Annotated in this window: 52 protein-coding genes (1 of these 52 running past the window's edge); 39 read left to right on the plus strand and 13 right to left on the minus strand. The window is 66.7% G+C overall.

All coding sequences use genetic code 11. From position 1 onward, the window contains the following. Positions 1-392: 392 nt before the first annotated feature. Complete coding sequence (locus EF834_RS16750) at positions 393-2,207, minus strand: AMP-dependent synthetase/ligase (RefSeq protein ID WP_127948374.1); 1,815 nt, start codon at positions 2,205-2,207, stop codon at positions 393-395. A 170-nt stretch (positions 2,208-2,377) separates the two neighbouring features. On the opposite strand from EF834_RS16750, the gene EF834_RS16755 reads away from it, so the two are divergent. The 6 genes from EF834_RS16755 (at position 2,378) to EF834_RS16780 (ending at position 6,905) form a co-directional block, all read left to right on the plus strand. Next, positions 2,378-2,764 (plus strand): polyketide cyclase / dehydrase and lipid transport, encoded by a 387-nt coding sequence (locus tag EF834_RS16755; RefSeq protein ID WP_127948554.1) that lies wholly within the window; start codon positions 2,378-2,380, stop codon positions 2,762-2,764. A gap of 131 nt (positions 2,765-2,895) precedes the next feature. Next, positions 2,896-3,333, plus strand: a complete 438-nt coding sequence (locus tag EF834_RS16760) for an SRPBCC family protein (RefSeq protein ID WP_127948375.1) — start codon at positions 2,896-2,898, stop codon at positions 3,331-3,333. 35 nt (positions 3,334-3,368) lie between these two features. After that, positions 3,369-4,574 (plus strand): ArsA family ATPase, encoded by a 1,206-nt coding sequence (locus tag EF834_RS16765; protein WP_328590569.1) that lies wholly within the window; start codon positions 3,369-3,371, stop codon positions 4,572-4,574. Next, complete coding sequence (locus EF834_RS16770; protein WP_127948377.1) at positions 4,571-4,963, plus strand: hypothetical protein; 393 nt, start codon at positions 4,571-4,573, stop codon at positions 4,961-4,963. Before EF834_RS16765 ends, EF834_RS16770 begins: the two co-directional genes overlap by 4 nt. Before the next feature lie 63 nt (positions 4,964-5,026). Then, complete coding sequence (locus EF834_RS16775; protein WP_127948378.1) at positions 5,027-6,028, plus strand: ROK family protein; 1,002 nt, start codon at positions 5,027-5,029, stop codon at positions 6,026-6,028. Positions 6,029-6,173: 145 nt separating this feature from the next. Continuing rightward, on the plus strand, positions 6,174-6,905 hold the full coding sequence (locus EF834_RS16780) for a lysophospholipid acyltransferase family protein (RefSeq protein ID WP_127948379.1): 732 nt from the start codon (positions 6,174-6,176) through the stop codon (positions 6,903-6,905). Between the two features lie 195 nt (positions 6,906-7,100). Here the strand turns inward: EF834_RS16780 and EF834_RS16785 are convergent, their stop codons facing one another. Beyond that, positions 7,101-8,450: a glycosyltransferase 87 family protein gene (locus tag EF834_RS16785; RefSeq protein ID WP_408014532.1), complete on the minus strand. Its 1,350-nt coding sequence runs from the start codon at positions 8,448-8,450 to the stop codon at positions 7,101-7,103. A 117-nt stretch (positions 8,451-8,567) separates the two neighbouring features. Between EF834_RS16785 and EF834_RS16790 the strand changes: the two genes are divergently transcribed. Next, positions 8,568-9,059 (plus strand): polyadenylate-specific 3'-exoribonuclease AS, encoded by a 492-nt coding sequence (locus EF834_RS16790; protein ID WP_127948380.1) that lies wholly within the window; start codon positions 8,568-8,570, stop codon positions 9,057-9,059. 89 nt (positions 9,060-9,148) lie between these two features. Next, the gene (locus EF834_RS16795) at positions 9,149-10,534 is read left to right on the plus strand and encodes a class II 3-deoxy-7-phosphoheptulonate synthase (RefSeq protein ID WP_127948381.1); all 1,386 of its coding nucleotides are present in this window, start codon (positions 9,149-9,151) and stop codon (positions 10,532-10,534) included. A 1-nt stretch (position 10,535) separates the two neighbouring features. Here the strand turns inward: EF834_RS16795 and pknB are convergent, their stop codons facing one another. Continuing rightward, the gene (pknB, locus tag EF834_RS16800; RefSeq protein WP_127948556.1) at positions 10,536-12,599 is read right to left on the minus strand and encodes a Stk1 family PASTA domain-containing Ser/Thr kinase; all 2,064 of its coding nucleotides are present in this window, start codon (positions 12,597-12,599) and stop codon (positions 10,536-10,538) included. Between the two features lie 121 nt (positions 12,600-12,720). On the opposite strand from pknB, the gene EF834_RS16805 reads away from it, so the two are divergent. After that, entirely contained in the window at positions 12,721-13,089 is a 369-nt protein-coding gene (locus tag EF834_RS16805; RefSeq protein ID WP_127948382.1) for an Rv2175c family DNA-binding protein, read from the plus strand. A gap of 17 nt (positions 13,090-13,106) precedes the next feature. On the opposite strand, the gene EF834_RS16810 is transcribed toward EF834_RS16805, so the two are convergent. The 4 genes from EF834_RS16810 to EF834_RS16825 all read right to left on the minus strand — a co-directional run bounded on the left by EF834_RS16810 (position 13,107) and on the right by EF834_RS16825 (position 18,471). Beyond that, entirely contained in the window at positions 13,107-14,060 is a 954-nt protein-coding gene (locus EF834_RS16810) for a phytoene/squalene synthase family protein (RefSeq protein WP_127948383.1), read from the minus strand. A 13-nt stretch (positions 14,061-14,073) separates the two neighbouring features. Beyond that, positions 14,074-15,723, minus strand: a complete 1,650-nt coding sequence (locus tag EF834_RS16815) for an alpha-(1->6)-mannopyranosyltransferase A (RefSeq protein WP_408014529.1) — start codon at positions 15,721-15,723, stop codon at positions 14,074-14,076. Between the two features lie 91 nt (positions 15,724-15,814). Then, entirely contained in the window at positions 15,815-17,353 is a 1,539-nt protein-coding gene (crtI, locus tag EF834_RS16820; RefSeq protein WP_127948385.1) for a phytoene desaturase family protein, read from the minus strand. Beyond that, entirely contained in the window at positions 17,350-18,471 is a 1,122-nt protein-coding gene (locus EF834_RS16825; RefSeq protein ID WP_127948386.1) for a polyprenyl synthetase family protein, read from the minus strand. Before EF834_RS16825 ends, crtI begins: the two co-directional genes overlap by 4 nt. Positions 18,472-18,668: 197 nt before the next feature. Between EF834_RS16825 and metF the strand changes: the two genes are divergently transcribed. Next, the gene (gene metF, locus EF834_RS16830) at positions 18,669-19,640 is read left to right on the plus strand and encodes a methylenetetrahydrofolate reductase [NAD(P)H] (RefSeq protein ID WP_206615315.1); all 972 of its coding nucleotides are present in this window, start codon (positions 18,669-18,671) and stop codon (positions 19,638-19,640) included. A 5-nt stretch (positions 19,641-19,645) separates the two neighbouring features. Here the strand turns inward: metF and EF834_RS16835 are convergent, their stop codons facing one another. Genes EF834_RS16835 through EF834_RS16855 form a run of 5 tightly spaced genes read right to left on the minus strand, consistent with a single transcriptional unit; the run spans position 19,646 to position 24,623 of the window. Next, entirely contained in the window at positions 19,646-20,866 is a 1,221-nt protein-coding gene (locus tag EF834_RS16835) for a glycosyltransferase (protein ID WP_235871272.1), read from the minus strand. Positions 20,867-20,876: 10 nt separating this feature from the next. After that, positions 20,877-21,611, minus strand: a complete 735-nt coding sequence (locus EF834_RS16840; RefSeq protein ID WP_164874165.1) for an LppM family (lipo)protein — start codon at positions 21,609-21,611, stop codon at positions 20,877-20,879. 23 nt (positions 21,612-21,634) lie between these two features. Then, a complete protein-coding gene (locus tag EF834_RS16845) occupies positions 21,635-22,462 on the minus strand; it encodes a carotenoid biosynthesis protein (RefSeq protein ID WP_127948388.1) in 828 nt (275 codons plus the stop codon). Beyond that, positions 22,459-24,063 (minus strand): phytoene desaturase family protein, encoded by a 1,605-nt coding sequence (locus EF834_RS16850; RefSeq protein ID WP_127948389.1) that lies wholly within the window; start codon positions 24,061-24,063, stop codon positions 22,459-22,461. The genes EF834_RS16845 and EF834_RS16850 overlap by 4 nt, the downstream gene beginning before the upstream one ends. Then, positions 24,060-24,623 carry a GNAT family N-acetyltransferase gene (locus tag EF834_RS16855; RefSeq protein WP_235871290.1) on the minus strand — a complete coding sequence of 188 codons (564 nt, stop codon included), beginning with the start codon at positions 24,621-24,623 and terminating at the stop codon, positions 24,060-24,062. The genes EF834_RS16850 and EF834_RS16855 overlap by 4 nt, the downstream gene beginning before the upstream one ends. Positions 24,624-25,014: 391 nt before the next feature. On the opposite strand from EF834_RS16855, the gene EF834_RS16860 reads away from it, so the two are divergent. The 24 genes from EF834_RS16860 to EF834_RS16975 all read left to right on the plus strand — a co-directional run bounded on the left by EF834_RS16860 (position 25,015) and on the right by EF834_RS16975 (position 52,874). Next, positions 25,015-25,494, plus strand: coding sequence for an SAV_6107 family HEPN domain-containing protein (locus EF834_RS16860; RefSeq protein WP_235871273.1), 480 nt, complete (start codon positions 25,015-25,017; stop codon positions 25,492-25,494). Between the two features lie 140 nt (positions 25,495-25,634). Beyond that, entirely contained in the window at positions 25,635-26,063 is a 429-nt protein-coding gene (locus EF834_RS16865) for a DUF3040 domain-containing protein (RefSeq protein WP_127948391.1), read from the plus strand. Positions 26,064-26,639: 576 nt separating this feature from the next. Further along, positions 26,640-27,071, plus strand: coding sequence for a division/cell wall cluster transcriptional repressor MraZ (gene mraZ / locus EF834_RS16870; protein WP_127948392.1), 432 nt, complete (start codon positions 26,640-26,642; stop codon positions 27,069-27,071). 200 nt (positions 27,072-27,271) lie between these two features. Then, on the plus strand, positions 27,272-28,288 hold the full coding sequence (gene rsmH, locus EF834_RS16875) for a 16S rRNA (cytosine(1402)-N(4))-methyltransferase RsmH (RefSeq protein WP_127948393.1): 1,017 nt from the start codon (positions 27,272-27,274) through the stop codon (positions 28,286-28,288). Then, positions 28,285-28,959 carry a hypothetical protein gene (locus EF834_RS16880; protein WP_127948394.1) on the plus strand — a complete coding sequence of 225 codons (675 nt, stop codon included), beginning with the start codon at positions 28,285-28,287 and terminating at the stop codon, positions 28,957-28,959. The genes rsmH and EF834_RS16880 overlap by 4 nt, the downstream gene beginning before the upstream one ends. Beyond that, complete coding sequence (locus EF834_RS16885) at positions 28,956-30,857, plus strand: peptidoglycan D,D-transpeptidase FtsI family protein (RefSeq protein ID WP_235871274.1); 1,902 nt, start codon at positions 28,956-28,958, stop codon at positions 30,855-30,857. The genes EF834_RS16880 and EF834_RS16885 overlap by 4 nt, the downstream gene beginning before the upstream one ends. A 214-nt stretch (positions 30,858-31,071) precedes the next feature. Then, the gene (locus tag EF834_RS16890) at positions 31,072-32,763 is read left to right on the plus strand and encodes a UDP-N-acetylmuramoyl-L-alanyl-D-glutamate--2,6-diaminopimelate ligase (protein WP_408014533.1); all 1,692 of its coding nucleotides are present in this window, start codon (positions 31,072-31,074) and stop codon (positions 32,761-32,763) included. Continuing rightward, entirely contained in the window at positions 32,760-34,328 is a 1,569-nt protein-coding gene (locus EF834_RS16895) for a UDP-N-acetylmuramoyl-tripeptide--D-alanyl-D-alanine ligase (protein ID WP_127948396.1), read from the plus strand. The genes EF834_RS16890 and EF834_RS16895 overlap by 4 nt, the downstream gene beginning before the upstream one ends. Continuing rightward, positions 34,325-35,419 (plus strand): phospho-N-acetylmuramoyl-pentapeptide-transferase, encoded by a 1,095-nt coding sequence (gene mraY, locus EF834_RS16900; RefSeq protein ID WP_127948397.1) that lies wholly within the window; start codon positions 34,325-34,327, stop codon positions 35,417-35,419. Before EF834_RS16895 ends, mraY begins: the two co-directional genes overlap by 4 nt. A 4-nt stretch (positions 35,420-35,423) precedes the next feature. Then, positions 35,424-37,016, plus strand: coding sequence for a UDP-N-acetylmuramoyl-L-alanine--D-glutamate ligase (gene murD / locus EF834_RS16905; RefSeq protein WP_127948398.1), 1,593 nt, complete (start codon positions 35,424-35,426; stop codon positions 37,014-37,016). Then, the gene (gene ftsW / locus EF834_RS16910) at positions 37,016-38,515 is read left to right on the plus strand and encodes a putative lipid II flippase FtsW (protein ID WP_127948399.1); all 1,500 of its coding nucleotides are present in this window, start codon (positions 37,016-37,018) and stop codon (positions 38,513-38,515) included. Before murD ends, ftsW begins: the two co-directional genes overlap by 1 nt. Next, entirely contained in the window at positions 38,512-39,657 is a 1,146-nt protein-coding gene (gene murG, locus EF834_RS16915) for an undecaprenyldiphospho-muramoylpentapeptide beta-N-acetylglucosaminyltransferase (RefSeq protein ID WP_127948400.1), read from the plus strand. Before ftsW ends, murG begins: the two co-directional genes overlap by 4 nt. Next, a complete protein-coding gene (gene murC / locus EF834_RS16920; protein WP_127948401.1) occupies positions 39,654-41,150 on the plus strand; it encodes a UDP-N-acetylmuramate--L-alanine ligase in 1,497 nt (498 codons plus the stop codon). The genes murG and murC overlap by 4 nt, the downstream gene beginning before the upstream one ends. Positions 41,151-41,314: 164 nt before the next feature. Continuing rightward, positions 41,315-41,974 (plus strand): cell division protein FtsQ/DivIB, encoded by a 660-nt coding sequence (locus EF834_RS16925; protein ID WP_328590565.1) that lies wholly within the window; start codon positions 41,315-41,317, stop codon positions 41,972-41,974. Between the two features lie 214 nt (positions 41,975-42,188). Next, the gene (gene ftsZ, locus EF834_RS16930; protein ID WP_127948403.1) at positions 42,189-43,409 is read left to right on the plus strand and encodes a cell division protein FtsZ; all 1,221 of its coding nucleotides are present in this window, start codon (positions 42,189-42,191) and stop codon (positions 43,407-43,409) included. Further along, complete coding sequence (gene pgeF / locus EF834_RS16935) at positions 43,406-44,155, plus strand: peptidoglycan editing factor PgeF (protein ID WP_206615316.1); 750 nt, start codon at positions 43,406-43,408, stop codon at positions 44,153-44,155. Before ftsZ ends, pgeF begins: the two co-directional genes overlap by 4 nt. Before the next feature lie 22 nt (positions 44,156-44,177). Next, the gene (locus tag EF834_RS16940) at positions 44,178-44,924 is read left to right on the plus strand and encodes a YggS family pyridoxal phosphate-dependent enzyme (protein ID WP_127948560.1); all 747 of its coding nucleotides are present in this window, start codon (positions 44,178-44,180) and stop codon (positions 44,922-44,924) included. Between the two features lie 160 nt (positions 44,925-45,084). Continuing rightward, on the plus strand, positions 45,085-45,687 hold the full coding sequence (locus EF834_RS16945) for a cell division protein SepF (RefSeq protein WP_127948405.1): 603 nt from the start codon (positions 45,085-45,087) through the stop codon (positions 45,685-45,687). Positions 45,688-45,791: 104 nt separating this feature from the next. Next, entirely contained in the window at positions 45,792-46,094 is a 303-nt protein-coding gene (locus EF834_RS16950) for a YggT family protein (RefSeq protein ID WP_127948406.1), read from the plus strand. A gap of 116 nt (positions 46,095-46,210) precedes the next feature. Next, positions 46,211-47,029 (plus strand): DivIVA-like cell division protein Wag31, encoded by an 819-nt coding sequence (gene wag31, locus EF834_RS16955; protein WP_127948407.1) that lies wholly within the window; start codon positions 46,211-46,213, stop codon positions 47,027-47,029. Between the two features lie 39 nt (positions 47,030-47,068). Further along, positions 47,069-47,287, plus strand: coding sequence for a hypothetical protein (locus EF834_RS16960; RefSeq protein ID WP_127948408.1), 219 nt, complete (start codon positions 47,069-47,071; stop codon positions 47,285-47,287). 278 nt (positions 47,288-47,565) lie between these two features. After that, a complete protein-coding gene (gene ileS, locus EF834_RS16965; protein ID WP_206615317.1) occupies positions 47,566-50,841 on the plus strand; it encodes an isoleucine--tRNA ligase in 3,276 nt (1,091 codons plus the stop codon). 66 nt (positions 50,842-50,907) lie between these two features. Next, the gene (locus tag EF834_RS16970; protein WP_268961050.1) at positions 50,908-52,260 is read left to right on the plus strand and encodes a DNA polymerase IV; all 1,353 of its coding nucleotides are present in this window, start codon (positions 50,908-50,910) and stop codon (positions 52,258-52,260) included. A gap of 140 nt (positions 52,261-52,400) precedes the next feature. Continuing rightward, entirely contained in the window at positions 52,401-52,874 is a 474-nt protein-coding gene (locus EF834_RS16975; protein WP_235871292.1) for a hypothetical protein, read from the plus strand. Positions 52,875-52,978: 104 nt separating this feature from the next. On the opposite strand, the gene EF834_RS16980 is transcribed toward EF834_RS16975, so the two are convergent. After that, positions 52,979-53,923: a hypothetical protein gene (locus EF834_RS16980; protein WP_127948411.1), complete on the minus strand. Its 945-nt coding sequence runs from the start codon at positions 53,921-53,923 to the stop codon at positions 52,979-52,981. A gap of 201 nt (positions 53,924-54,124) precedes the next feature. Here EF834_RS16980 and lspA point away from each other — a divergent pair, with 201 nt between their 5' ends. The 5 genes from lspA to dnaE form a co-directional block, all read left to right on the plus strand. Beyond that, complete coding sequence (gene lspA, locus EF834_RS16985) at positions 54,125-54,676, plus strand: signal peptidase II (protein ID WP_328590570.1); 552 nt, start codon at positions 54,125-54,127, stop codon at positions 54,674-54,676. Further along, complete coding sequence (locus EF834_RS16990) at positions 54,673-55,599, plus strand: RluA family pseudouridine synthase (protein ID WP_127948413.1); 927 nt, start codon at positions 54,673-54,675, stop codon at positions 55,597-55,599. The genes lspA and EF834_RS16990 overlap by 4 nt, the downstream gene beginning before the upstream one ends. 18 nt (positions 55,600-55,617) lie before the next feature. Next, entirely contained in the window at positions 55,618-56,286 is a 669-nt protein-coding gene (locus EF834_RS16995; protein WP_127948562.1) for a hypothetical protein, read from the plus strand. Between the two features lie 107 nt (positions 56,287-56,393). Continuing rightward, the gene (rarD, locus tag EF834_RS17000) at positions 56,394-57,290 is read left to right on the plus strand and encodes an EamA family transporter RarD (protein WP_127948414.1); all 897 of its coding nucleotides are present in this window, start codon (positions 56,394-56,396) and stop codon (positions 57,288-57,290) included. A gap of 74 nt (positions 57,291-57,364) precedes the next feature. Next, positions 57,365-57,671, plus strand: partial view of a DNA polymerase III subunit alpha gene (dnaE, locus tag EF834_RS17005; RefSeq protein ID WP_127948415.1) — the start only. The gene runs 3,227 nt beyond the window's last position; the window shows 307 of its 3,534 coding nt (coding positions 1-307); the start codon lies at positions 57,365-57,367; its stop codon lies off the right edge, out of view.

Genomic DNA, 57,671 nt, shown 5'->3' on the forward strand with positions numbered 1-57,671 from the left:
GTGCGGCGCGGGATCGGGGGCGTTCGAAGGATCAACCGGAGGTTCCGGAGGATCAGCCGGAGGTCGGGGCCGGCACTTGAGCACCAACCGGATCCGAACACGCGGTTCGGATCCGGTTGGTGGTCAAAAGATCACGTCAATCGATCACGTCAATCGATCACGTCAATCGATCACACGGAAACGCTCGGCCGGGAGATTCCGGACGAGCGTTCCTGCGTGCACGGCTACCGGCACCGATCCCACATCACCGGCCCCCTGACGGGCGACCCCCGACTCGAGGCTGTGTGCCCCCATCCGGGACGACACCGGCAGGGACCACAAGCTCACCCGGAAACACATCGGTCGCCGCAACTCCCACCAACCAGGAGCCGCGACGACCGCTGCAGGGTGTCCTACTTCGCGTACAACGCGGTTATGTCGTCGGCGAAGCTGTCGTGCACCACGTTGCGCTTGAGCTTCATCGTCGGTGTGAGTTCACCAGTCTCCTCGGAGAAGTCCACCGGCAGGATGCGGTACTTCTTGATCGCTTCGGCCTGCGAGACGAGCTTGTTGGCCTCTGTGACAGCCTCGTCGATCTCCGCGTTGAGATCGGCATCGGTCAGCAACTCCGCGACGGTGGTTGCAGCGGGCTTGCCGTGGCGCTCGTTCCAGCCCGGCAGGGCCTCGGCATCGATGGTGATGAGGGCGCCGATGAACGGCTTTTGGTCGCCAACCACGATGGCCTGGCTGATGAGCGGGTGCGCCCGCAGATGGTCCTCCAGTTGCGCCGGCGCTACGTTCTTTCCGCCCGCGGTGACGATGATCTCCTTCTTACGGCCGGTGATGCTGACGTAGCCGTCGGGGTCGACTGTGCCGAGGTCGCCGGTGTGGAACCAGCCGTCGTCCTCGATTGCCTCCTTGGTCGCGGCCTCGTTGTGCCAGTACCCGGAGAACACGACCGGACCGCGGAGCATGATCTCGCCGTCCTCGGCGATGCGGACAGCGTTGCCTTCCAGCGGCCTTCCGACCGTGCCGACCTTCTGCTTGCCGATCGTGTTGACGGTGACGGCGGCCGTGGTCTCGGTCAGGCCGTAGCCCTCGTAGATCGTGATACCGATCCCGCGGAAGAAGTGGCCCAGCCGGGCGCCGAGCGGCGCACCGCCGGAGATCGCGAGCTGGCACTTGCCGCCCAGCGCGGCCCGCAGCTTCGAGTAGACGAGCCTGTCGAACACCGCGTGCTTGAGGTTCAGTAGGAGGCCCGGCCCGCCCTTGTCCTGCGCCTCGCTCCACGCGACAGCCGTGGCTGCGGCCGCGTCGAAGATCTTGCCCCTTCCCTCGCTGGTCGCCTTCTCCCGGGCACTGTTGTAGACCTTCTCGAAGACACGCGGGACCGACAGGATGAAATCGGGCTTGAACTCGGCGAAGGTGGGGACCAGGTTCGGGATGTCACTGGTGTGGCCGACGACCGCACCAGCATCGAACGCGGCGATGCTGACGGCCCGGGCAAGCACGTGTGCGAGGGGCAGGAACATCAGCGTGCCCGCACCCGGCGTGGTGAGCAGATCACCGAGTGACGACGCGATGATGCTCTTGGACTGGGCGACGAGGTTCGCGTGGGTGAGCTGGCAGCCCTTCGGTCGGCCGGTCGTGCCGGAGGTGTAGATCAGCGTCGCGGGATCGGCGGCCTTCAAACCCTGCACGCGGGCCCGGACCTCGTCGTCGGAGACGTCGGTGCCTCGCGCGGTCAGGATCGCGACGGCGCCGTCGCTCGGCGCCAAGGTCTCGATCTGGAGAGTGGTACGCAGATCCGGTGCAGCCTCGGCGACTTCGGCCACCGTCTTGGAGTGCTTGTCGGTCTCGACAATCAGGACGACCGCTCCGGAGTCCTCGAGGATCCAGCGCACCTGGTCGGCCGAAGACGTTTCGTAGATGGGCACCGTGACCGCGCCGGCCGCCCAGATGGCGTAGTCGATCAGCTGCCATTCGTAGCGCGTCGCGGACATGAGCGCGACCCGGTCGCCGGGCTGGACGCCGTCGGCAATCAAGCCCTTCGCGACGGCGGTGACCTGATCGGCGAACTCGCGAGCGCTGACGTTGGTCCAGGAACCGTTGACCAATCGCCGGTAGACGATGTGCCCGGGCTTCGTCTTCGCGTGCTCGAAGACGGAGTCGACCGCAGAAGCGTCCTCCGGAATGGTGAATGTAGCGGGAACGCTGAACTCGGACACGACGACCTCCGGTACTGCAGATACTGACGAGTAGGGTTTTGCTGGTCCTCACGATAGACCGCCGCGTCGTGGTGTGCCTCACCGCCACCTACCTGCAGGTTGTCGAAATCGGCGCTCACCGAGGTGTAGTCCAGATCACCGCCGCCGGTCCGGTGTGTGAAGCTATGGGAGTGAGCAGCATTCAGGTCTCCGACCAGACTTTCGTAGCCGCAGCCCCGGAGAAGGTGGCTGCCCGCGTGTCCGTGCCCGCTCGTTGGCGTGCCTGGTGGCCGGACCTCGCTCTCGACGTGCGCGAGGATCGCGCGGAGAAGGGGATCCGATGGACCGTCGCTGGGCCGCTGACCGGAACGATGGAGGTGTGGCTCGAGCCCGTCATGGACGGCACGATCGTTCACTACTTCCTGCACGCCGAACCGACCGGAGTGAGCCCTCACGCGCTGGCGTCCCTCGACCTCGCTGCCATGAACCACGCTCGGCGCGTCGCAGGCAAGGTGATGACCTTCGAACTCAAGAAGCAGCTCGAGGCCGGTCGTGCCGCGGGCGAGCCGCCCCAGTAGTGGAGAGACGACCCGCCCGAGTAGAGAATTGTGCGTTCCGCCCCGGAATCGTGTGAGATGAAGGTGCGGTGAGACGCCCGCTGCGTCGCTCCCGCTCGCTGCGAGCTGTTCTGAAAGGAAGCGTTCGAAGTATGGCCGAGAAGACCAAGCGGTCGATCACCATCGACGCACCCGCCGAGCGGGTGATGGGTGTGATCGCCGACTTCGACTCCTACCCGCTGTGGGTGGAGGCGGCGAAGTCCGTCGAGGTTCTCGTGTCCGGTCCCGGTGGGCGGGCCGAAGAGGTCAGGTTCGTGCTCGACGCCGGCATGGTCAAGGACACCTACGTTCTGAAGTACCGATGGGCACCGGACGGGATGTCCGTCCGCTGGGAGCTTGTCTCCGGTGAGATCCAGAAGGCGCAGTCGGGTTCGTACACGCTCGAGCGCGAGGGTGACGGTGGAACGAGGGTGACGTACGAATTGACGGTCGACCTCACGATCCCGATGATCGGGTTGTTCAAGCGCAAGGCGGAGAGGGTCATCACCGACACGGCGCTCAAGGAGTTGAAGAAGCGGGTGGAGGGCTGAACGCCACAGGTCCCGCCCACGACGCGCAGGTTCGGCTGTTCGTCGGTAAGGGCGGCGCGGGCAGGACGACAATGGCAGCGGCGACGGCTGTCGCGCTCGCCGAGCGGGGTCGAAGGGTCCTGTTGGCATCGGTCGATCAGGCGCACTCCCTGTCGGAAGTCCTCGACTGTTCTGTTGCACGCGGCACCGTGACCCGGGTGGGGGCGGGACTCGACGCAGTCGAGATCGACACGCTCGCGTTGCTCGAGGAGCGCTACCGCGGGCTCGTGATGCTGCTCGCGCTCGGCGGGGCCCACGCTCACGGTGTCCAGTTCACGGACCTTGCCCCCGAGGAACTGACGGGGCTGCCCGGTGTCGAGGAGTTGTTGGGCCTGGGGGAGATCGTGCGGCTCGCAGGGGAGGGACGTTGGGACGTCGTCGTCGTGGACTGCCCGCCGACCGCGGACGCGTTGCGCGCGTTGACGGTTCCCGAATCGGTGTGCGGCTATGTCGAGCGGGTCTGGCCGCAGCACCGCCGGGTCACCGCCGCGACGGGCTCCGATGCCCGATTGGCGTTCGTCGTTGCCATGCTCGACCGATTCCTCGACGCGACCGCGGCGGTGACGACACTGTTGACCGACCGGTCCCGGACCGCTGTGAGAGTAGTGACCTCCGCCGACCGCATCGGATTTGCCGAGACACGGCGCGTCCTGTCCGCGGCAGCGCTCGCGGGCCTGCGGGTCGACGCGGTTGTCGTGAACAAGCTACTGCCGCAGCTGGATTCAGATGGCATCACGACGGGTGTCGCAGACTGGTATCGCACTCGCCGATCGGCCCAGGAGGCCGCTCTCGCCGAATTTCGATCCGTGTCGGCTGGGGTTACGGTGCTCTCGGCCGACGATCTGCCGGCAGAGCCGATAGGGTGGGATGCTCTCGGCACTGTCGCGCGGACGGTCTACCCGGCCGCGGTCGATGTGTCGGAGGTCTGCCGGAGCGACCGCGCGCCGGTGCTGGTCGCGCTCGAATCGGGTTCGGGTGACCGGGAATCGGTGTACACGATGCGGATGCACCTTCCGCTCGTCGACTCCGGAACATTGACGTTGGGACGAGTGGAGGACGACTTGTTGGTGGGGGCCGACGGCAGACGCCGTCGCGTGCGCCTGGCATCGGTGCTGCGCCGGTGCGTCGTGCGGGACGCGGTTTTGGACGGGACCGAACTGGTCGTGCGCTTCGTCCCCGATCCGGCGGTGTGGCCTCAGTGACCGAAGAACACACCGAACTGGTCGCCGAGTTGCGCGCTCTCGCGGAAACTGTGCTCGACCGGCTCGACCCGATTCTGGAGAAGGCAGCAGCCGGAGCGGTCAAGGACAACGCAGACCCCACCGGCTCCGACGCCGAGTCCAACAGCAGCGTCTGCTCGTGGTGTCCGTTGTGCGCGCTTGCTGCGCTGATCCGCGGTGAACAGCACGATCTCGTCACGCACGTTGCGGCCCAGGCGTCGATCTTTCTCGCGGAGCTGCGCGACGCGCTCGAGGCCCACGCCGCCCAGGCCGCCCAGGCCGCCGACGATGGGCCCACGTCCACCCCGGGCGAGGCGGCGGCACCCGCGTCGCCCTTCGTGCCGATCGACGTGACGATCAAGGGTTCGTGACGATCAGAGGCTCGCGACGATCAAGAATGCCGGACACGCGGTACCCGGCGTAGCCGCGTCTCGATGCGGCTGGGCACAATCTACAGCGTGGACAGCGCCGGATTTCTCACCGTGGGTGTCGACATCGGGGGCACCAGCATTTGGGCATCCGTCGTCGATGATGACGGGCAGGTGCTCGACTCGGCTCATGCGCCGACTCCACACTCTGCCGATGCCCTCGAGCGGGGTGTCGAGCGTGCGGTCCGTGAACTCGCCCAGCGCCATGAGGTCGCGGCAGTTGGTCTGGCGGTGGCCGGATTCATCGACTCCGATCGCACTACGGTCCGCTTCGCCCCGCACCTGCCGTGGGTGGACGCGTCCGTCGCGCGCTCGTTAGAGGCACGGCTCGGCCTGCCCGTCGTCCTCGAACACGACGCGAACGCAGCCGCGTGGGCGGAATGTCACTTCGGCGCGGCCGCTGGTGGTCACAACGTCGTGATTGTCGCGATCGGCACCGGTATCGGTGCGGCGCTCCTGATAGACGGACACCTCTATCGTGGAAGCTTCGGCGTGGCACCGGAACTGGGGCACTTGCAGGTCGTCCCCGACGGTCGCGCCTGTCCGTGTGGCAAGCGGGGGTGCTGGGAGCGCTACTGCAGTGGGACCGCACTGGTCGAAACAGCGCTCGAACTGTTGGCCGCGGACCCGTCTGCGTCGACGGTCCTCGCTCGTGACGTCGCGGTCGATCCGGGGGCGCTGACGGGACGCCGGATCGCGGCCGCGGCGGAAGACGGAGACCCGCTGGCCTTGGCAACGTTCGCGGACTTCGCGAAGTGGCTCGGGGTTGGACTCGCCACGGTTTCCGACGTGTTCGATCCGGATCTGATCGTGATCTGCGGCGGCGTGGGCAGCTCCGCTCCGCTATTCCTCGACGCCGCCCGTGAGCACTATGCCCGGCTCGTCACCGGGTCGGGTCACCGCCCGCTTGCCCGGGTCCGGCACACCCTCCTCGGAGAGGCCGCCGGCATGATCGGGGCAGCGGATCTCGCCCGTGCGTCGCAGTTGGATCTTCCCGGTGGTCGCTGAGCACCCGGCAGCTTCGGCTGCGCGACGGCAGGGTGGGGCGCCGTGTGGCAGCGCCAGAGACTGCTGAGTACAGTCTTGAACAAAGGAGAGCCTGGGACGAACCCTGGGTAGACCCGGGGGAACAGAGCTCGGACGGAAGGGCACCATGTGGTACTGGCTGTTTAAGTACGTGTTGTTGGGTCCGGTGCTGTGGCTGCTCGGTCGTCCGAAAATTGAAGGCGTCGAGCATATTCCGGCAGACGGTCCGGCAATTCTGGCCAGCAACCATCAGGCTGTGCTCGACTCATTCTTCTTTCCGCTGCGAGTCAAGCGCCGCATCACCTTCCTGGCGAAGAGCGAGTACTTCACCGGCAGAGGCCTCAAGGGCGCCTTCCAGAGGTGGTTCTTCTCCGTGGTCGGCCAGGTGCCGATCGACCGGACCGGAGCCGACGCCGCAAAGGACGCGCTCGACGCCGGCCTGCGCGTGCTGTCCCAGGGCAAGCTCCTAGGTATCTACCCCGAGGGCACCCGTTCGCCCGATGGCCGCCTGTACAAGGGCAAGACGGGTATGGCGCGGCTGGCACTGGAGTCGGGCGTAAAGGTCATTCCCGTCGCGATGATCGGGACCGCGAAGGTCAACCCGATCGGTTCCAAGATGTGGAGGCCGGCGAAGGTGACCATCCGTGTCGGCGAGCCGATCGATTTCTCGCGGTTCGAGGGCATGGGTGGCAACCGGTTCGTCGAACGTGCGGTGACGGACGAAGTCATGTACAAGCTGATGCGCCTTTCGGGTCAGGAATACGTCGACATCTATGCAGCGACGCTCAAGAACCCGGCACCGGAGAGGGAGCAGGCAGCCACCGATGTGACCCGCCTGCCGGACACCCGAGCCGGCTGATGTACCGGGCCCTGCGGGGGCGCCTTGACGAGGCTGTCCGTCGCGGCCGATAGGATCCCGGTCCGCAGCGCGGGTTCAACTACGGTGTCCGCGCCGGCCAGTCCGGGTGGGCGACGGTCGACGTCGGTGAATACCCCTGCGTTCGAGTAGCCGGTCTACCCCAAGACGGTGGCGGACGTCAGACGGTGTCGGAAGTCAGACGGTGTCGGACGTCTTGCGTCGACGGAATCCGAAAGGTGCATCACCATAGGCGGATTCAGTGTCCGCTGTGCTCGCTCGAGCGCGCGTCCGTCGGCCGAGGCTCACGGCGACAATTGCCATCAGGACGACAGCCCACCACACGTACGCCGATGCGAGGAACTGGTCCCACAGGGGCCAGTCGGTGCCGTCCCAGCGACCTTCCCCCAGGCGCCAGTGGGGTGCGATCACGAACATTGCCCAGCTTGCCAGTCCTCCTGCCGCGAGGAGTGCGCTGCGGCGCCGATACGCCTCGACCCCGACCAGTAGCAGCAGCGGAGCCACCCAGACCCAGTGGTGGGACCACGAGACGGGCGAGACGAGCAGTGCGGCGAGGGCATTGACACACAGGGCCAGCGCGGTCGCCCCCGCGGCGAGCGCGCGGTGCATCGCTACTGCCGCGAGCACGAGGACCGCGGCGCTGAGCCCCAGCCACAGCAGGCTGCGCAGCGACGGGTCCACGCCCAGGCGGGCAAGGACGCCGGTGATGCTTTGATTCGGCGGGTACGCGGCGCGGCCGATTCGCCCGGAGTCGAACAGGGTGTGGGTCCAGTACTGCCAGGAATCTGCGCGGGTGATGGCGAATCCGACCGCGCCTGCCGCGACGAAGCTCAGTCCTGCCGTCACCGCAGCGCGGAAGTCCTTGCGCACCAGAAAGAACAGAACGAACGCAGCGGGCGTCAACTTGACTGCGGCTACGAAGCCGATCAATACGCCGCGTGGCCACGGGGTCTTCTTCAACAAACAGTCGGCCGCCACGAACGCCATCAGCAGAATGTTCACCTGGCCGTAGTCGAGCGTCGAGTACACGGGCTCGAGAGTCAGAGCGGCCGCGGCAGCGGCGAGTGCGGTCCAGGTCAGCATCGCGCGAGGTGCAACGCCGACCGACGCGAGTGTGAGGGCGAGGGTCGCCAGCAGCGCCAGCAGCGAGAGCGTGGTCAGCACGATCCCGGCCGCCTCGAGCGAGATCACGGACATCGGGCTGAATACCACGGCCGCGAGCGGGGGATAGGTGAACGGTAGGCCGATGCCCGCAAGAGTTGGCGGCATCGCCCCGTACAACGCACCTCCATCGACGAACACCGATCCGCCCAGCCGGTAAACGTCCAGGTCGATGCGGTAGTAGAAGCCGATGTCACGCAGACCCGGAACCCCGATCAGGTGGTATGCCGCACCGAACGCGGCGGACATCACGATCACGACACGGGCGAGGATGCCCAGCGACGACCGGTCGGACACCTCCGGTGTGGGGCCTAGGCCGTCGGTGGGTATCCGGTCGGCAGACTCTGGGGAGCGGGTGCGCACCAGACCATCTTTCTACGAACAGGGGGCGCAGTGTCCAGTGACCCGCCGCCCGGGGCGGTTTCGAGAGCCCCGACCCGGGGTCGTGTCGAGAACCCCGGCACCTGGGCATAGGCTCCCACCGTGCGTTACTTCTACGACTGCGAGTTCATCGAGGATGGTCTCACAATCGACCTGGTCTCGATCGGTGTGGTTTGCGAGGACGGACGAGAGTTCTACGCCGTGTCCACCGAGTTCGCTCCTGAGCGGGCCGGAAAGTGGGTGCGTCGCAACGTGCTGCCGAAGCTGCCACCGCCATCGTCGCCTCAGTGGAAGAGCCGGTCGCGAATCCGGGACGATCTGGTGAAGTTCCTCGTCCCGAGGCCCGGAATCGAACCCGAGCTGTGGGCCTGGGTAGCCGCGTACGATCACGTCGCGCTGTGTCAGTTGTGGGGTGCGATGACCGAACTGCCGTCGTGCATGCCCCGTTACACCCGCGAACTACGCCAACACTGGGAGTACCACGGGTACCCGCCGCTGCCGCCGGTTCCGGACGACGCGCATGACGCGCTCGCCGACGCCCGGCACAACCTCGCGAAGTTCGAGGCGATCGAGGCTTTCCGCACGGTTCGGTGACGAGAATCACGCACCGGGACCGGGCAACGATTCTCTATGAATGAGGGCCTTCGCTCACTCGGGCTCGACGAGGCGAATATCCTGGAGGCGTGAACTGGACTGTCGACGTTCCGATCGACCGCTTGCCCCAACTGCCGCCGCTGCCTGCAGCCATGCGGACCCAGCTCGACGCCGCGCTCGCAAGGCCGGCAGCGCAGCAGCCGCAGTGGCCCGCCGAACAGGCCGCGGCCATGCGCACTGTCCTCGAGAGCGTGCCGCCGATCACGGTGGCCAACGAGGTCGAGGCGCTGTCACAGAAGCTCGCTGAAGTGGCACGCGGTGAAGCCTTCCTACTGCAAGGGGGTGACTGCGCGGAGACCTTCGCGGACAACACCGAACCGCACATCAAGGGGAACATCCGCACGCTCCTGCAGATGGCCGTCGTGCTCACCTACGGAGCGAGCCTCCCGGTGGTCAAGGTCGCGCGCATCGCCGGTCAGTACGCCAAGCCGCGTTCATCGAACACCGACTCGCTCGGCCTGCCGTCGTACCGCGGGGACATGGTCAACTCGCTCGTCGCCGACGAGGCGGTCCGCGTCCACGATCCTTCGCGTCTGGTGCGCGCGTACGCCAACGCCAGCGCCGCGATGAACCTCGTCCGGGCGCTCACGGGTTCCGGGATGGCCGATCTGCACAAAGTCCACGACTGGAACCGCGAGTTCGTCACCTCCTCTCCCGCCGGAGCCCGTTACGAGGCCCTCGCCGCCGAGATCGACCGCGGCCTGCGATTCATGGACGCATGCCGTGTCACCGACCCCAACCTGCAGTCGGCGCAGATTTTCGCCAGTCACGAGGCCCTCGTGCTCGACTACGAGCGTGCGATGCTGCGCCTGGACAACAGCGACGACCACCCCAAGCTGTACGACCTGTCCGCGCACTTCCTCTGGATCGGTGACCGAACCCGCCAACTCGACGGTGCACACGTCGCCTTCGCGGAACTCGTGTCGAACCCGATCGGTCTCAAGATCGGTCCGACCACGACTCCTGAGCAGGCCATCGAGTACGTCGAGCGCCTCGACCCGACCAACAAGCCGGGCCGTCTCACGCTGATCGCCCGCATGGGCAATCAGAAGGTGCGCGATCTTCTGCCGCCGATCATCGAGAAGGTGCAGGCCACGGGCCACCAGGTGATCTGGCAGTGCGACCCGATGCACGGAAACACCCACGAGTCGACCACTGGCTACAAGACCCGCCACTTCGACCGCATTGTCGACGAAGTGCAGGGCTTCTTCGAGGTTCACAACGGACTGGGTACGCACCCGGGTGGGATCCACGTCGAGATCACCGGTGAACACGTCACCGAGTGCCTCGGTGGCGCGCAAGATATCTCGGATGTCGACCTGTCCGGTCGCTACGAGACCGCGTGCGATCCGCGGCTGAACACCCAGCAGTCTCTCGAGCTGGCGTTCCTGGTCGCGGAGATGTTGCGCGATTAGATCAAAGTAGCGAGGTGAGGGTGACCGTGCTCCCGGGTGGGACACGGTCACCGGCGCCGGGGTTCTGGGCGATCACGAGCGACCGGTCCGAGCTGACCAGCTGGCGCACCTGGTAGTTCAGCCCCAGCTGATCCAGCTCGCTCTTCGCCGATTCGACCGAGCGCCCCAGCAGAACCGGCACTTTCACCGCGTTGGACACCTGGAGGACCACGCTCGACCCGGCCTTGACGTTTGCGCCTACGGCCGGGTCGGTGCCGATCGCGTCGCCGCCGTCGACGTCGGGGTTGAAGACTTGCTGCACATCACTCACCGAGATCCCCACCGCGTCGAGCGCGCCTCGTGCCGCATCCTCGGACATCCCCGAGACATCGGGCACGTCTACCGGTGGCGCGCCCTTGCTCAGGATCATCTGGACCTGCGAGCCGACATCGAGCTCCGTGCCCGGTGCCGGTTCCAGGGCTGCAACGGCGCCGACCGGGACGTCGACGCTGAACGCCTCACCACCCTCGACCGGCACGAACGTGCGCTCCTGCAGAGCCGCCTCGACCGTCGCGACGTCCCCGCTACCGGTTACCTGCGGGACGGTGGGCCGCCCCAAGGACACGAGAATGGCGACCGAGGAGCCGCGCGTCACCTTCGACCCGGCGCTCGGGTCGGTCCCGAGGACGGAATTCACCGCAGCGGTGTCGGAGTATTGCCCCCTGGTCTGCGCCGTCAGACCCGCAGCCTCGATGGTCGCCGCGGCCGCAGCCCGGTCCTGACCGTCGATCACCGGAACTGCGGCGTAGCGACCGGAACCGAGCCACCAGCCGCCGAATCCGACCGCGGCCGCGATCAGCAGTACCGCCAGGAGCCAAACGAGAACCGTGCGCCGGGATCGACGCAGTCGTGCCTCGACATCTCCGAACGGATGGGCGGCCGGGTCATCGGCCGGGGGTGGGGGCTCATCATGCGGGAGACGCGTCGTAACGGTCGTCACGACCTTCGTGTGTTGGAGGCCGGATTCCGGTTTCGACGCTGCCGGCGCCGTCGGCACAGCCTCCGCGGCCAGCACCGCTGTCGGATCGTGGCCACTACTGTGATCTGACGCGGGAAGTGTCGGGTGCGCCGCGACGGGCTCGTTCGGTGTCCGTGTAGTTGCATCCATCGACGTGGTTGCATCCATCGACACAGGTGGTTGCTGGGGGACACGGCGCGGCGCCGGAACCCGGTAGGCCGGCAGCTGCAACTGCGCGCTGACCGAGCGCAGCTGCGTTGCCATCGCGCCGGCGTCGGCGAAGCGCTCGTCGGGGTCGCGTTCGGTCGCCCGGACGACGAGTTCGTCGAACTCCGGCGGCACCCCCTCGATGAGCCCGCTCGGCTCGGGAACGTCGTGGTCGATCCGCTGGTAGGCGATCGACAGCGATGTGTCGCCAGTGAACGGAGCGTTGCCGGTAAGCATCTCGAACAGCAGCACACCCGCGGCGTAGACGTCACTGCGCGGGTCGGCTGTGCCGGTCGTGACCTGTTCGGGGGAGAGATACTGGGCCGTGCCCAGAATCACGCTGCGTGACGTCGTGTTCGACGCGGCGATCGCCCGCACCAGACCGAAGTCGGCGATCTTGACATCTCCAGCATGGGAGATGAGTACGTTCTCGGGTTTGATGTCACGGTGGACCAAACCGGCGCGGTGCGCGACGGCGAGGGCGTCGAGGACGGGCCCTGCGACAGCAGCGACGGCGTGGGGCGGCATTGGTCCGCGTTCACGGAGCAACTCCCGAAGCGTGCCGCCCTCGACGAGTTCCATGACGAGAAACGCGTGTGCACCGTCGCTGCCCTGATCGTGCACGCCCACCAATCCCGGGTGGTTGAGCCGAGCCACCGCGCGCGCTTCGAACTCGAAGCGGGCGAGGAACTGGGGGTCGGCCGCGAACTGCGGGTCCATGACCTTGATCGCGACCGGACGGTCCAGCCTAAGGTCCATGCCGCGGTAGACGATGGACATTCCACCGCGTGCGATGGGTGCGTCGATGCGATAGCGCCGGTCCAGCACGACACCGATCAACCCTTGACCTCCGGGATTCAAGCTCGCGCCCTCTCGTTCGGCGTGCATGGATTCTTCTCGATCGTAGTCAGCTCGAGCCGCAGTTCCGTCACCGCAGCGCCGACCGTGGTCGTACCAGCGGTGACCGGATAACGTAGCGAGAATGAGCGCGATCCCCTACTGCGATGACGTATTGGACCCGTCGATTCCGCTGCTGCAGCTGGCAGACGTGTCGAAGGGGATGGGTCTCGCGGTTACGCGCGTGCATCAGTTGCTGCGTGACCACCATCTGATCGCCGTCAAACGCGACGGCGTTCTCGGCATCCCCGAAGCATTCTTCGGGGAGGACGGACACCCCGTCCGGTTGCTGTCCGGGTTGATCATCGTACTGCGCGATGGCGGCTACGAGGATGTCGAGATTCTGCGCTGGTTGTTCACCGAGGACGAAACGTTGCCGGGATCCCCGATCGACGCCATGCACGGTCATCAAGCGCGCGAGGTCGTCCGACGCGCCCAGGCGATGGCATTCTGACCGGCCCCCGCCGTATCTCACCGTGCTCCAAGGAGTGACCAGGACCCGACGATCGAGCAGGCGAGCAGGGGTAGCGCCACCGTCAAACGGCGGTGCCGTGGAACCGCCGCACGTCGGTCGAACACCCGGAAGCCGCTCTTCTCGATCTCGTCGAGGATTTCGGCGTACAGGATGTACGCGGCACGCATGCCGGGCCGAGCCCGGGGCTCGAGCATGTCCAGTCCCGGCTCGGCGCGACGGTAGACCGAGCGTGCGACGGCGACGAAATGGGCCAGTGCCCGGCGTAATCGCCTGTCGATGGTCCCGGTCCGACGGCAGTGCTGAACCAGTTCGATGTCGACGCCGAATGCCTCGAGTTCGTCCGCGGGCAGGTACACGCGTCCGCGATCGAGGTCCTCACCGAAGTCGCGCAGGAAGTTCGTCAGTTGGAAGGCCTCGCCGAGCGCGGCCGCGTGCGGTTCGGCTTCGTCGACAGGCACGGTGGTACCCAGGATCGGCAGCATCTGCAGCCCGATGACCTCGGCTGACCCGTACATGTATCGCTTCAGTGCTGCCATGTCGGGGTAGGTGGCGCGGAACGTCGGGGTACCCGGGATGTCCATGCGCATCGAATCGAGGAACGCGCAGAAGTATTCGACTGGAATCGCGTACCGGCCGATGGTGTCGGTGAGGGCGGGGAGCACTGGTCCGGCGCACGAATCGTCGACCGGGCGGCCCGCGAGCGCGTCGTTCAACTGTGCCTCGACAACGTCGAGCATGGCGGCGCGCTCCAGGGGGGTCCGACCCGAGCAGTCCACGTCGACGATGTCGTCGACGGTGCGCGCGAACCCGTACAGGGCGTGCACTCCGGGACGTCGCTCCGCGGGCAGAAGCCGGGTGGCCAGGAAGTAGGTCCGGCCGTGTTCGGCCGCGAGCTGTCGGCACCGACGGTACGCCGAGGCCAGATCGTCGCTCGGAACTGGACGGGTCACAGCGCTCGTCCGGTCACAGTGGCGACGAATGCCGCTCGGAAGTCGCCTGAGTCGCCTGAGTCGGTTGTTCGGCGATCTGTTCGGTCGGAGCGTGAGTCTTCTCCGACACCGATCGCAGCCGCAGCGGGTCCACCGTCCTGACTGACACTGCCGCCACGATTGCGGCGACAACGGCGAGGGCAACGTGGAAGAACGTGTACAGGCCGATCGATCCGTCCGGCTGGAACACCAGCATGAGCCAAGTCGACAGGCCGACGAGGATCTGGAGCGTCCGCGTCGACATCGCGAAGCCCGCAGCGATGGCGAGCGGCCACGAGTAGTACCACGGCAGGGCCGCCGGTGACAGGATCACGATCGCGACCAGGGCAAGGAGGATGCCCATGACCGCATCGCGTTCGGTCTTCCTGGACCGCCACCAAATCCACACGAGCAGGCCCACGAGCACGACTGCGCAGATCGTGCGAGTGACGTCGAGGACAGGCTCGAGCCGAAGACCGGTGAACCATCCGGTGCCGACCGTCACGATGTGCGCCATGATCGTCGGCAACGACAGCCAGTTGACGATCTTCGCAGAGCCGGAGAGCGCGGTCAGCCAGCCGAGGCCGACGCCGGCCACCGCCGACGCGGCCGCGAAGATCGTGCCGAACACCGCGACCCCGGCTCCCGCCGTCCGGACGAACAACGCGAGTGGTGTCGCGGGCTCGCGGTCCTCGGCCAAGGCGCGTTCGCGCTCATGGATCATCCAGATCCACACGATGAATGGCAATGCGATCGCGGCCATCGCCTTGACAGCGACACCGACAGCGACGATCGCGACGGCCGCGACGTGCCGACGGTCGAGAGCGACGGTGATGCCGGCGACCATCAGGCCGACCATGAGGAGTTCGTTGTGGACACCGCCGATGAGATGGATCAGCACCAGCGGGTTCAGGACGGCGAGCCACACTGCGATGGTCGGCCTGCCGCCGAGCTGGCGGGCCAGGCGCGGCAGTGCCCACACCAGCAGCATCAGCCCTGGCAGCATCGTCAGGCGCAGCAGCAGGGTTCCGGCGATGACGTTGTCGCCTGTGATCGTCGTGATGCCCGCGCCGAGCAGCAGTGAGATCGGGCCGTACGGCGCGGTGGTCGTGGTCCAGACGTTGCTGACGTTGTCGAGCAGGATGCCGGGGTTGACCACCGGTCCCACCGCGTAGGGGTCGAAGCCGTCGCGGAGCAGGGCGCCCTGCGCGAGGTACGAGTACGCGTCCCGGCTGAACATCGGGACCGCGAAGAGCATCGGGGCTGTCCAGACCGGAACGGTCCACGACAGGGCGTTCAGGCCGACGTTGCCCTTGATCGCGGAGCGACCCAGGCGCACCCACGCGATGATCATTGCGAGCACGCCGCCCCAGATGATCAGCGTGGAGAGGGCGTAGCCGTGGCCGAACCGCAGCCACGACAGCCGCATGTCCTCGAGGAGGGGATCGTAGCGGCGCACGCTGCCGGCGCCGAAGCCGCCGAATGTGAGCATGAGCGCGCCGACGAAGCCGAGAATCGTCGCATGCCCCTCGGGAGTCCGCAGATAGTCGGAGCTTGCGCGCAGCCAGGACCGTCGGTCCACCGAGGAGTCGAGGGTTCCGGGACGGGCCGACATCGGTGCAGGTTCCTCCCCCGGAAGGGTCATTGGGTAGTGCCTGCAGGGGTCATGGGCTGCCGGCAGCATAGGACGGCTAGCAAGTTTATCGGGTCGTCGACGATCACCGGGCAAGCCCCGTCTACAGGGGACCGCAAATGCGCTCTGCGGCCAGTTTGCCCGAGATCAAGACCGTCGGGACGCCCACACCTGGCGTCGTCCCCGAACCTGCCAGAACGACGTTCGTGTCGGGTGAGGCCAAGTTGCGGCGCCGGAAGGGGCCGGTCTGCCGGAAAACGTGTGCCGGCGCGAAGGGGCTGCCAGCCGCCATCCCACGGTTTGCCCACGTCAGTGGTGTGTCGATGTGGTCAACGACATAGTCGGAGACGATCCCGCGATAGCCGCGGCGCTCGAGGGTTTGCAGCAGTTCGCGGCGGTAGGCACTGGCCAGCCGCACCCAGTCGAGTGGCGCACTCTCGAGGTTGGGACAGGGGGCGAGTATCGACAGGGGTTCGTGTTCGACGTCGTCTCGGCTGACAGCGAGTCCGGGATCGGTGACTGCCGGTCGAGTTATCAGCAGCGACGGGTCACTCATCAGTCGACCGCGTCCGCGACGTGCAGCAATCTCGGTGAAGGTGTGTTCCCATTCGGCGCCGAAGTCGATCGTGTGGTGACGTGCCTCACCCCAGTGGGACGTTGTCGCACGCGGGATCGTTCCGTGCAGCACGACCGCCGACGGGGAGATTCGTTGCCGTCGTCGCCGTCTGCTCCGCAGAAGATCGTCGACGACCGGCAGGTCCGGGGTGAGTACCAGCGCGTCGCAGGGGAAGGCTCGACCGTCGGCGGTGTGCACCGCCTGCGCCCGCTCGCCCGATCGTTCGATTCGAACGACATCGGCCCCGAAGTGCAGGTGCCCGCCCGCCGAGGTGAACGCGTCGGCCATCGCCTCGGAGATGACGTGCATTCCCCCTTGGGGAAACGACACCCCTAGCGAGGTGTCCATGTGGGCTATCGCGCCGTACACCGCGAGCGCCTTTGCCGGCGCCACGCCCGCGTACAGCGCCTGGAACGTGAAGATCCGTCGAAGCCGGGGATCGGTGATCCGGCGGGCCACCTGCCGTCCGAGCCTGCCGAAGCCGCCCGCAGCGATCAGCCGCAGCAGGCCGAACGCCGACTTCCCGGTCGAAAACAGATCCAGCGGTGAATCGAAGTTGGCGTCGATGAACGTGTCGAACTCGGCGTCGAATACCCGGGCCAGCCAGCGCCGCAGTTCGAGGTATCGGCGCGCCTCCGCCGGACCGCACACGCGCGATATCTCCGCGACCATCCGCCCCGGATCGGAATGCACGTCGATGGTCGATCCGTCTGCGAACCGGGCGTGATATGCCGGATCGAGGTGATGCAGCTCCAGAGGGGGCGTGGTCGTGCCGAAATCCGAGCCGACGGCGCCCAGAGCGTCGCGCACGAGTTCCGGCATTGTCAGAACGGTGGCGCCGTTGTCGATGACGTACCCGGGTCCCTCGTAGGACCCGACGCGGCCGCCTGGTCGGTCGTCGCGCTCGAGCAGGGTCACGTCGCGGCCGCTGCCACGCAGATGCAGAGCCGCCGACAGTCCAGAGAGCCCGGCGCCCACGACCACGACCCGGTCGGTCCGGCCGTGAACGGTCCGCACGGCGATCAGGCGTCCCGGCGGGTGGCTGCGATCGCCATCTCCCGCAGTAGACGCTTGCCCTCTTCGGTGGCCGTGCTGGTGTCCAGTGCGGCCAGGGCGCTGTCGGTGAGCTCGGCGATGCGGCGCTCGGCGTCATCGACCGCGCCGAGATCGGTGATGACCGATCGCAGTCGCTCGACCTGTGCCTCCGAGAGGTCGGTGCCGATCGACTCACGCAGCAGTGTCGCAGCTGTCGGATCGGTTTCGTCGGCCCTCCGGAGCGCGACCGCGAACAATACGGTTCGCTTGCCCGCACGCAGATCGTCCCCGGACGGCTTGCCGGTTACGTCGGGATCCCCGAACACGCCCAGTAAGTCGTCGCGCAACTGGAACGCGATCCCGACGTCGGTACCGAAGCGCCGATACGCATCCACGAGGGAGGAATCGGCGCCCGCCATCACCGCACCGAGGTGCAGTGGCCGCTCGATGGTGTACGCGGCCGTCTTGTACCGGTTGACCTGCAGGGCCGACGCTACGGACTCGTCTGCCCGCACCTCGTTGCTGATGTCGAGGAACTGGCCGCCGAGCACCTCGGTCCGCATCGCCGACCAGACGGGCGAGATCCGGGCGAGCGTATCGCGGTCCAGGCCCGAGTCACGGACCATGTCGTCGGCCCACGCCAGCGCCAGGTCGCCGAGGAGAACCGCGACTGCGTTGCCGAACTCCGCTGATCCGCCGCTCCATCCCTGCGCGCTGTGTTGCTTGGCGAATTCGACGTGCACGGTCGGGAACCCACGCCGGGTGGTGGAGGCGTCGATGATGTCGTCGTGGATGAGCGCACACGCCTGCACGAGTTCGAGGGCCGCAGCGGTGCGGAGTGCGGCGGGCGCCTGCGGACCTTGCGGATCGGCGCCGGCCCCGAGCCAGCCCGTCCAGGCGAACGCCGGCCGAACCCGTTTGCCGCCGCGCAGTACGAAGCTCTCGAGCGCAGCGACGGCGGTGGCATAGCCGCTGCCGACGGCTTGGATCGTGTCGGCGCGGGACGAGAAGAAGTCCCGGAGCGCCTGCTCGATGAGGACGATGAGTGGCTGGGTGGGTCGGGTTGGGCGAGTGGACTCACCTGCTCCAGCGGACAGGACTGCCTCCAAGTTGGGTGGGGAACTCGATGCCGGGGGCGGATTGCTGCGCGGCGGTCGTGGCTCGCGCTGAAAGCCTTGTTCCCACCTTAGTGGTCGGTTCGTGGTCGCCGGTGGTTGCCGCCGATGGTTGCTGAGGAATCGGCTCCCGGGGCCGGAGGGCCCGACGTGATGCGGAAGGGTGATGCCCATCAACCTATGCTTGGCTGGTGACATTCGATGCAGTTCCGCCACGCAACAGCGCGGCTCGGGTCACTCAGACCCCCTCGATCGTGGACCGGATCCGCTCCTCCGCGAGCGGTCGGATCCCCTTCTCCGTCGAGTTCTCTCCACCTCGCGATGAAGCTGCCGAGGCGCGGTTGTGGCGTGCCGTCCGTGAGTTCGAACGGTTGAATCCGGCATTCGTGTCCATGACCTATGGCGCCGGGGGTTCGACCCGGGACCGTACCGTGCGCGTCACCGGGCAGATCGCCGAGGAGACCACCCTGTTCCCCGTTGCGCACCTGACGGCGGTCGGGCACAGTATCGACGAACTGCGCGCCATGTGCGGTGCCTACGCTGACCGTGGGATCAGCAACATCCTCGCGCTGCGCGGCGATCCGCCGGGCGATCCTCTCGGTGCATGGGTCAAGCACCCCGAGGGTGTCGAGTACGCCGAGGAACTCGTGCGCCTCGTCCGCGACATGGGTGACTTCCACGTCGGTGTTGCATCGTTCCCGGAAGGGCACTACCGCGCCCCTGACCTCGAACACGACACCAGATACCTGGTGCAGAAGTTGCGCGCCGGCGCCGAGTACTCGATCACTCAGATGTTCTTCGACGTCGAGGACTACCTGCGGCTCCGAGACCGGGTCACTGCGTACGATCCGGAACAGGGTGAGAAGCCGATCATTCCGGAGATCATGCCCATCACGTCGCTGCGTTCAGCCCGGCGAAGTCTCGAGCTGTCCGGCTCGCACCTGCCGAGCGTGTTGGACGAACGTCTGCGTCGCGCCGCCGGCGATGGCCCCGAAGAAGACCGTGCTGCGGTCCGTGAGGTCGGCATCGAGGTCGCGACCGAGATGGCCGAACGGCTCATCTCCGAAGGCGCGCCGTGCCTGCACTTCATCACCCTCAACTTCGCCCGCGCGACCAGCGAGGTACTCGCGAACCTGGGAATGTCGACCTCGGCCAGGGTCTGAAGTCTTCAACCTTCGGGTCGCCTCCCGCTCCCGTCGAGGTCGCGACCCTTCCACCTCAGTCGGCCGCGTCGCCGGCGGAAGTGGGACGCTGCGGTCAAGTGGATCAGCCCCAGGACTGAAGCCGGATGGGTGGCCGCATCCGCCAAGTCCCGTAGACGTGGGCGACCGCCTGTCTCCGCCGCGCGCGCCATGAGTCGCGACGCCGCGGCGGCTGCATACCCCGCCGCGCCCCATCCCCGGGTGCGGCCGCGCCCGAACAGCAGGGCCACCGGTGGTAGTACATACGTGACCGTGGCGAGGGTCGATACAACTATGGACCCGACCGGGGAGCCGAAGGCCGTCCACAACCATCGTGTGTAGCCTTCGCGCAACTCGGTCGGATCGGTGTACATCCGGCACGACGCCAGATCCCGGGCGGCGGCAACGATCGTGCGCTCGCCCCGACGTCGCAGCGCGCGAGCGATGTCGAGATCCTCGGTGAGTTTGTCCGCGACAGCGGCGTGGCCGCCGATCCGGTAGTAGGCGGCGGCGTCGAACACAAGAAACTGGCCACACGCCACTGCCATTGACGGACGGGTGTTGCGGTTGGCTGCACCGATGGGCAAGGTCGCGAACCACGACCAGCACAGCAGCGGCTGAACCAGGCGTTCGACGGGTGACTCGGCCTCCTGCCGGGGCCATGGTGACACGAGGGCGGCGCGGCTACGACGCAACTCGGCCGCCGCGGCGGCAAGGGCGTCGGGTGCCAGGCGGACATCGGCGTCGAGGAACACCAGGACGCCTGGGCGTTGCGGATTCATCAGGCGACTCGCGTGCTCGGCGGCTCCGTGGCATGCAGCGGTCTTTCCGAGCCAGCCCGGCGGTGGTGGCTCGGTGTTGCGGATCAGCGCGAATCGGCCGTCACCGGCGAATGCACGCCGGGCGACGTCTGGTGTCCCGTCGGAGGATTCGTCATCCAGGATGAGAACCCGAAGGGTGCTCAGCCCGCGCTGGGCCCGCAAGTCTGCGATGAGCGCGGTGATCCGGTCGGCCTCGTTACGGGCCGGCACGACGACCGTGACCGGGTCGACGACCGTGACCGGGTCGACGACCGGCTCCGATCGCGAGCGGGGCGGCGTCAAGCGAGGCAGCGCAATGGCGTTCGCGGCTGCGATTACTGCGCCGCCGACCGCGAGTCCGGCGCCGATACGGGTGACGACGCCGAGGGGGTGGAGCGGTGGAAGCACGGCTGCCGGTTTACTGCGACGACGATTTGAGCGGAGTCTTCCGCCGCGGACCAGGAGGCGTCGGGCGGTTCCGTGTAAACCACGCCATCACAGCGACGATCGCGGCGACTGCGATCGCAACACCGGCCGCCATGCCGGCCCAGCCGGCGAAACTGCGGGTGTCGGGGTCGGGATACCGGACCTCGGCGCGCAGGGTGCTGACCTCACCGGCCGGGAGCTTCCACGTGACGGTCGAGTCGCCCTGGCGTACACCGTTCGTGGTCGCGACTCTGGCAGGGAAGGCGACCGTGAACTGCACGTCGGCGCCCTGCGCAGGAACCCTCTCGAGGTCGATGCGGCCCTCGAGGCTCACCAGGTCGCCGGACCGCCGCAACGCCAGCTGCAAGTCGGTGCCGGTCTGGCTGTACATCGAACCGAGTTGCTGGACCTCGCCGAAGGAGAGCTCGTTGAAGAAGGCCTCCGTACCGACATAGCCGTCGCGGCGGTACTCCTGCACCCGAACCCGGTTTGTGAGGCCGGACGGCGGCGTGAGCTGGGGTCCTTGATCGTTCTCATCTGTCGGGACAGTTGCCGCGACGATCTGCCCTGACACCTTGTCGTCGGTGGAAATGCCCATGGACACCTGCACCCGGAGGCATCCGGCCAGCAACGGAACGACGAGCAAGGCGAGGGCCGATGACGCTAGCACGCGGCGCCGGCGGGAGTGAAGGAAGAGGCCAGAAGTGGACGGCTGCACAGCGGACATCGTGCCAGGCACCGCCATTCGTGTCAGGCAGCGGGGGTGTCGTCCAATCGGGCACGGATTTCGCCGCGGTACAGGCGGATGAGCCGCCGCAGCAGTGGCGCCCCGACCGCACCCATCACGACCAGCCCGTAGACAGCGGAGTACCGCAGTTCCGGTGCGTTCAGGAAGACTGTGTGCGCCAAAGCTGAGCCGAGCCACGTCCACAGGAACAAGGCAATCGGCACCGCGTCGCCTCGCGCCGACCTCGGCCCCGGATTCACCCGGCGATCCAGCTGGTCGACGAGGATCGCCATGACAGCCGCCACGAGGAACCAGCCTCCGTAGTTGGTCAGCGGGACGTGCGCGATCCCGGGAAGTCCGGCGTCGGTTACACACCAGCGCCACTGCCCGTCGGCGACCATCTGCGGATCGAGATACAGGTCCCAACCGACGACGCCGATCGTCACGAGGGCGAAGCGAGACAATTTGCTGGATGTGACCAGCGACGCAGCGCACCACACCGGGTAGAAGCCGGCTGTCCAGGCGAACGGCACCACCAGCGGAACATCTGCGATCGACCACCCCAGTCGTTCGGCCGCGTACTGGTAGCAGCCGTACGGGATTCCCGTCGCGGTCCCGACGACCTCGGACGTCAGGCCTATTCCGGCGGTCACCAACACCATGCCGCTCGTCCACCGGCCGCCACGGGTGGCGACCGAGTGCACGATCGACGCGGCCGCCAGGGATGTGACAACCGCGACCGTCACGACGTCGCGCGCCCGACCCTCGACCAGCGGATAGACGATCTGGGTCACGATTGCTGCGGCCGCGATCACCGCGGACAGCCGCACGAGCGATTTGGAGGCAGTCATCGCAGGGTCGTGCGGAGGATACGACGCAGGCGTCCACCGTGGGCGTCCGCGAGGGCGATCCGGGCCGCGCTGCGCCCGCTCGCTCCCGAGACCCCGCCGCCGGGATGCGTCGACGCACCGGTCAGGTACAGGTTGTCGGCGTTCGGGACGCGGTGCGCCGACAGTTCCGGGATCGGCCGCCACAGCATCATCTGGTCCAGTGACATCTCGACGTGCATCACGTTGCCGCCGAGCAGGCCCATCTCGTGCTCGATGTCGGTGGGTGTCTGTATGTATCGGTGATGGATGCTGTCGGCGAAGCCGGGTGCGAGGCTATCGACACCCGCGACGACACGGTCGGCCTCTTGCTCGCCGAGGTCGGCCCAGTTCCGTCCGCCGGACAGTGTGTAAGGGTGCCACTGCGACCACAGCGTCACCTGATGCTCGCCGGCGGGAGAGATAGTGGGATCGATGCCACTGAAGCTCATCGCGAGCACGGCGGGTTCCGGTGGCAGTTCCCCGGCGAGGGCGGCGCCGTGCGCCGCCCTCAGGTGAGCGCGGTCGGAGACGAGCAACTGCAGACCCGACGTGGTGATCACGTCAGGGGGCGCGCTCGGGTATGACGGCAGGGCGTCGGTGCCCAACCTCAGCACCATGCCGATGCCTGGGCCTACCCGGATCCGTCGGCGCCACCCGCTCAGCGTGTCCCGGTCGTAGCCGCCGCGTTCGAGGAGGTCCAGGGTGGTCAGCACGTGACAGCCGGCGACGACGGCGCGGCTCCGGACCCGGCGCCCGGACTCGGTGACGACGGTCCATCCGGCGCTGTCACGACGCAATTCGATGACACCGTCGCCAAGGGTGACCGTGCCGCCGTCGGATTCGAGACGCGAAGTCAGAGCGGACGTCAGCGCGCCGCTGCCGCCGACCGCGCGGCCCGGGGGCAGCGTGTGCATCAGTGCTGCGAAGCCGACCATCGGCGCGGTGCCTGGCTCGGACATCGGCGGTCCCGACTGGGCACCGAACCATGAGAGTGCGGCCTTGAGCGGTTCGCTGTCGAAGTACTCGTCGAGCAGTGCGTCGCCTGTCGAGAGGAACTCGCGGGAGAGTGCGCCGCCACCACTGGAGGCGTCCAGGCCCCAGAAGGAACGCAGGAGGTGCGCGCCTGTCGGTGGTGCCGAGAACGCCCGCATGACCCTTTCACTGCGTGGGCCCCATGTGTACACGAAGCGGCGGTAGGCGTCTGCGTCGGCGGCTCCGCACGCCTCTTCGATGGACCGGCACGTCCGGTCGAGGCTGCGATGAAAGACGATTCCCGGTCGGTCCGAAAAAGCCCTGGCGGGCGCGAAGGCCCACGGGTCGCAATCGATGTAGCGCAGCCCGTGAGCGGCGAGGTCGAGTTCCTCGATGATCCCGGTGTGCCGGATCATGATGTGTGCGGACGATCCCCGGTCCACCTTGTGGCCGGGAAATCTCTCGACCGTCGAGACGGCGCCACCGAGCACGGTGTCTCGTTCGAGGACCTCGACGGATTGGCCCGCGCGAGCGAGATAGCACGCGGACACCAGAGCGTTGTGGCCGGAGCCGACCACGACGACGTCGGCGCTCGCAGATGCGCCGATCACAGTGGCAAACCCCTGCCCAGAACCGCGAACGGCCGCCGGTCACCGGCGAACGCAAAGTGCCGGACGACGTCTCGGAATCCCATTCTCCGATAGAGTCGCCACGCGCGATTGTCCTCCTGCTCCACTTCGGGAGTGGAGAGCAGAACTCCACGCTCGGGGCGATCGGCCAGGAGTCGGCGCAGCACTTGTTCACCGATCCCGTAGCCCTGCGCACTCGGGTGGACGTGCAACTCGGTCAGTTCGAAGTAGTTGCCCAGGATGTATTCGATCTGGTCTCGACTCCACCCCGTTGCCTGCATGCCCCGGCGGACTTGTTGGTGCCACCATTGATCGGGCGCACCGCGGTAGCCGTACGCGATGGCGACCAGGGGAGCGTGCCGGTCTATGTGCTCGGGGTCGGGTTGCACGGCACCGACCGCCCGCCAGCCAGAGCGGCCGGTGTGTTCGGTCCACATCGGGGCGCGGTGGGACTCGGTGCCGCGTGGGTAGCCCATCGCTGCGACGTAAATCGCCAGCGCCTCGGGCAGCCGGGCGCGCATCTGGGCCTCCGACAGGTCCATGACTACAGGAATGTCCTGGTTCGCGGTGCGGCCCTCGCAGGGGTTGGCGCCTGGGTTCGCGCCGGTGCTGTCCATGCTCGCGCTCGCCCTCTTTTCTTGACGACGTGTCAGTGGGTCCAGCTATATTGAATATGTCGAACGTGTGTTCGACACCGGCGATCCGGTGATGTTCGAGGGAAGCGAATCATCACCGGATCCCCGGGCCTGCACTCGGGAGTGGTGGAAGGTGCGCGGAGTCATGTCGGAAGTCATGCGGGGGATGAGTTCACGGTCTGTATCCAATCTGTCTGTATCCAATCTGTCTGTATCCAATCTGTCTGTATCCAGTCCTGCATCCAGTCTGTCGGGGATTGCGGCCGGGTGCGCGACGCCAATGAGGTCACCGAGGTCAGTGTCCGTTCGAGCGACGACGCTGTTGCGCCGGGCAGATGGCTTGCTGTCGGAGGCGGTGGCGGCGGGGGAGGCCGGGGAACGTTTCCGATGCTCCTATCTCGGCGCCCTGAAGGGTGCTGCAGCGGTGCTCGCGGGGGTGGACAGAAATGTCGGTTCGGCGGGTTCTCGGCGGCCGCGGTCGCGAAGCGCATGGGTGCTCATGGCGCGGGCTGTACCGGAGCTCGCCGATTGGGCCGGCTATTTCGCGGACCACTCCACGCTGAGAGCCTCGATCGAGGCCGGTGTAGCGCAGACGGTTTCGGACGCAGATGCAGACCACTTCTACTTGGAGGTGGGGCGGTTCCTGACGGCGGTCGAGGACTTCCTCGCCGAGCCGGGCCGGAAAGGTGACCTTCCAGGGTTCGCGGTGCGGCATCCAAGGGGTGATTCCGGGCACGCTGGTGCTGCTGTGAACGGAGATATCCGGGATAATCACTGATTCGTCGGGAACTCGTCGGTGGAGTAGGTGGTATGGAAAGGGTGCACCTCGTATTATTGAATTCAGGTAGCCGCCAGTGAGTTACCCACCTTCCCGCATCGCGGGTGAGGTGCCGTTTCTTTAGTGCCGGGGGAGGTACCGTGCCACTCTCCGAGCACGAGCAGCGCATGCTCGACCAGATCGAGAGCGCGCTCTACGCTGAGGATCCAAAGTTCGCGTCCACAGTGCGGGGCGGGCGCATGCGTGCCCCTACCGCAAAGCGCCGATTGCAGGCGGTGGCCCTTTTCGTGCTGGGTCTCGTTCTCCTTGTCGCAGGTCTGGCGATACCAGTGAGGGTCTTGGAAGTATTTCCGATCATCAGCCTGGTCGGGTTCGTCGTGATGTTCGGTGCCGGAATTCTCTTCCTTCTCGGTGGAGGGAAGGGTCATCTGGCGGCAGTCCCCGACGGGGAAGGCACTCCGAGTGAGTCGGGCGGATCGCATCCGCGCAAGTCCCAAGGTGGCAAGAAGTCCGGCGGGTTCTCGTCTCGCATGGAGGATCGCTTCCGGCGGAGATTCGAGCAGGAGTAGATCGCAAGAGCTCGAAGCGGCGGTGGCGCGACCGAGTACGGTCGCGCCACCGCCGCTTCAGGCTTTTGTTGTCTTGAATGCCAGTTTCGGACCGCTTGCGCCGGCCGACTGAGTCTCGTGTGCTGCGTTGCGTCCGATCGAGGTTGCGTCCGATCGAGGTTGCGTCCGATCGAGTCCCCACGGCGCCCCACTCGCACGCCCCACCGTTCCCCACCGGAGTCCGACCACGGATTCAGTCTCCGGTGCGGGTGGGCCGATACCGGTGGTTGCGGCATCGAATGTGAGTGCACTGGACAGACCTCGGTCGATCCTGATGCGAGTCGGTTGATCTAGATATGCACGGTTTGGGCGAAACGTGTTCGCCGTCACGTGCATGATCTACCCACTTCTGTCCCCGCCCTGACCTGCAGTTATTGGCCGAGATCTGCCAAGGTGAAGATCAAATCGACTGGGATGTGGGGGAGAGTGGGGTAAAGTGGCGGACAGTGGATCGGGGAGGTGATCCACTGAAAGTGGGGGGGTACCGACCGGTATCGATCCCGACGTTCGCTACAGGCTCCGGCGGGAGGTGTCGAGATGTTCCTCGGTACCTACACGCCGAAGCTGGACGACAAGGGTCGGCTCACGCTGCCCGCGAAGTTTCGGGACGCATTGGCGGGAGGGTTGATGGTCACGAAGGGTCAGGACCACAGCCTCGCGGTGTATCCACGCGAGGAGTTCACTGCGCTCGCTCGTCGTGCCGCAGCGGCATCTCGTAGCAATCCGCAGGCTCGCGCCTTCGTGCGAGGGCTCGCGGCGGGAACGGATGAGCAGCACCCCGACGCCCAAGGGCGGATCACGTTGTCCACGGACCATCGACGCTACGCGGGGCTGTCCAAGGACTGCGTGGTCGTCGGATCGGTCGACTTCCTCGAGATCTGGGACGCCCAGGCATGGACGAACTACCTCGGGGAGCACGAAGAAAGCTACTCCCAGGCCAGAGACGAGGCGCTCGAGGGGATCTTCTAGCCCACCGACGCCGCGAGTGCCGCGAGGCCTCTGCCCGAGCGTGACCCTGGCGCACTTCCCCAGCGCCAGGTTCACCACCGGGACCCTGACGCCCTTCCCCAGCGCCAGGTTCCCTGATCGGACAGGGACCTCGAGGCATTCGCCCTCCACCACCCGACGACGCGCAAGCACCAGAGCATCGAGCAACAGCCGGAGGAAAAATGGTCGACGGCGAGGACGCCACCGAGTTCGCCCCGGGCGACTTCGGTCATGTCCCCGTCCTCCTGCGCCGCGCGAATGAACTCCTGGGCCCTGCTATCACCGCCGAGAACACGCGAGGCGACGGTGCCGTGATGATCGATGCGACACTCGGGCTGGGCGGACACTCCGAACATTTCCTGCGTGCATACCCCGGTCTACACCTGATCGGCCTGGACCGTGACCCCGCGGCACTGCGGATCGCGTCGGATCGACTGGCGTCATACGCCGACCGCACCACATATGTGCACACCCGCTACGACGGCATCGTCGATGCGCTCGAACAGGCTGGGCTCGACCCGATCGGTACCGTCAACGCCATCCTGTTCGACCTCGGTGTGTCTTCGATGCAACTCGACGAGGCCGAACGCGGGTTCGCGTACTCCGTCGACGCGCCGCTGGACATGCGGATGAACCCGACGGTGGGCATCACCGCTGCCGAGGTGCTCAACACATACAGCCGCGGCGAGTTGACTCGCATCCTCAACGCGTACGGCGAGGAACGCTTCGCCAGCCGCATCGCCTCGGAGATCGTGCGCCGCCGTCAGAAGCAGCCGTTCACGACGAGCGCGGCGCTGGTCGAACTCATATACGACGCCATTCCGGCCGCGACTCGCCGGACGGGCGGGCATCCCGCGAAGCGGACGTTCCAGGCGCTCCGGGTCGAGGTCAACGGTGAGTTGGATTCGTTGAGGGCCGCTATCCCCGCAGCCCTCGACTCCTTGATGGTCGGTGGACGCGCCGTATTCATGTCGTACCAGTCTCTCGAGGACCGCGTCGTCAAGCAGGAACTGACCCCGCTCGCGAAGTCCAAGACGCCCGAGGACCTGCCCATGGAACTGCCGGGCATGGGACCGGAGCTTCGGATCCTCACGCGGGGTGCAGAGCGTGCGTCGGAGCAGGAAATCGAGGACAACCCCAGGGCAGCGCCTGTGCGTCTGCGTGCAGCGGAACGAATCGCGAGGAGGACGACAGCATGACTGTTCAGGTGGCTCCCACCGAAAGGGTCCCGCGGTCCACAGCGGCAAACCGGGCGTACAAGCGCCGTCACCAGCGCTCCTCGACCATCGACGGCCACGCTGCTGCGGTGATCTCGCAGGGCACCTCGCCCCGGACGATTGTCGCGCGAATCCCGTTCGTGGCCATGATTCTCGGCCTGCTGGGGCTGGGACTGGCCGCGACACTGCTGCTGACGACCCGCGCAGCCGAGGATTCGTACGAACTCGCAGACGCCCGGGCACACAACGAGAGCTTGCGGCAGCAGGCAGCGACACTCCAGCGGGACGTCATCGCAGGCAACTCTGCTCCGGTCTTGGCTGTGAAGGCGGCCGAGCAGGGACTCATTCCGGCGAAGGACCCGGCGCGGCTGGTCTTGGATGCGGACGGCACTGTCCACGTGATCGGTACTCCCACACCCGCTCAGGGCGAGCCGGTCGCGCCGCTGGACCGGACCCCATCACCGGCACCAGAGGCACCGGCACCCGAGGCACCGGCACCCGAGGCGCTGGCACAGCAAGTGCAGACGGCGCCGCCGTCTGAGACAGTGCAGCCTTCGCCGCGGCCGAACAATGACGGGAGGATCCAGGCTCGTGGTGAGCGCCTGACGCCGGTGGCGGTCGTCACTCCACCATCGGCCGGTGCACAGCAGTGACGTCCCCGCGTGGACGCCACCCTGCCCCACGCCGGCGTAGGCCGACTGCACCGCCCCCGCGATCTGCGCGGGGGCGGAAGTCGTCGTCGCGCCGGACCGATTCGTTCGCGTTCCGCCTCCGGTACGGCCGCGCGGTGATGTTCGTGGCGCTCGGTGTCGCGGCGCTTCAGCTGCTGTGGGTGCAGGGTATCGACGCGCCGCGGCTGTCGGCGGAGGCTGCCAACCAACGGACCACCAAGGTCACGCTTCCCGCCGTGCGTGGTGAGATCCTCGATCGCAACGGCAACAGGCTCGCCTACACGCTCGACGCGAAGGCGCTCACCTTCCAGCCGGTCCGCGAGCGTAAGAACATGGAGGACCTGCGCGCCAAGGACGCCTCCCTTCCCGATCCTGAGACCCGGTTGAAGGCGATCGCGAAGGCTATCCACGACAGGCTTGGTGATACCACGAGCGAGAGCGACCTCCTGACGAAGTTGCAAAGCGACGAGACGTTCGTCTATCTGGCCCGCAATGTGGACCCGGCGGTGGCCGCCGAGATCGCCGACGAGTTCCCGGAGGTGGGACTCGAGCGGCAGGACGTCCGCGAATACCCGGGCGGTTCTCTCGCCGCTAACATCCTCGGCTCGACCGGCTGGGACGGGCACGGCCTGCTCGGGCTCGAGGAGTCGATGGACTCGACCCTCGCCGGCGAGGACGGTTCCAAGACCCACGACCGCGGGTCCGACGGCGCCGTGATTCCGGGTAGCATTCGTGATCTTCAACCCGCGGTCGACGGTTCGGCGGTAGAGCTCACGATCGACTCGGACCTGCAGTATTACGTGCAGCAGCAGACGCAGCAGGCGAAGGATCTGTCGGGCGCGCAGAACGTCTCCGTCGTGGTGCTCGACGCCAAGACCTCCGAAGTGCTCGCGATGACCAACGACGGGACCTTCAACCCGGCGATCGGCGTGGGGAACAACCCGGAAACCGCGCGGTTGGGCAATCTGCCGGTCAGCTCACCGTTCGAACCCGGATCCGTCAACAAGATCGTGACCGCTGCCGCCGCCATAGAGTACGGGCTGACCACGCCGGAGGAGGTGCTTCAGGTACCGGGTTCGATCCGGATGGCCGGGGTCTCGGTCAGCGACGCGTGGGCGCACGGGCTCGTGTCCTACACCACTACCGGCGTGTTCGGGAAGTCGTCGAACGTCGGCACCCTGATGCTGGCTCAGCGTGTCGGCGAGGAACGATTCGCGGACATGCTGCACCGGTTCGGCCTCGGCCAGGCTACCGGCGTCGGGCTCCCGGGTGAGAGTGCGGGCAGCGTTCCACAGCTCGACGATTGGTCCGGGGGTACGTTCGCGAACCTGCCTATTGGCCAGGGCCTTTCGATGACGCTGCTGCAGATGACCGGTATGTATCAGGCGATAGCGAACGACGGCGAGCGCATCTCGCCGCGGATTGTCAAGGCGATCGTGGACCCGGACGGCACCCGCACGCAGACGCAGCGGCCGGAACCCATTCGGGTCGTCAGCGAGCAGACCGCGCGCACTGTGCGCGACATGTTCCGGGCGGTTACTCAGAGGGATCCGATGGGCTATCAGCAGGGGACCGGTCCGCAAGCCGCTGTCGACGGCTTCCAGATCAGCGGCAAGACGGGGACCGCGCAGCAGGTGGATCCGGCGTGCCTGTGCTACTCGAATTCCAATTACTGGATCACGTTCGCCGGAATCGCACCCGCGGACGATCCACGTTACATCGTCGGCATCATGCTGGACGCGCCAGTTCGTGGCATCGATGGTGGCGGGGGGACGTCGGCGGCGCCGCTGTTCCACAACATCACGTCGTGGCTGCTCCAGCGCGACAATGTGCCGCTCTCACCGGACCAAGGCCGGCCGTTGGTTCTACAGCCCGACTGAGCAGTGCGCCGGGGACTGTGTTTTCTCCGCTTGGTTCTCGGCGAGGTTCTCCGCAAGCGTGCGTCCCATGAGGGGGTGGCGACTCGTATGTCAGGTGCCGACGCCGGTAATCTGACATGTCGATCTTGGCCGCACGATTCGGCGATGGTCCCGGCACACTCGACCACGACCGACTTGTTCGTCCCACCGACATCCGACCGATAGAGAGGACCCGCTGCCCGTGCTTCCGAGTCCGCAGCCTTCCACGCCAGGCGCGGCGCCGGAGAGCGGTCTTCGCCCGAGCAACCCGCCGCAGACCGATCTCGTGGATCTCGTGGCGGGGATCGACGCGCGCCTCGAGTGGGTGGGGCCGGAGCGACCGCACGAAGATGCGAGGATCACCGTCACCGGAGTCGAGTTGCGAGCGCAGGCAGTGCGGTCTGGGGATCTGTTCGCTGCGCTACCGGGAGCGCACACCCACGGCGCGCATTTCGTCGTGACGGCTCTCGAGGCCGGGGCTGTGGCAGTGTTCACGGACAACGCCGGCCTGGCTGCGGTCGGCGAGTGTCTCGTCGATGCAGGTTCGAGTATGTCGGTGCCGGTCCTCGTGCATCCCGATCCGCGCGGTGTTCTCGGTGAGGTTTCCGCAACGATCTACGGCAGGCCGTCGGAGCGGATGCAGGTGATCGGTATCACCGGGACATCCGGCAAGACGACGTCCTCGTACTTGATCGAAGCCGGTCTCGCCGCGGCAGGACGCAGCACCGGGTTGGTCGGCACCATCGAGACGCGCGTCGTGGGTCGCCGCGTGCCGAGCGCCCTCACCACGCCGGAGGCTCCGCAGCTCCATGCCTTGTTCGCAGCGATGCACGAACGCGGCATCGACACCGTCGTCATGGAGGTGTCGAGCCACGCGCTCGCGCTCGGCCGTGTGGACGGTATCCGGTTCTCGATCGGTGCGTTCACCAACCTGTCGCAGGATCATCTCGACTTCCACAAGGATTTCGACGACTACTTCGCCACCAAGGGTCGATTGTTCGCGGCGGACTCGACGGTCCGTGCCGATCGTGCTGTGATCTGCGTGGACGACGAGTGGGGCGTGCGCATGTCGGACATCGCACGCCGCGCGCATCCTGATCAGGCTGACGCGGTTGCCACGATCGGCACCTGCCCGGATGTTCAACGAGAGCGGGATGAGCCGCCCGACTGGATCGCCGGTCCGAGCCACACCACGAAGTCGGGCAGGCAGGTGTTCGCGTTGACTGGTCCGGACGGGGCCACGCGCGAGGTATCGCTGCGCCTGCCCGGCCAGTACAACGTCGCCAACGCTGCGCTTGCAGCGGCGGTGTGTGCGACTGCCGGCGTCGACGTCGACGTCGCTCTGGCTGGTATCGCCGATGTGGATGTTCCGGGACGGGTGCAGCGTGTCGACCGAGGGCAGGACTTCCTGGCTGTTGTGGACTACGCGCACAAGCCGGCAGCGCTCGAAGCCGTCATCGCAACGCTGCGTGGACAGGCGTCGGGGCGGATCGTGGTCGTCGTCGGCGCCGGCGGTGACCGCGACACAGGTAAGCGTGCGCTGATGGGGGAAGCGGGTGCCCGCGGTGCGGATCTGCTCGTAATCACCGACGACAATCCGCGTACCGAGGACCCGGCCACCATTCGAGCCGCACTCGCCGCGGGAGCGCGGGCGGTTCCATCCGCGGAGCGGGGCGAGGTCCGCGAGATCGGTGACCGCGCCGAGGCTATAGGGGTTGCGGTCCGGTGGGCCCGCCCCGGCGACGTGGTCCTGGTGGCCGGCAAAGGACACGAGGCCGGCCAGGAGATCAACGGGGTGAAGTACCCATTCGACGACTGCGAGGTTCTGGGAGAGGCGATCGACCGGATCGCCTCCGGTGGCGGACCTGCACACGGAGGAAACGCATGATCCCGATGACGCTCGCCAAGATCGCACAAGCGGTCGGCGGGACGCTGCACGATGTCGACGATCCATCGGCCATGGTCACGGGAACGGTGGAGTTCGATTCCCGCGAGGTCACTCCGGGTGGGCTGTTTCTAGCGCTGCCCGGAGCCCGGGCCGATGGCCATGACCACGCCGGTGACGCTGTCGCCGCCGGCGCGGTGGCGGTCCTCGCGGCGCGGCCCGTCGGCGTCCCGGCGATCGTCGTCGAACCGCTCGGTGCGGCGGGGAGCGGAGCGCTCGCGCTCGAACACGACATCGACGGCTCGGGTGCCGCGGTGCTCGGGGCCCTCGCCAGGCTCGCGCGGGCGAGCACCGACGCGATCGTCGAGGAATCGGGAATGGCGGTCGTCGGTGTCACGGGATCGTCAGGCAAGACCTCCACGAAGGACCTGCTGGCGGCGGTCCTGGCACCGCTCGGTTCGGTCGTCGCGCCGCCCGGATCGTTCAACAACGAACTCGGCCACCCGTGGACCGCGCTGCGCGCCGACACCGACACCCGATTCCTGGTGCTGGAGATGTCCGCTCGTAGGCGTGGGAACATCGCAGATCTCGCGAAGACCGTACCGCCGCGCATCGGTGTGGTGCTCAATGTCGGCACCGCCCACCTCGGCGAGTTCGGATCGCGTGAGGCGATCGCGCAGACCAAGGGTGAACTTCCCGAGTCGCTGCCGTCGGCGGCGAACGGCGGCGTCGCGGTGCTCAACGCAGATGATCCCTTGGTCGCTTCCATGGCCGAGCGCACCACGGCTCGGGTCGTGCTGGTCGGGCTGTCCGGCAACGCCGATGTCCGCGCGGCCGACGTGCGCCTCGACGACCAAGCTCGCGCGAGTTTCACGCTCACGTGCGGGGCCGGCAGCGTCCCGGTCACCCTCGCCGTACACGGAGAACATCACATCGGCAACGCCCTCGCAGCCGCGGCCGTCGCGCTCGAGTGCGGTGCAACGCTCGAACAAATCGCCAGGGCCCTGGGCGGTGCAACGCCGGTGTCCGCGCGCCGCATGGACGTCCAAGACCGCTCCGACGGCGTGACCGTCGTCAACGACTCGTACAACGCCAATCCCGACTCGATGCGCGCCGCGCTCAAGGCGCTGGTGTCGATGGCGCGTTCCGGCCGTGGTCCGGCACGCCGGAGTTGGGCGGTCCTCGGTGAAATGGCCGAACTGGGGCCAGAATCAGTGGTCGAGCACGACGCGATCGGACGGTTCGCGGTGCGCTTGGACGTGTCCAGATTGATCCTCGTCGGACAGGGCCGTCCCGTCCGCGCTATGTATCAGGGAGCGGTGATGGAAGGTTCGTGGGGTGACGAGGCTGTCCACGTACCAGACATCGCGAGCGCAATCGCCTTGCTCGAACAGGAACTACAGGCCGGGGACCTCGTGTTGGTGAAGGCTTCGCAGGCGATCGGCCTGTGGGAGGTCGCGGACGCTGTGCTCGCGGGGCCGACTGCAGGTTCGGTCACGACGGGCAGTGGGACGACGGGCAGTGGGACGACGGGCAGTGGGACGACGGGCAAGGGGGCGTCTCAGTGAGGCAGATTCTTTTCGCTGCGGGCATCGCGCTCGCGGTGTCCATCCTGTTGACGCCCGTTCTCATCAAGATCTTCTCCCGGCAGGGCTTCGGACAAGAAATCCGCGTCGAGGGTCCCGAAAGCCACCAGGCCAAACGCGGTACTCCGACGATGGGTGGCGTTGCGATCCTCGTAGGCCTGTGGGCGGGCTACTGGGGTTCACACCTGATCGGCATCGGCTACGACGCGGACGGCCCGTCGGCATCGGGTCTACTGGTGCTCGGTCTGACCACCGCGCTCGGCGTTGTCGGGTTCCTCGACGACTTCATCAAGATACGGAAGCAGCGGAATCTGGGCCTGAACAAGACCGCGAAGCTCGTCGGTCAGTTGGTGGCCGCGGTCGCCTTCGGAATCCTGGCGCTGCAGTTCCGCGGCGGGAACGGCTTGACGCCCGGCAGCGCGCATCTATCGTACGTGCGTGACATCGCCACCGTGAGCCTTGGCTCGGTCGTGTTCATCCTCTTCGTCTACCTGCTGGTCAGCGCCTGGTCGAACGCGGTGAACCTGACCGACGGCCTCGACGGCCTCGCGGCAGGGTCGATGAGTCTCGTGCTCGGTGCGTACGTGATCATCACGTTCTGGCAGTTCCGCAACGCGTGTACCTCGGGTCCGGGCAGCCTCGGTCCGGCCAAGGGATGCTACGACGTCCGAGACCCGCTGGACCTGGCCTTGTTGTGTGCGGCCGGTGCCGCCGCATGCATCGGTTTCCTGTGGTGGAATGCGGCCCCGGCAAAGATCTTCATGGGAGACACCGGATCACTGGCACTCGGCGGCATGCTCGCGGGTCTGTCCATCACCACCCGTACCGAGCTGCTGATGGTCGTGATCGGTGCGCTGTTCGTCGCGGAGGCCGCATCGGTGGTCATCCAGGTTGCTGTGTTCCGGTCGAGCCGGCGACGCGTCTTCCGGATGGCGCCATTCCACCACCACTTCGAACTCGGCGGGTGGGCTGAGACTCAGGTGATCATCAGATTCTGGTTGCTGGCGGCGATCGCGTCCGCGGTCGGTCTTGCCCTCTTCTACAGCGAGTACCTCGCCGCGATCGGGGACTAGGGCAATGCAATCAGAGGAGCACTACCTCGTCGAGTCGGGTCTGAGTCGGCTAAGGGACGCTGACGTCCTGGTGGCCGGTGCGGGTGTCTCCGGCCGGGCGGCCGTGGCACCTTTGCTGGACCTCGGTGCACGGGTCACCGTCACCGACGCCAACGCAGAGGCCCTCGCATGCTGCGCCGACCTGGGTGCTTCGACGATCGGGATCGACGAGCTCGTGGCCGTCTCCGGGCGGGTGGCCGAGTTCGCCCTGGTGATCGTCAGCCCCGGTTTCCGGCCCGACGCACCGGTCGTGTCGGCCGCCGCCGTTGCGGGTGTGCCCGTCTGGGGCGACATCGAGTTTTCGTGGCGGGTCGATCAGGCACAGATCTACGGGCCGCCGCGACGCTGGCTGGTCGTGACCGGCACCAACGGCAAGACCACCACCACCTCGATGCTGAACTCGATCCTCGAAGCGGCGGGGATTCCGTCGGTGGCTTGCGGGAACATCGGGCTTCCGGTACTCGACGCGCTGCGGGAACGGCGGCCTCGCTCGGACGTCCTGGCGGTCGAGCTGTCATCGTTCCAGCTGCACTGGGCGCCTTCGGTGCGGCCAGCGGCCGGCGTCGTCCTCAACATCGCTGAGGATCACCTGGATTGGCACGGGGGCATGCAGGGATACATCGACGCCAAGGCACGGTCACTGACGGGCGATGTCGCAGTCGTGGGTCTGGACAACGCCGCGGCAGCCTCGCTGGCGGAGCGGCCGCGGGACGGGCGCACCGTGGGCTTCCGCATCGGAGTGCCCGGTCGCGGTGAGCTCGGCGTGATCGATGGCATGCTGGTCGACCGCGCATTCGCAGACTCGGAGACTCTGCTCCCAGCCGACCAGATCAGCCCACCGGGGCCGGCGGGGGTCTGCGACGCCCTCGCCGCGGCCGCGCTGTCCCGCGCGATCGGTGTGCCTGCGGATGCAGTAGCCACTGGGCTCCGTGCCCATCGCGTCGGCCCGCATCGGGCACAAACGGTGCGGGAGGTTGCGGGTGTCGCGTTCGTGGACGATTCGAAGGCGACCAATCCGCACGCGGCGCGATCGTCGATCATCGCGCGTGACTCGGTCGTGTGGATCGCCGGCGGCCAACTCAAGGGCGCGCGGGTGGACGATCTCGTGGCGGAAGTCGCGGGCCGGTTGGCCGGCGCGGTCCTGATCGGGCAGGACGCGGACCAGATCGCGGACGCGCTGGCGCGACACGCCCCGGAGGTCCCGGTGGTGCGCATCCGATCGGGAGACGATGAATCCATGGGTGCGCGAAACCCCGGCACAGTGCTACTCGGTGCCGTTGAATCCGACGCCGACGCGCTGATGGCCGCGGCGGTGCGCGCCGCGGCCGCTCTGGCCTCTGCGGGCGATTCCGTACTGCTCGCGCCTGCGGCCGCGTCGCTCGACATGTTCGAGTCGTACGGTCACCGCGGACGCAGCTTCGCCGAGGCCGCGCAGGGACTGTCGGCCGAGCAGATCGGGTCGACGACGGCTGGGCCGTCAGATGTGACACCGGCTGGGCCGTCAGATGTGACACTGCCCGAGCCGCCGGATGTCACCGGGGAGTCCGGGCCTCGCTGATGAGAATCGAGACCGAGCGCCGCACCGGCAGGGCCGACCGTGGGCCCCGGACCCGGATCGGCGCGTGGCTGGCGCGTCCGCTGACGTCGTTTCACCTGGTCGTCACGATCGCGATGTTGCTGACGGTGCTGGGGCTGGTGATGGTTCTGTCGTCATCGAGCGTCGAGTCCGTGGCGCAGGACGGGTCGGCCTACGGGAGGTTCGTCTCCCAGGTGATCTTCGCGGCCGTCGGACTCGTGATCTTCTACGTCGCATTGATGATCCCGATCCGGGTGGTTCGGGAATGGGCGTTACCGGCCGTCGCTGTCACCGCCGTGATGCTCGTGTTGGTGCTCATCCCGGGCATAGGCACGGAGTCGCAGGGTACTCGCGGATGGTTCGTGATCGGCCCGATCTCGCTGCAGCCATCGGAACTGGCGAAGATCGCGTTCTCGGTCTGGGGCGCGCATCTGCTGGCGACGCGTCGGCGGGACAATCCGCAGCTCAAGGAGATTCTCACTCCGCTGGTTCCGGCGGCGATTATCGTTTTGGCGCTCGTCGTGCTTCAACCGGACTACGGCACCGCCGTCTCCCTCGCGATCATCGTGCTCGCGCTGCTGTGGTTCGCGGGACTGCCGCTCAAGATCTTCTTCGCCATCCTCGGTGCGGGCGCGGTCGCGGCGGTCACCCTCGCCATGACTGCCGGCTACCGATCCGCGCGCGTCCGGGCGTTCTTCGATCCCGAAGCGGATCCGCAAGGAAGCGGCTACCAGGCTCGACAGGCCAAGTACGCCCTTGCGGACGGCAGTCTGTTCGGTGAGGGACTCGGGCAGAGTTCTGCGAAGTGGAGCTACCTGCCCAATGCCCACAACGATTTCATCTTCGCGATCATAGGCGAGGAACTCGGGTTCATCGGTGCGGGCGCGGTGATCGGCTTGTTCGGTCTGTTCGTATACACCGGCCTCCGGATCGCCCGGCGCTCGGCCGACCCTTTCTTGCAGTTGCTCACAGCGACTGCGACCGCTTGGATCACCGGGCAGGCCTTCATCAACATCGGCTACGTGGTCGGTGTGCTGCCCGTGACAGGTCTCCAGTTGCCGCTGGTGTCTGCGGGTGGTACGTCGACGGCGACGACACTTCTCATGTTCGGTCTCATCGCAAGCGCGGCACGGCACGAACCGGAGGCGGTCGCGGCATTGCACGGCGGCCAGGACGGGCGTCTCTCCCGTCTGCTTCGCCTGCCGAAACCGGCACCGTACATCCCGCCGCGCGCGCCGCGCCGGAGGGGTGCTGCCGCGGTCCGGAGAACGCAGTCGAACCGGGTCCCGCCCGACCGCCGCGAGCGGACGCCGCGGCGGAACCCTCGAGCTGTGCAGGACGAGCCTCGCAGAGGGTCGTCGAACGCAGACGCGCGGGGCGGAGACAATCGAGGACGGCGGGGACACGACCCTGCTTCTGAACGTCGGCGGGCGACACGATCACGTGGTCCCCGTCCAGGAGAGCGAGGAATGCGTAAGTGAACGGCGACAACCGCGAGAATGCGGCCCTGAGCGTGGTGGTGGCCGGAGGCGGAACCGCAGGTCACATCGAGCCGGCGATGGCCGTCGCGGATGCGATCCAAGCTCTCGATCCGTCCGCGGTGGTGACGGCACTCGGTACCGAGCGTGGACTCGAGACGGCGCTGGTGCCGAAGCGGGGATATGTGCTCGAACTGATCCCTCCGGTGCCGCTGCCGCGGAAGCCGACGATGGATCTGCTCCGGTTGCCCGGACGGATACGGCGCTCGGTCGCCACGACCCGTGCCATCCTCGACCGGACGAACGCGGACGTGATCGTCGGGTTCGGCGGCTACGTGGCACTGCCGGCGTACCTGGCGGCGGGCTCGGGTCTGTTTGGTCGGCGGCGGAGAATCCCCATCGTTGTCCACGAAGCGAACGCCAGCGCCGGGATCGCCAACAAGATCGGTGCGCGTCGTGCCCGCCGAGTGTTGGCTGCCGTCGCGGGTTCGGGCGTCGCGGCGCGGGGTCACGAGGACGCGGAAATCGTCGGTGTCCCCGTGCGCTCGTCGATCACCGGACTCGATCGGGGGTCGCTGCGGGCGAAGGCTCGTGAACACTTCGGCTTGCCCGCCGAGGGGCCGGTGCTGCTGGTCTTCGGAGGCTCCCAGGGTGCTCGCTCGCTCAACGAGGCGGTCGCGGGCGCGGCACAGGAGTTAACGGCTGCCGGGATCTCGGTGTTGCATGCGTACGGTCCCAAGAACTCTGTCGATGTCGAATCCCATCCAGCCGCACCGTACGTCGCGGTGCCCTATCTGTCGCGGATGGATCTGGCCTATTCGGCGGCGGATGTGGTGATCTGCCGGTCGGGCGCGATGACGGTCGCCGAGGTGTCGGCCGTCGGGCTGCCCGCGGTATACGTGCCGCTGCCACACGGAAACGGTGAACAGGAACTCAATGCGCGACCGGTCGTGGCAGTCGGCGGAGGGATGATGGTGGCGGACGGCGACCTGACGCCGAAGTACGTGGCCGAAACCGTGGTCCCGTTACTCCGTGATCATGCACGTATCGAGGAGATGAGCCGAAACGCCGCTGGGGCCGGGCACCGCGATGCGGCAGCCTTGGTGGCACAGATCGTTGTCGAGGTAGCAAGGGGAAGGCGATGAGCGCGCAGTTGCCCGCGGGTCTCGAGCGGGTACACATGGTCGGCATCGGAGGTGCCGGAATGTCCGGCATTGCGCGGATCCTGCTCGCGCGTGGCGGGCAGGTGTCGGGCTCCGACGCCAGGGAGAGTCGTGGGGTGCTCGCATTGCGGGCCAGGGGTGCGATCGTCCGGATCGGGCACGACGCGAGTGCGCTGGATCTGGTGCCCGGCGGCCCGACCGCGGTCGTCACGAGCTTTGCGGCGATCCCCAATGACAACCCTGAACTCGTCGAGGCGCGCCGCCGCGGGATTCCCGTGATGATGCGCCCCGCCGTCCTGGCTTCGTTGATGCGGGGACACCGTACGTTGTTGGTGTCGGGTACCCACGGCAAGACCTCGACCACCTCGATGCTCGTCGTTGCGTTGCAGCATTGCGGGTTCGATCCTTCCTTCGCCGTCGGCGGCGAGCTCAACGAGGCTGGAACCAACGCGCACCACGGTTCGGGTGAGGTCTTCGTTGCCGAGGCAGACGAGAGCGACGGCTCACTGCTGCAGTACGACCCGGATCTGGTGGTGGTCACCAACATCGAGGCCGACCATCTCGATTTCTTCGGTAGCAGCGAGGCATACGTCCAGGTTTTCGATGACTTCGTCGCGCGCATCGCGCCCGGTGGCCTCTTGGTGGCGTGCCTCGACGATCCGGGGTCGGCGGCACTCGCGTGCCGCACCGTCGAGTCCGGTCGTACGGACGTGCGGGTGCTCGGCTACGGCACCACAGAAGCCGTCGGTGCCGCCGCAGGCATTCCGGTCGGTGTGGAGTTGGTGTCATGGGAGGCGTGTGATATCGGAGGTGTTGCGAACATCCGGATCTCCGGTGAGGCTGACGAACGCGCCCTGCGCCTGGGTGTGCCCGGAAAGCACATGGCACTCAACGCGCTTGCGGCGCTGCTTGCAGGTCTGGATTCCGGCGCGCAGATCGATGAGCTCCTGGAGGGCCTGGCCGGTTTCGGCGGCGTCCACCGCCGCTTCCAGCTGACCGGGCGCGAGCGCGAGGTCCGGCTGTTCGATGACTACGCCCATCACCCCACCGAGGTGCGTACCGTGCTCGGTGCAGCCCGCGAACTCGTCGTCCGAAGTCCGCGAGGTCGAGTAATCGTGGTGTTCCAGCCGCACCTGTACTCGCGGACCGCGACGTTTGCGCGCGAGTTCGGTGAGGCACTGGACGTTGCCGACGAGGTGATGGTCCTCGACGTCTACGGCGCTCGGGAGGAGCCGATTCCGGGGGTCAGTGGCGCGCTTGTTGCACAAGGAGTCACGAAACCCGTTCACTACCAGCCCGATCGGTCCCAGGTCCCTCGACAGATCGCGGAGATAGCAGAGCCGGGCGACATCGTAATCACGATGGGTGCGGGCGACGTGACGATGCTCGGCGGGGAGATCCTCGACGCGTTGCGGGCGCGCCCGAATCGGGCTCGTCGTTCGGGTGCGGTGGGATCGGGTCCGGAGTCGCGATGACGGCCGACGGTCAGGACCGGCCCCACCGTAGGCGTCGGGGCATGCGGCGGGACCGGGGTTCACGAACGCGAACTGACCGTGAGCGCCCTGGGTCGGCCGAGAGCCCGGGCTCGGCCAAGAGCAATACGGGACGTGGGTCGGTCGACCGTGAACGTGCCCGATCCTTGCGGCGCAAGGTATTCCTGATCACCGCGGCGTCTGTGACCGCGATCGCGGCGTTGGTCGGGGTGCTGTGGTTCAGCCCGTTGATGTCGGTGCGGCAGGTCGAGTACGTCGGCGACGGACGGGTGACCGAGGAGGAGGTGTTGCGGGCCCTCAGCGTCGCGGAGGGGACGCCGCTCCTTCGGGTCGACACCGGCGCCGCGGCGCGTCGGGTCGCCGGCATTCCACGCGTCGCGGAGGCTCGGGTGCAGCGACAGTACCCGTCCACGGTGAGGGTCACCGTGACGGAGCGGGTTCCCGTGGTGTTCTTCGATTCCCCGCAGGGCCAGCACCTGATGGACGCGGGCGGCGTCGACTACGCGATCGAGCCACCCCCGCCCGGTCTCGCTCGGCTGGTTACGCCGACTCCGAGGCACGATGATCAGGTGACGCAGGCCGCTTTGGCGGTGCTCGAGGGGCTGCCGGAGCCGGTTCGCGTTCAGGTGTCCGAGGTTGCGGCGCCAACGATTTCGAACATCTCGGTTACGCTGGACGACGGCCGCGTCTTGGTGTGGGGCAGCATCGACGATTCCGAGAGGAAATCGGCGGTGGTCTCCGTGCTTTTGACACAGCCCGGTCAGGTCTTCGACGTGTCGAGTCCCGAGCTGCCCACCGTGAAGTAATGGCAATCGGGTGAGCGGCGCTGAGAACGGATCGGGTTTGAAGCCCCGCAGAAACTTTGGCGGGTGTCGGCGCGCCTGCTGGCGGATCGCTGTGACACTGCATAGCGTTTCGTTGTAGCAAACCACTTGACATAACCTCGACCCTGTGGTTGAGGTTGAGGGTTTCCCCCTCGCTAGTACCAGCGCGAAATCCACTCACGGAAGGCGAGAGCCTATGACGCCCCCGCACAACTACCTCGCCGTCATCAAGGTCGTCGGTGTCGGCGGAGGCGGCGTCAATGCGGTCAACCGCATGATCGACCAAGGACTCAAGGGAGTCGAGTTCATTGCGGTCAACACGGACGCGCAGGCACTCATGTTGTGCGACGCCCATGTCAAGCTCGACGTCGGGCGGGAGTTGACCCACGGACTCGGCGCGGGCGCCGACCCGGACGTGGGCCGCAAGGCTGCCGAGGACGACAAAGACGAGATCGAAGAGGTCCTCAAAGGCGCCGACATGGTCTTCGTGACTGCGGGCGAAGGCGGTGGCACGGGCACCGGCGGCGCGCCCGTCGTGGCGAGCATTGCCCGCAAGCTCGGCGCTCTCACCATCGGCGTCGTAACGCGCCCGTTCACGTTCGAGGGTAAGCGTCGCGCATCGCAGGCGGACTCGGGCATCACCGCGCTACGTGAATCCTGCGACACTCTGATCGTGATCCCGAATGACCGGCTGCTCCAGCTCAGCGACGAGAATATGAAGCTGACGGACGCGTTCCAGAGCGCCGACGAGGTGCTCCTCAACGGCGTTCAGGGCATCACCGATCTGATCACCACTCCGGGCCTGATCAACGTCGATTTCGCTGACGTCAAGAGCGTCATGTCCGGTGCCGGCAGCGCGCTGATGGGCATCGGGACGGCGCAGGGCGACGGCCGGGCTATCAAGGCCGCCGGGTCGGCGATCAACTCGCCGCTGCTAGAGGCGTCGATGGACGGTGCGCGCGGCGTCCTGATGTCGATTGCCGGTGGCTCGGACCTGGGTCTTTTCGAGATCAATGAGGCGGCCTCGCTCGTTCAGGAAGCCGCGCACGTCGACGCCAACATCATCTTCGGAACCGTCATCGACGATTCTCTCGGCGACGAGGTCCGTGTGACAGTGATCGCGGCCGGCTTCGACGGTGGCGCTCCGGCCAAGCGCCCGATCGATGTTCAGTCCGCGCTCGGACGAGGGAACATCGGTGCCGGACGAGCCGGTGAGGTCGGTCGACCCGAGCGTGCCGCGTCCACGCCGTCCACTACCACTCCAGCACCGCATGTGGCTTCGCGTGAGGTCGGAGCACCAACCGGGGGTTCGAGCTTGCCCCCGCTCGGCGGCAACTCTGCTTCGCGCGCTGTGCCGGCGGGCGACGACGAGGACGATGATGACGATGTTGACGTTCCCATTTTCATGAAGCGTTGAAGAGGGCATTGGTAAGTGGTCTACGGGTCCGGCGGGTCGTCACGACCCGGGCCGGAGGTGTGTCCGCAGCACCGTACGACTCGTTCAACCTCGGTGACCACGTCGGTGACGACCCCGCCGCCGTCGATGTCAATCGTCGGCGGCTTGCCGAGGGCATCGGGCTGCCGTTAGAGCGTCTGGTGTGGATGGAGCAAATCCACGGCCGAAACGTGACGGTGGTCGACGGTCCTCGCGCTCCCGCGGACGGTCCGGTGCCGGTGACGGACGCACTCGTGACCAAGGAGCCCGACCTTGCTTTGGTAGCGCTGAGCGCGGACTGTGTGCCGATCCTGCTCTCCGATGACGAGGCGGGTGTGATTGCAGCCGTGCATGCCGGTCGCATCGGAGCCCGGGTCGGCATCGTTCCAGAGGTCGTCGGCGCGATGATCAAACTGGGCGCGCGTCCGGAGCGGATCGGGGCCTTCCTGGGGCCGGCCGCCAGCGGACGCAGGTACGAGGTTCCGGCCACGATGCAGGCCGACGTCGAGAAGTTCCTCCCCGGCAGCGCGACTCGCACCGTGAACGGCACTCCAGGACTGGACCTGCGTGCGGGGCTGCGGCGGCAACTGCTGGCAATAGGCGTTTCGAGTGTCGCAGAGGATCCGCGATGCACGATCGAGGATCCGACGTTGTTCAGCCACCGCCGGGGCGCTCCAACCGGCAGATTCGCGTCGGTGATCTGGCTGGATTCATCAGGACAAGATTGACGGAGACGAGTTGACGGTCGGGATGGGCAGGCGCGACGACACAGCTAGGCGCAACGACATAGCATCGGCACTCGCTGCGGTCCGTACGAGACTCGACGCGGCGTGCCGGGACGCGGGGCGTGATCCTGCGGAAGTCGTATTGCTTCCAGTGACGAAGTTCTTCCCCGCCTCGGACGTGCGGACCCTCTATGATCTCGGCTGCCGCGAGTTCGGCGAGTCGCGCGAACCGGAGGCGAGTACCAAGATCGCGGAGTTCCGAGCCGATTCCGGCGTCGTCGACGTCGTGCGGTGGCACATGATCGGCAGACTTCAGCGGAACAAGGTCAGGTCCGTGGTGCGGTGGGCGGACACGGTCCACTCGGTGGACAGCGTCCGGTTGGCCGATACCCTCGATGCGGCCGTCGGTGTCGCGCGTGACGACGGGACCCGTTCCGGTCCACTCGAAGTGCTGCTCCAGGTGAGCCTGGACACCGATCCGGCGCGCGGTGGTGTCGCGGTGGAGGAAGTGGACGCTCTCGCGGCGCACGTGGCAGCGTCGCCGAATCTGGCTCTCCGTGGGCTGATGTCGGTGCCACCGGTCGATTCCGATCCGGACCAGGCCTTCGCCTGGCTCGCTGTTGTCCACGCCGGTGTGCTGCGTGACCACCCGGCCGCAACCGTGTTGTCCGCAGGGATGACTGGTGATCTGGAAGCGGCGATCCGCCACGGATCGACCTGTGTGCGTGTCGGAACCGCGATCCTCGGTCAGCGTCCGATAATCTCGGCATAATCACCAGTCACATCGTGAACATCTGCCACACGCAAAGATCGTCAGTCCACCACGAGCGGTGGCTCTGAGACCGCTCATCCTATTTAGATCTATGCTGATCTATGCGGTCGGCCGCAGCTTTCGCAAAGTACCCGATCGCCGCGCCCAGGAAGGTCGATCAATGAGCACTCTGCACAAGTTCAAGGCATACTTCGGCATGGTTCCCCTCGAAGACTTCGAGGACGACTACATCGATGAGCCCGGGCCGCCGCACCGTGACTACTCCGAGCCGGGGTACCCCTCCACTCGTCGCGACGAGGTAGACGATTTCGATCGCTACGGCGCCGCGTCACGTCAGCCGACGCCTGTCGAGCCGATGCCGACGCGCCCGACTCGTCCGATGCCCAGCGCCGGCGCACGGGGAACGACCCGCGGCTCGCTGGCCGTCGACTCGCGTATGGACCGACTCGAGGGCCGGCGCTCACTCGTCGACGAAGGCGGCCCACTGTCGAAGATCACGACGCTTTGTCCTCGTGACTACGGGGAGGCCCGGACGATTGGCGAGCGGTTCCGCGACGGCAACCCCGTGATCATGGATCTCGTGGAGATGAGCAACGCCGATGCCAAGCGGCTGGTGGACTTCGCGGCAGGCCTCGCTTTCGCGCTCCGGGGATCCTTCGACAAGGTTGCGACGAAGGTATTCCTACTTTCGCCCGCCGGCGTCGATGTCTCGGCCGAGGAGCGTCGTCGTATCGCGGAGACCGGCTACTACAACCAGAAGTAACCGCTGCGGTCGAGGAGTGCGCGATCCGGCCCTGTGGGTGTGATGCGCGCCTCTGCTCGGCGGATGGTTTTGATCGACCGGTTGTTGTGAGGCAGAGTGAAGGTGTGGCCGTGTTCTCGGTGATCTACGTGATCTTGTTCGTATTCTGGTTGTTGCTCATCGGACGGATCATCGTCGAGTTCATCCGGGTCTTCGCCAGGGATTGGCGACCAACGGGTTTCGTCGTGGTCGTGCTCGAGGTGATCTTCACGGTTACAGACCCGCCAGTGAAGCTCCTTCGCCGACTCATTCCGCCGATATCCCTCGGCGGGGTTCGTCTCGATCTCTCGATCATGGTGCTGTTGTTTCTGCTGTTCATCCTCATGCAGGTGGTATCCGGGCTGGCGTCACCTCCAGGTTTGGTGTGACAGAATGGGCTGGCAGTTAGTGTGTGACAGGGTAACGAAATGGTTAAGAAGTACGCGCAACGCGCTAGAACACAATGCGTGCTAGACCGCCAATTGACGCGTGAAGGGATCCTTCCATGCCGTTAACTCCAGCCGATGTGCACAACGTCGCGTTCAGTAAGCCCCCGATCGGGAAGCGTGGATACAACGAGGATGAGGTCGACGCCTTCCTCGATCTGGTCGAGCAGGAGCTAGCGCGACTCATCGAGGAAAACACCGATCTTCGTCAGCGCGTAGGTGAGCTCGATCAGGAACTGGCCGACGCGAAGAAGGCGCCCCGCCCGGCTGCGGCAGCTGCGGCGCCGCCGCCCGTTCCCAAGCCGGAGCCGGAACCGGTCCGGGTCGTCGAACCCCAGAAGGGGGCGCCGCACCCGACCGAAGACGCCAACATGCAGGCGGCCAAGGTCCTGGGCCTCGCTCAGGAGATGGCGGACCGGCTCACCGGTGAGGCCAAGCTCGAAGCCGAGCAGCTGCTCAGTGATGCTCGTGTCAACTCGGAGCGTCTGGTAACAGAGGCGCGCACCAAGTCGGAGACGATGGTCGGCGAAGCCAAGCAGAAGTCCGAGTCGCTCCTGTCCGACGCTCAGACGCGGTCGGAAACCCAGCTGCGCCAGGCCAAGGAGAAGGCTGACGCCCTACAAGCCGACGCCGAGAAGAAGCACACCGAGATCATGGCGACGATCAACCAGCAGCGGTCGGTTCTCGAGGGTCGGATCGAGCAGCTCAAGACCTTCGAGCGCGAGTACCGTGTGCGCCTGAAGTCATACCTGGAGTCGCAACTCGAGGAGTTGGAGCAGCGTGGCTCGGCTGTGCCGGTCGACGGTGGCCAGGACGCCTTCGGCCAGTCCGGTTCACAGTCCGGTTTCAGGCAGTCTTTCGCCAAGGGAAACAACTGACCGAGCCGACGCCGGCGGCTCTCGAACAGAGGGTGAATTGTGCTGGTCACGACGCTGCTTCTCGCAGCAGTTGGATTCGCGATGCTGGTGATCGCTCTGACGACGGGATCCGTCGTCTGGGCGTGGGGAAGCATCGCGGCCTGCATCGTGGGTGCCGTCCTCCTACTGGTCAGTGCGTTGGCGGACAAGAAAGGCACGCCCGTCGACAAATCCGGCGATTCGAACAACTCGGCCGGGTCGAGGCACCGGGACACCTGACCAAGGCCTCACGTACGGACCCGGCTGATACCGTCCCGAGTTCGACTCAGGGCTAGACTGAAACGCACATATGGCGACGATCCGGCAATCACCGGGGAGCCTTCGGAAGAACGGTTCGATGCGCTCACTTCACGTGACCACCATCGGGCCTACTAGACCCGAACGGGTGGGCCCGTCACAGCCTTGATCGAGTGGCTCGTCGCGCACGCGTGATGGGCAAGCGGGGTGGTACCGCGGTAGCGGCGCACAGGGCGTCGCCGTCGTCCCCGTGCCGGTAGATGGGCACGAGGAGCCACGCGTTGACCAGTAACGAATCCACCTCTCCCCAGGCGAACGACGCGTACCCGCGGGTCGATCTCTTCGGTGGCCGGGCAACCGGTGCTGTCTCCTTTCCGGACCTCGAGAAAAAAGTGCTCGCGGCATGGGAGGCGGATGACACCTTCCGGGCCAGCATCGCGAACCGCGAGGGAGCCGAGGAGTTCGTCTTCTACGATGGTCCACCGTTCGCGAACGGCCTGCCGCACTACGGTCACCTCCTCACCGGGTACGTCAAGGACGTGGTCCCGCGGTTCCAGACCATGCGTGGGAAGAAGGTCGATCGCCGGTTCGGCTGGGACTGTCACGGGTTGCCCGCCGAACTCGAGGCGGAGAAGCAGCTCGGCATCGTGGACAAGTCGCAGATCGACGCTATGGGTCTCGCCGAGTTCAACGCGTACTGCGAATCGTCGGTGCTGCGTTACACCGACGAATGGCGCAACTACGTGACGCGGCAGGCGCGCTGGGTGGACTTCGACAACGACTACAAGACCCTGGATCTGGACTTCATGGAGTCCGTCATGTGGGCGTTCAAGGAGCTCTACGACAAGGGCCTGATCTACCAGGGCTTCCGGGTATTGCCGTACAGCTGGTACGAGCAGACGCCGCTGTCGAACCAGGAAACCCGCCTCGACGATGCGTACAAGATGCGTCAGGACCCGGCGGTGACGGTCGACATGGTGCTGCACGCGCCGGGCAGCGAGTTGGACGGCGCCAACGCGTTGATCTGGACCACGACGCCGTGGACGCTGCCGTCGAACCTCGCGATTGCGGTCCACCCCGACGTCGACTACGTGCTCGTTGTCGGCGCCGACGACAAGCGGTACGTTCTCGCGGCAGCGCGGATCGGGCACTACGCACGCGAGCTCGGAGAGTCTCCTGCGGTGCTCGGCGAGTACAAGGGCAGTGACCTCGTCGGGCTGTCCTACCAGCCGCCGTTCGACTTCTTCCACGGACCGGGCAAGGGCCACGAGAATGCGCACCGGGTGCTGGCCGCGGATTACGTGACCACCGACTCCGGCACCGGCGTGGTGCACCTCGCCCCAGCCTTCGGTGAGGAGGACATGGAGTGCGCTACGGCCAACGGCATCGGGATTGCCCAGCCACTGGATGCGGGTGGCAAGTTCACCTCCATGGTGCCGGACTACCAGGGTCTCCAAGTCTTCGATGCAAACCCGGTCATCATCAAGGACCTCAAGGCGGCGGGCAAGCTGCTGCGCCACGAGACGATCGAACACTCGTACCCGCACAGCTGGCGCTCCGGGCAGCCGCTGATCTACATGGCGGTGCCGTCGTGGTTCGTCGCGGTCACCAAGTTCCGTGACCGCATGGTCGAACTCAACCAGGAGATCACCTGGGTACCGGAGCACATCCGCGACGGCCAGTTCGGCAAGTGGCTCGAGGGTGCGCGTGACTGGAACATCAGCCGAAATCGCTACTGGGGCAGCCCGATCCCGGCGTGGGTGTCGGACGATCCAGCTTACCCGCGGGTCGACGTCTACGGCTCGCTCGACGAACTCGAGCGTGACTTCGGGGTTCGTCCGACGGATCTGCACCGGCCGATGATCGACGAGTTGGTCCGCCCGAACCCGGACGACCCGACCGGGAAGTCGATGATGCGCCGGGTTCCGGAGGTGCTGGACTGCTGGTTCGAGTCGGGCTCGATGCCCTACGCGCAGGTGCACTATCCGTTCGAGAACAAGGACTGGTTCAACTCGCACTACCCGGGCGACTTCATCGTCGAGTACAACGGGCAGACCCGTGGCTGGTTCTACACGCTGCACGTCCTGGCGACGGCGCTGTTCGACCGCCCAGCATTCAAATGTGTTGCGGCGCATGGCATCGTCCTCGGCGACGATGGCCTCAAGATGAGCAAGTCCAAGGGCAACTACCCGGACGTCAAGGAGGTCTTCGACCGCGACGGCTCGGATGCCATGCGGTGGTTCCTGATGTCGTCACCGATCCTGCGTGGCGGCAACCTGATCGTCACCGAGCAGGGCATCCGGGAGGGAGTGCGTCAGGCGCTGCTACCGCTGTGGAACGCGTGGAGTTTCCTGCAGCTGTACGCGTCCAAACCGGGGCAATGGCGGACCGATTCGCCGAACGTGCTCGACAGATACATCCTGGCGAAGCTCGCCGCGACGCGGAACGCGATCAGCGAGGCACTCGAAGTCACCGACATCGCGGGTGCATGCGATGAACTACGGACCTTCAGCGATGCGCTCACCAACTGGTACGTGCGCCGCTCACGCAACCGGTTCTGGGACGAGGACCGCGACGCGATCGACACGCTGCACACGGTTCTCGAGGTTGCCACTCGCCTGGCAGCCCCGCTGCTGCCGATGGCGACGGAGGTCATCTGGCGTGGACTCACCGGCGGCCGCTCGGTGCACCTCGCCGACTGGCCGGCCGAGAGCGAGCTGCCGGCGGACTCGGAGCTGGTCGCCGCGATGGACGACGTCCGTACGGTCTGCTCGACGGTGCTGAGCCTGCGAAAGGCGCAGAACCTGCGCGTGCGCCTGCCGCTGCCGGAGGTCACCGTCGCGGCACCCGATGCGGAGAAGATGCGACCGTACCTCGGGCTGATCGCCGACGAGGTCAACGTCAAGAAGGTCGATCTCACCGAGGACGTCGACGTCCACGGCAGATTCGAACTCGTGGTCAACGCCCGCGTTGCCGGTCCGCGTCTCGGCAGGGACGTGCAGGCGGTCATCAAGGCGGTCAAAGCGGGTGACTGGACCGAGAAGCACGGGGTCGTCACAGTCTGGCCGGGTCGCTCCGCAGGCTCCGACACGGTGCAGCCGGGTCGCTCCGCAGGCTCCGACACGGTGCAGCCGGGTCGCTCCGCAGGCTCCGCTCCTGCCGAGGGCATCGAGCTGCTCCCAGAGGAGTACACGCAGCGACTGGTCGCCGCCGAGCCCGAGTCGACGGCGGCTCTGCCGGACGGGGCGGGCCTGGTCGTGCTCGACTCGCGGGTCACCGAGGAACTCGAGGCCGAAGGCTGGGCAAAGGACCGGATCCGTGAGCTTCAGGACGCGCGGCGTAACGCGGGACTCGAGGTGTCCGACCGGATCTCGGTCAGGCTGCAGGTGCCGACCGAACGGCTCGGGTGGGCGACACGGCACCGGGATCTGATCGCAGGCGAGATCCTGGCGACCACCCTCGAGATCGGCGACGTGAGCGGAGAAGCCGTCGTCGACCTCGGCGAGGGCGTGCGCGCCACCATCGCCAGGGCCTGAGCCACGAGTCACACGCCGGTCGGGCGGCGCAGGTCTTATGTCGTCCGTCCGGCGTATCTTGCATCCGTGAGCACTGCCGTCCCCGACCCCACGCGCAGTCGGCGGTGGGTCCTACACCTCGACATGGATGCGTTCTTTGCGTCGGTCGAGCAGCTGACCCGGCCGACGTTGCGGGGCCGTCCGGTGCTCGTCGGGGGACTCGGCGGTCGCGGAGTGGTCGCCGGTGCGAGCTATGAGGCGCGGGCGTTCGGAGCACGATCGGCGATGCCGATGCACCAGGCCCGCCGGTTGGTGGGTCAGGCTGCTGTCGTCCTGCCTCCACGGGGTGCGCTGTACGGGCACATGAGCCGCCAGGTGTTCGACGCTTTGCGTATGAAAGTGCCTGTACTGGAACAGCTGTCGCTGGACGAAGCATTCGGAGAACCTGCTGAACTCGCGGGCGCGGGAAAGGCTGAGGTCGAGCGCTACTGTGAGGATCTGCGCGCGCTGGTGATGGCCGAGACCGGGTTGGTGGCCTCGATCGGGGCGGGTGGGGGCAAACAGGTGGCCAAGATCGCGTCGGGCCTCGCCAAACCGAATGGGGTCACGGTCGTCTCCCCGGACGTCCAGCAGGAACTGATGGGCCGACTGCCGGTCCGGAAGTTGTGGGGCGTGGGTCCGGTTGCCGAGGAGAAGCTCAGACGACTTGGGATAGAGACCATCGAGGCGCTGGCGAACCTGCCCGATGCCGACGTGGTCTCGGTGCTCGGGGCGACGGTCGGCCCCAGTCTGCAGAGACTCGCTCGCGGAATCGACGACCGCCCGGTCGCGGAGCGAGCGGACGCGAAGCAGGTTAGCGCGGAGACCACGTACGCGCAGGACATCGTCACGATGGGGCAGTTGCGGCGGGCGATCGAGGCCCTCGCCGCCGCAGCGCACCGACGACTGGATCGGGACGGTAGAGCCGCCCGAACCGTCGTGCTGAAACTACGAAAGGCGGATATGAGCATTGTCACACGCTCGCTTACGTTGCAATACGCGACGACGGACCTGCAGATCCTCACCGCGGCCGCGCTGCGCCAGGCGATCGATCCGCTCGAACTCGGTCCGGTCCGCTTGGTAGGCGTGAGCTTCGGCAGTCTGACCGCGGCGAGTCAGGGCTCGTTGTTTCCGGAGCTCGACCAGGGTGTTCCAGAATTGGAAGACGATGGGACGGCAGAGGATCGGTCCTACGCCCCTGCCTATGGCAGTGGGCTGCGATGGACGCCGGGGCTCGATGTCTCGCACCCCGCGTACGGCCACGGATGGGTGCAGGGTGCTGGGCACGGTGTGGTGACGGTGCGATTCGAGACACGCAGCACAGGACCGGGGCCGTCACGTACATTCGACGACACCCACTGTGACCTGGTTGCTGCTGATGTCGTGGACAGCCTGAGGTGAGGGAAGCCTCACTAACGGTACCCTTGCCGTGAACCTGCGCCATGGCTGGGACGTGGACCGTGCGTCAGCCGGGTCTCGCACGATGTTCGACCGTGAATGACAACGAGAACGAAAAGGAAAAGCACTTGAAGCTCCGGAAGATGACCATCGCCGGTGTGGCGCTCGCAGCCGCGCTCACCATTTCCGCCTGCTCGAATGGTGGCGCCGAGACCACCGAGCGCACGACGGCGATGCAGACGACGACCGCGGCCGCGCCTGAGGTGGTCCCACCGACGCCGGCGGACCTGAACGCGAACCTCGCGAAGGTCTTCGACGAGAGCATCCCGCTCGAGGAGAAGGTGTCGCTGGTCCAGGGGGCCGAGCAGGATCCTGAGCTCATCAACCAGGTGGTCGGGGCAGCGAAGCAGAACAACGCGACCATCGAGGTTATCGACGTCACTCCCACCGGGCCCGAAACCGTGACGGCCGGTGTGAACCTGGTCATCAATGGTCAGACGAATCCGGCGACCGTGGACTTCGTAGCGGAGGACGGTCAGTGGAAGATGTCGCAGCAGTACGCGTGCCAGCTGGTACAGCTCGCTGAGCTCACCTCACCGGCCTGCCCTGCCGCATAGTTCGAATCTTCACGACGACGCCGGCGCCACTCGACAGGTGGCGCCGGCATCGGCCGTTTTCGGGGAGGGTGCCGAGAGTCCGTGCTGAGAGTCCGTGCTGAGAGTCACTGCCCCCACTGAACCCGCTCACTGGTGGTCTGGCGCAGTTGGATCGTGTCCGAGGCATCGCTGAACGACTGGGAGCCTTCGATAGTGATCGAGCCGTCGACCGGGAGCGGGGAGCGCAGATCGATGGCCACGGTTCCCGAACCCTGCATTTCGTACGAGTCGATGTCCAACGTGCCCGTTCCATTGGGTAGTTCGAAGACCGGTGTCTGGGGGAACTGCTCCACTCGGACGTCGACGGTGAGTCGGTCACCATCGCGTTCGACGAGCGTCGCGGTCGTCACCTGATCGAGGGCGATCGCGCTTGTGACCCGCTGGTGGATCTTCCAGACCGCGCCCACCCCGATCGGCTGTTCCGGAAACGCGACGGCTCGGTAGACGGCCTGGAAAAAGGCCTGTTCGATCATCGACCTGGCCTTGTTCTGAGCGTCGGGATCCGGCCGCAGCCGCAGGGCCGTCATCGCACCCGAGCGGTTCATGGTGAAACCGGCGTGCGAATCCGTCGCCGGTTCGAGGAGTTCGTTCGTCGCGTCGTCCGGGGTGGTGAGGGTTCCCAGGGTGAGTTCGATCGTCGTCGCGGGTGTTGCCTCAGTCGCGGCCTGCGTGACCACCGCGGCGAGCGGCATCGTCAACGGTGGGTCGGAGTGATCCTGCGGTTCCTGCTGGTCGATCTGCTGGTACACGGTTGCGGTCGTCACCAGCTGCGCCTCCTGGCGGGTGCCCTCCGCGGGCTGGAGTTGCACCACGGCCCTCGGCTCGGCGCCCGCGTCTACGATCTCGGTCGTGGCGGCCGTTACCGGCACAGTGACCTCGTTCGTCATGGCCCCGATCGCGTCGGGACTGGCTTGACCACTCGAGCTACAGGCGGTGGTGAGCACCGAGAGGGAGAGTGTCGCCGCGACTAGCGCGGTTCCGGAGTGAAGGAGCTTCGACGACAGTGGCACGACGAACAGGTTAGTCGGCCCGGGTGGGGTAACCGGTTTGTCCGCCGGGTAGGGGATGATGGCGGGGTGAGTGAAGATCGCGCCGATCGTGCCGTGAGAGGTGAACCGATTTCCGAACCAGTCGTACCCGAACCCGATCCCACTGGGTCAGATCCCACTGGGTCAGATCCCACTGGGTCAGATCCCACTGGGTCAGATCCCATCGGGTCACAGTCGGACCTGCCGTCATCGGTGCCGCAACGGATGATGCGGATGCTCGTCGCGATCGCTGCGGTGATACTGGGGTTCGATCTGTTGACCAAAGCCCTGGCGGTCGCGTTCATCGATCCGACTGATCCCGTGCGAATCATCGGGGACACGGTCACCCTGACTCTCGTCCGCAATCCAGGTGCAGCGTTCTCGATGGCCACCGGCATGACGTGGCTGCTGACTCTTGTGGCGGTCGGTGTCGTGATCGGCGTGATCCGGATGGGCCGCAGTCTCGGCTCACCGTGGTGGGCGCTGGGCCTGGGGCTGGTTCTCGGTGGCGCACTCGGCAATCTGGTCGACCGGATCTTTCGCTCACCCGGCCCGTTTCAAGGCCACGTGGTGGACTTCGTCTCTGTCGGCTGGTGGCCGGTGTTCAACGTGGCCGACTCGGCGATCGTGTGCGGGGCGATCCTGTTGGTAGCGCTCACGCTGTTCGGCGTCGAACCGAGCGGCTCCAGGATCTCAAAGCCCTCGGGAACTCCGCGGAAGGGGGACGCGGCATGAGGGAAACGCGTTCGATGCCCGTTCCCGACGGACTCGACGGCATGCGGGTCGACGCCGGCCTGGCCCGCCTGCTCGGGCTGTCGCGTACCGCGGTGGCGGCTCTCACCGAGGAAGGCGCAGTCCGGGTGGATGGCACGCCGGCCGGTAAGTCAGATCGCCTGGCGGCCGGCACGTGGCTGGAGGTCGAGCTGCCTGAGCCTCCTCGCCCCCTGACCATCAACCCCGAACCCGTCGAGGGCATGGAGATCCTCTACGCGGACGACGATGTCGTCGCGGTCGACAAGCCGGTCGGCGTCGCGGCCCACGCGAGTGTCGGTTGGACAGGTCCCACCGTGATCGGCGGGCTGGCGGCGGCCGGGTTCCGGATCTCGACCTCCGGAGCGCACGAGCGGCAGGGCATCGTGCACCGACTCGACGTCGGCACTTCCGGTGTGATGGTCGTCGCGACCTCGGAGCGGGCGTACACCGTGCTCAAGCGGGCGTTCAAGCAGCGCACCGTCGACAAGCGCTACCACGCTCTGGTTCAGGGGCATCCGGATCCGAGCAGCGGCACGATCGACGCTCCGATCGGCAGGCACCGCAGCAGCGACTGGAAGTTCGCCGTCACGGCCGACGGCAAGCCGAGTATCACCCACTACGACACCATTGAGGCCTTCCGGGCAGCGAGCCTGCTCGACATTCATCTCGAGACCGGACGGACCCATCAGATTCGCGTCCACTTCTCGGCCTTACGGCATCCATGCTGCGGGGATCTGACATATGGCGCCGATCCGCGCCTGGCCGAGAGGCTGGGCCTCGAGCGCCAGTGGTTGCATGCGCGTTCCCTGGGGTTCGCGCACCCTGCTGATGGGCGCTGGGTGGAGATCACGAGCGAGTACCCCAAGGACCTGCAGCACGCCCTGGCAGTCCTGCGAGGCAACTGAGATTCGAGTCACGTGAAATTGGGGTCGCGTCGGTGGTCGGTTGTCCTCGCGACGGTCGTCCTGGCCGGCGTCGTCGTGGGGTTGGGGGTGGCGAATCCGGTCCCGGCGGCCAGGATTTCGACCGACCGACTGGGACCGGACTCCGGTGAGCAAGTGTCCGAATATCTCGACCGTGCTCACAGGACGCTGGAGGCCGACCCGGACGCCGACCCCGAGGCCGAGCACTGGGCACTGGTGTCCCTGGACACGCCGATCGCGCCGACGCAACTCGTCGAGGTCGCAGGCGACCTCAGGATCGCGCAGGTGCTGTTCAGGGTGCCGTTGGATCGGGTGCAGACGCCGCTGGAAACCGTCCCCGTCGCGGCGAATCCGACGGCGGTGTTGCGTGCCCCGACGGTGGCCGCGGCGCGTCAGCAAGCATCGGTTGTCGGGGACGACCGGCAGTCGCGAGTCATGGCGTACTCGGCCGCGCAACTGGCCGAGGGCTGTGCATGCGTCGTGGCGGCCACGGTCCGCGGTTCGCTGGAACAGTTGCAGAACCTGGCCGGCCGCCCCGGAGTGCGGGCGGTGGAGGCGCTTCCCGCCGATGCGGTGGCCGGTGCATTCGCGGTCAGCCCGCTGCTGCCTACCCAGACGAGTTCGGTCCTGCCGGGGCCGGACGACGGGCCGGTGCCTGAGATGGGCTGACGGGACGTCAGCGCGAGCCGCGTGGTTCGGTGCCGGGACTATCCTGGCGGAACGTGAGACCCCCGCGGAGCTCGGGACCTCGGTCCCACTCAGACGAGTCCACCGGAATGCTCTCCGGAGTGGGCGCCTACCTGATCTGGGGAATCGGCCCGGCCTTCTTCGGTCTCCTCGATCGCGCGGGCTCGCTCGAAGTACTGGCCCACCGGATGCTGTGGACGGTGGTCCTGATGCTCGCCCTGCTCATGGTGCTGGGAAGGCTCGGCTCGCTGAGGGGAATGGGTGCGCGCACGTGGGGCCTGGTGGCGGTCGCGACCTTCGCGATCGCGATCAACTGGGGCGTCTACATCTATGCGATCGCCTCCGGTCAAGTGGTCGAGGCCGCACTGGGGTACTTCATCAACCCGCTCGTCAGCGTCCTGCTGGGAGTCGTGCTGTTCCGGGAGCGGCTGCGTCCGGTGCAGATCGTCCCGCTGGTACTGGCCGCGGTTGCGGTGGCCGTCATCACCATCGACTACGGACATCCGCCTTACCTCTCGCTGGTATTGGCGCTCTCGTTCGCGTCGTACGGAGCGATCAAGAAGGTGATACCGCTCGATCCGCGGACCAGCCTGACGGCAGAGGGGGTCGTCGCGGCACCGTTCGCGATCGCCTACCTGATCGTGCTCGCCGTCGCGGGCACCGGCTCGTTCTTCGGCACCGGCGTCGGGCACAGCTTGTTGCTTCTCGCCGCCGGGCCGTTCACGGCCTTGCCGATGCTGCTGTTCGGGATAGCGGCGCAGCGGATTCCGTTGACGACACTCGGCGTCCTTCAGTACCTGAACCCGGCGATGCAGATGGTGTGGGGCGTGGTCGTGATGCACGAGGTGGTGCCGCCGTCTCGGTGGGTTGGGTTCATCTTGATCTGGGTGGCACTCGTCGTGTTCACCACCGACGCGGTGGTTCGGGCACGGCGGGAACACAGCGACCGGCCGCGGCACGCCAAGACCGTCGGTGCGAGGGCATAGACTCAGGCACTGCCGGATCCGCCGGTGCTCCCACCGTGCTCGAACACAGGGGGCCCATGTACAGAGAGGTACGCGTGGCTGACTCGTTCGTTCACCTGCACAATCACACCGAGTACTCGATGCTCGACGGTGCGGCAAAGGTCGGCCCGCTCTTCAAGGAAGCCGAGCGGCTCGGCATGACCGCGGTCGGCATGACCGACCACGGCAATATGTACGGCGCCAGCGAGTTCTACAACATCGCCAAGAAGCACGGCATCAAGCCGATCATTGGCATCGAGGCGTACGTCGCGCCCGAGTCGCGGTTCAACACCAAGAGGGTGCTGTGGGGCGATCCCAGCCAAAAGTCCGACGACGTCTCCGGCAGCGGCGCCTACACCCATA

The sequence above is a fragment of the Rhodococcus spongiicola genome, assembly GCF_004011835.1.
Classification (GTDB): domain Bacteria; phylum Actinomycetota; class Actinomycetes; order Mycobacteriales; family Mycobacteriaceae; genus Prescottella; species Prescottella spongiicola.

What these genes read in the sequence shown, in the direction of transcription:
- EF834_RS16990 (WP_127948413.1), top strand. Translation starts at nt 54,673, where the DNA reads ATGAGGGAAACGCGTTCGATGCCCGTTCCCGACGGACTCGACGGCATG.
- EF834_RS16780 (WP_127948379.1), top strand. Translation starts at nt 6,174, where the DNA reads ATGTGGTACTGGCTGTTTAAGTACGTGTTGTTGGGTCCGGTGCTGTGG.
- ftsW (WP_127948399.1), top strand. Translation starts at nt 37,016, where the DNA reads ATGAGAATCGAGACCGAGCGCCGCACCGGCAGGGCCGACCGTGGGCCC.
- EF834_RS16975 (WP_235871292.1), top strand. Translation starts at nt 52,401, where the DNA reads ATGACCATCGCCGGTGTGGCGCTCGCAGCCGCGCTCACCATTTCCGCC.
- EF834_RS16940 (WP_127948560.1), top strand. Translation starts at nt 44,178, where the DNA reads ATGGGCAGGCGCGACGACACAGCTAGGCGCAACGACATAGCATCGGCA.
- EF834_RS16805 (WP_127948382.1), top strand. Translation starts at nt 12,721, where the DNA reads ATGAGCGCGATCCCCTACTGCGATGACGTATTGGACCCGTCGATTCCG.
- EF834_RS16895 (WP_127948396.1), top strand. Translation starts at nt 32,760, where the DNA reads ATGATCCCGATGACGCTCGCCAAGATCGCACAAGCGGTCGGCGGGACG.
- murD (WP_127948398.1), top strand. Translation starts at nt 35,424, where the DNA reads ATGCAATCAGAGGAGCACTACCTCGTCGAGTCGGGTCTGAGTCGGCTA.
- rarD (WP_127948414.1), top strand. Translation starts at nt 56,394, where the DNA reads ATGCTCTCCGGAGTGGGCGCCTACCTGATCTGGGGAATCGGCCCGGCC.
- rsmH (WP_127948393.1), top strand. Translation starts at nt 27,272, where the DNA reads ATGGTCGACGGCGAGGACGCCACCGAGTTCGCCCCGGGCGACTTCGGT.
- murC (WP_127948401.1), top strand. Translation starts at nt 39,654, where the DNA reads ATGAGCGCGCAGTTGCCCGCGGGTCTCGAGCGGGTACACATGGTCGGC.
- ileS (WP_206615317.1), top strand. Translation starts at nt 47,566, where the DNA reads ATGGGCACGAGGAGCCACGCGTTGACCAGTAACGAATCCACCTCTCCC.
- EF834_RS16855 (WP_235871290.1), bottom strand. Translation starts at nt 24,623, where the DNA reads ATGGACCTGTCGGAGGCCCAGATGCGCGCCCGGCTGCCCGAGGCGCTG.
- EF834_RS16840 (WP_164874165.1), bottom strand. Translation starts at nt 21,611, where the DNA reads ATGTCCGCTGTGCAGCCGTCCACTTCTGGCCTCTTCCTTCACTCCCGC.
- wag31 (WP_127948407.1), top strand. Translation starts at nt 46,211, where the DNA reads ATGCCGTTAACTCCAGCCGATGTGCACAACGTCGCGTTCAGTAAGCCC.
- mraZ (WP_127948392.1), top strand. Translation starts at nt 26,640, where the DNA reads ATGTTCCTCGGTACCTACACGCCGAAGCTGGACGACAAGGGTCGGCTC.
- EF834_RS16815 (WP_408014529.1), bottom strand. Translation starts at nt 15,723, where the DNA reads ATGACCCTTCCGGGGGAGGAACCTGCACCGATGTCGGCCCGTCCCGGA.
- EF834_RS16945 (WP_127948405.1), top strand. Translation starts at nt 45,085, where the DNA reads ATGAGCACTCTGCACAAGTTCAAGGCATACTTCGGCATGGTTCCCCTC.
- ftsZ (WP_127948403.1), top strand. Translation starts at nt 42,189, where the DNA reads ATGACGCCCCCGCACAACTACCTCGCCGTCATCAAGGTCGTCGGTGTC.
- EF834_RS16775 (WP_127948378.1), top strand. Translation starts at nt 5,027, where the DNA reads ATGCGGCTGGGCACAATCTACAGCGTGGACAGCGCCGGATTTCTCACC.
- EF834_RS16880 (WP_127948394.1), top strand. Translation starts at nt 28,285, where the DNA reads ATGACTGTTCAGGTGGCTCCCACCGAAAGGGTCCCGCGGTCCACAGCG.
- EF834_RS16845 (WP_127948388.1), bottom strand. Translation starts at nt 22,462, where the DNA reads ATGACTGCCTCCAAATCGCTCGTGCGGCTGTCCGCGGTGATCGCGGCC.
- EF834_RS16760 (WP_127948375.1), top strand. Translation starts at nt 2,896, where the DNA reads ATGGCCGAGAAGACCAAGCGGTCGATCACCATCGACGCACCCGCCGAG.